The 57,671-nt window shown below is 58.9% G+C and carries 49 protein-coding genes and 4 tRNA genes (2 of these 53 running past the window's edge); 29 read left to right on the top strand and 24 right to left on the bottom strand.

The features are described 5' to 3' along the window. From ACA062_RS06895 to mnmC, 4 genes are all read right to left on the bottom strand, one after another. Positions 1-97 carry the beginning of an osmoprotectant NAGGN system M42 family peptidase gene (locus ACA062_RS06895; protein WP_497455742.1) on the bottom strand. The gene continues 1,094 nt to the left of window position 1, outside the view, so only the first 97 of its 1,191 coding nucleotides appear in the window; it begins with the start codon at positions 95-97; its stop codon lies off the left edge, out of view. A gap of 163 nt (positions 98-260) precedes the next feature. Next, the gene (ngg, locus tag ACA062_RS06900) at positions 261-2,009 is read right to left on the bottom strand and encodes an N-acetylglutaminylglutamine synthetase (protein WP_497455743.1); all 1,749 of its coding nucleotides are present in this window, start codon (positions 2,007-2,009) and stop codon (positions 261-263) included. Positions 2,010-2,012: 3 nt separating this feature from the next. Next, positions 2,013-3,785, bottom strand: a complete 1,773-nt coding sequence (locus tag ACA062_RS06905; RefSeq protein WP_497455744.1) for an N-acetylglutaminylglutamine amidotransferase — start codon at positions 3,783-3,785, stop codon at positions 2,013-2,015. A gap of 124 nt (positions 3,786-3,909) precedes the next feature. Beyond that, a complete protein-coding gene (mnmC, locus tag ACA062_RS06910; protein WP_497455745.1) occupies positions 3,910-5,892 on the bottom strand; it encodes a bifunctional tRNA (5-methylaminomethyl-2-thiouridine)(34)-methyltransferase MnmC2/FAD-dependent 5-carboxymethylaminomethyl-2-thiouridine(34) oxidoreductase MnmC1 in 1,983 nt (660 codons plus the stop codon). Between the two features lie 286 nt (positions 5,893-6,178). On the opposite strand from mnmC, the gene pap reads away from it, so the two are divergent. Beyond that, a complete protein-coding gene (pap, locus tag ACA062_RS06915) occupies positions 6,179-7,693 on the top strand; it encodes a polyphosphate:AMP phosphotransferase (protein ID WP_497455746.1) in 1,515 nt (504 codons plus the stop codon). 102 nt (positions 7,694-7,795) lie between these two features. Beyond that, on the top strand, positions 7,796-8,980 hold the full coding sequence (locus tag ACA062_RS06920; RefSeq protein WP_497455747.1) for a thiolase family protein: 1,185 nt from the start codon (positions 7,796-7,798) through the stop codon (positions 8,978-8,980). Positions 8,981-9,133: 153 nt separating this feature from the next. On the opposite strand, the gene ACA062_RS06925 is transcribed toward ACA062_RS06920, so the two are convergent. After that, positions 9,134-9,328, bottom strand: coding sequence for a DUF6316 family protein (locus ACA062_RS06925; RefSeq protein WP_497455748.1), 195 nt, complete (start codon positions 9,326-9,328; stop codon positions 9,134-9,136). Positions 9,329-9,535: 207 nt separating this feature from the next. Between ACA062_RS06925 and ACA062_RS06930 the strand changes: the two genes are divergently transcribed. Next, positions 9,536-10,495: a DMT family transporter gene (locus tag ACA062_RS06930; RefSeq protein WP_497455749.1), complete on the top strand. Its 960-nt coding sequence runs from the start codon at positions 9,536-9,538 to the stop codon at positions 10,493-10,495. A 129-nt stretch (positions 10,496-10,624) separates the two neighbouring features. On the opposite strand, the gene ACA062_RS06935 is transcribed toward ACA062_RS06930, so the two are convergent. Beyond that, a complete protein-coding gene (locus ACA062_RS06935) occupies positions 10,625-12,019 on the bottom strand; it encodes a class II fumarate hydratase (protein WP_497457371.1) in 1,395 nt (464 codons plus the stop codon). A 191-nt stretch (positions 12,020-12,210) separates the two neighbouring features. On the opposite strand from ACA062_RS06935, the gene ACA062_RS06940 reads away from it, so the two are divergent. The 6 genes from ACA062_RS06940 to ACA062_RS06965 are packed head-to-tail and all read left to right on the top strand — an operon-like array spanning position 12,211 to position 16,642. Then, complete coding sequence (locus ACA062_RS06940; RefSeq protein ID WP_150631677.1) at positions 12,211-12,732, top strand: DUF2059 domain-containing protein; 522 nt, start codon at positions 12,211-12,213, stop codon at positions 12,730-12,732. 12 nt (positions 12,733-12,744) lie between these two features. After that, positions 12,745-13,044 carry a BolA family protein gene (locus tag ACA062_RS06945; RefSeq protein ID WP_057713758.1) on the top strand — a complete coding sequence of 100 codons (300 nt, stop codon included), beginning with the start codon at positions 12,745-12,747 and terminating at the stop codon, positions 13,042-13,044. 25 nt (positions 13,045-13,069) lie between these two features. Further along, positions 13,070-13,255 carry a hypothetical protein gene (locus tag ACA062_RS06950; protein ID WP_497455750.1) on the top strand — a complete coding sequence of 62 codons (186 nt, stop codon included), beginning with the start codon at positions 13,070-13,072 and terminating at the stop codon, positions 13,253-13,255. Beyond that, a complete protein-coding gene (gene trhO / locus ACA062_RS06955) occupies positions 13,252-14,193 on the top strand; it encodes an oxygen-dependent tRNA uridine(34) hydroxylase TrhO (RefSeq protein ID WP_497455751.1) in 942 nt (313 codons plus the stop codon). The genes ACA062_RS06950 and trhO overlap by 4 nt, the downstream gene beginning before the upstream one ends. A gap of 3 nt (positions 14,194-14,196) precedes the next feature. Continuing rightward, positions 14,197-14,835 (top strand): DsbA family protein, encoded by a 639-nt coding sequence (locus tag ACA062_RS06960; RefSeq protein ID WP_128871605.1) that lies wholly within the window; start codon positions 14,197-14,199, stop codon positions 14,833-14,835. After that, positions 14,828-16,642 (top strand): ABC transporter ATP-binding protein, encoded by a 1,815-nt coding sequence (locus ACA062_RS06965; RefSeq protein ID WP_497455752.1) that lies wholly within the window; start codon positions 14,828-14,830, stop codon positions 16,640-16,642. The genes ACA062_RS06960 and ACA062_RS06965 overlap by 8 nt, the downstream gene beginning before the upstream one ends. A 5-nt stretch (positions 16,643-16,647) precedes the next feature. Here the strand turns inward: ACA062_RS06965 and ACA062_RS06970 are convergent, their stop codons facing one another. Next, positions 16,648-21,324, bottom strand: coding sequence for a hypothetical protein (locus tag ACA062_RS06970; RefSeq protein WP_497455753.1), 4,677 nt, complete (start codon positions 21,322-21,324; stop codon positions 16,648-16,650). A gap of 466 nt (positions 21,325-21,790) precedes the next feature. Here ACA062_RS06970 and ACA062_RS06975 point away from each other — a divergent pair, with 466 nt between their 5' ends. Beyond that, a complete protein-coding gene (locus tag ACA062_RS06975; RefSeq protein ID WP_497455754.1) occupies positions 21,791-24,250 on the top strand; it encodes an EAL domain-containing protein in 2,460 nt (819 codons plus the stop codon). Between the two features lie 78 nt (positions 24,251-24,328). Further along, a complete protein-coding gene (locus tag ACA062_RS06980; RefSeq protein ID WP_497455755.1) occupies positions 24,329-25,090 on the top strand; it encodes an iron-containing redox enzyme family protein in 762 nt (253 codons plus the stop codon). 83 nt (positions 25,091-25,173) lie between these two features. Here ACA062_RS06980 and sugE read toward each other — a convergent pair whose 3' ends face one another. The 3 genes from sugE to rdgC form a co-directional block, all read right to left on the bottom strand. Beyond that, positions 25,174-25,488 (bottom strand): quaternary ammonium compound efflux SMR transporter SugE, encoded by a 315-nt coding sequence (gene sugE, locus ACA062_RS06985; protein ID WP_027922462.1) that lies wholly within the window; start codon positions 25,486-25,488, stop codon positions 25,174-25,176. A gap of 119 nt (positions 25,489-25,607) precedes the next feature. Beyond that, a complete protein-coding gene (locus ACA062_RS06990) occupies positions 25,608-26,573 on the bottom strand; it encodes a bile acid:sodium symporter family protein (RefSeq protein ID WP_497455756.1) in 966 nt (321 codons plus the stop codon). A gap of 175 nt (positions 26,574-26,748) precedes the next feature. Beyond that, the gene (gene rdgC / locus ACA062_RS06995; protein WP_150799741.1) at positions 26,749-27,669 is read right to left on the bottom strand and encodes a recombination-associated protein RdgC; all 921 of its coding nucleotides are present in this window, start codon (positions 27,667-27,669) and stop codon (positions 26,749-26,751) included. Positions 27,670-27,830: 161 nt separating this feature from the next. On the opposite strand from rdgC, the gene ACA062_RS07000 reads away from it, so the two are divergent. The 10 genes from ACA062_RS07000 to ACA062_RS07045 all read left to right on the top strand — a co-directional run bounded on the left by ACA062_RS07000 (position 27,831) and on the right by ACA062_RS07045 (position 32,240). Then, positions 27,831-27,906, top strand: a tRNA-Val gene (locus ACA062_RS07000). 19 nt (positions 27,907-27,925) lie between these two features. Next, positions 27,926-28,002: transfer RNA gene (locus ACA062_RS07005), tRNA-Asp, on the top strand. Positions 28,003-28,190: 188 nt separating this feature from the next. Continuing rightward, positions 28,191-28,266: transfer RNA gene (locus tag ACA062_RS07010), tRNA-Val, on the top strand. Between the two features lie 15 nt (positions 28,267-28,281). Continuing rightward, a tRNA-Asp gene (locus ACA062_RS07015) sits at positions 28,282-28,358 on the top strand. Positions 28,359-28,728: 370 nt separating this feature from the next. After that, complete coding sequence (bamJ, locus tag ACA062_RS07020) at positions 28,729-29,445, top strand: BamJ family beta-barrel-assembly machinery protein (protein ID WP_497455757.1); 717 nt, start codon at positions 28,729-28,731, stop codon at positions 29,443-29,445. Between the two features lie 293 nt (positions 29,446-29,738). Next, on the top strand, positions 29,739-30,194 hold the full coding sequence (locus ACA062_RS07025; protein WP_497455758.1) for a YkvA family protein: 456 nt from the start codon (positions 29,739-29,741) through the stop codon (positions 30,192-30,194). 113 nt (positions 30,195-30,307) lie between these two features. Continuing rightward, on the top strand, positions 30,308-30,655 hold the full coding sequence (locus ACA062_RS07030) for a helix-turn-helix domain-containing protein (protein ID WP_497455759.1): 348 nt from the start codon (positions 30,308-30,310) through the stop codon (positions 30,653-30,655). Then, positions 30,652-31,023, top strand: coding sequence for a hypothetical protein (locus tag ACA062_RS07035; protein ID WP_003223109.1), 372 nt, complete (start codon positions 30,652-30,654; stop codon positions 31,021-31,023). The genes ACA062_RS07030 and ACA062_RS07035 overlap by 4 nt, the downstream gene beginning before the upstream one ends. Further along, on the top strand, positions 31,024-31,431 hold the full coding sequence (locus ACA062_RS07040; protein ID WP_497455760.1) for an SEL1-like repeat protein: 408 nt from the start codon (positions 31,024-31,026) through the stop codon (positions 31,429-31,431). A gap of 482 nt (positions 31,432-31,913) precedes the next feature. Beyond that, the gene (locus tag ACA062_RS07045; RefSeq protein ID WP_497455761.1) at positions 31,914-32,240 is read left to right on the top strand and encodes a hypothetical protein; all 327 of its coding nucleotides are present in this window, start codon (positions 31,914-31,916) and stop codon (positions 32,238-32,240) included. 338 nt (positions 32,241-32,578) lie between these two features. Here ACA062_RS07045 and ACA062_RS07050 read toward each other — a convergent pair whose 3' ends face one another. After that, positions 32,579-34,660 (bottom strand): carboxy terminal-processing peptidase, encoded by a 2,082-nt coding sequence (locus ACA062_RS07050; RefSeq protein WP_497457372.1) that lies wholly within the window; start codon positions 34,658-34,660, stop codon positions 32,579-32,581. Between the two features lie 138 nt (positions 34,661-34,798). On the opposite strand from ACA062_RS07050, the gene ACA062_RS07055 reads away from it, so the two are divergent. Next, positions 34,799-35,761 (top strand): zinc-binding dehydrogenase, encoded by a 963-nt coding sequence (locus ACA062_RS07055; RefSeq protein WP_497455762.1) that lies wholly within the window; start codon positions 34,799-34,801, stop codon positions 35,759-35,761. Between the two features lie 121 nt (positions 35,762-35,882). On the opposite strand, the gene ACA062_RS07060 is transcribed toward ACA062_RS07055, so the two are convergent. From ACA062_RS07060 to ACA062_RS07085, 6 genes are all read right to left on the bottom strand, one after another. After that, positions 35,883-36,536: an HAD family hydrolase gene (locus tag ACA062_RS07060; protein ID WP_497455763.1), complete on the bottom strand. Its 654-nt coding sequence runs from the start codon at positions 36,534-36,536 to the stop codon at positions 35,883-35,885. A 115-nt stretch (positions 36,537-36,651) separates the two neighbouring features. Beyond that, the gene (locus tag ACA062_RS07065) at positions 36,652-37,641 is read right to left on the bottom strand and encodes an ABC transporter ATP-binding protein (RefSeq protein ID WP_497455764.1); all 990 of its coding nucleotides are present in this window, start codon (positions 37,639-37,641) and stop codon (positions 36,652-36,654) included. Continuing rightward, entirely contained in the window at positions 37,638-38,438 is an 801-nt protein-coding gene (locus ACA062_RS07070; RefSeq protein WP_497455765.1) for an ABC transporter permease, read from the bottom strand. Before ACA062_RS07070 ends, ACA062_RS07065 begins: the two co-directional genes overlap by 4 nt. Next, positions 38,425-39,261, bottom strand: a complete 837-nt coding sequence (locus ACA062_RS07075; RefSeq protein ID WP_497457373.1) for an ABC transporter permease — start codon at positions 39,259-39,261, stop codon at positions 38,425-38,427. Before ACA062_RS07075 ends, ACA062_RS07070 begins: the two co-directional genes overlap by 14 nt. Positions 39,262-39,266: 5 nt before the next feature. Further along, the gene (locus ACA062_RS07080; protein ID WP_497455766.1) at positions 39,267-40,073 is read right to left on the bottom strand and encodes an alkaline phosphatase family protein; all 807 of its coding nucleotides are present in this window, start codon (positions 40,071-40,073) and stop codon (positions 39,267-39,269) included. A gap of 138 nt (positions 40,074-40,211) precedes the next feature. Next, the gene (locus ACA062_RS07085; protein ID WP_497455767.1) at positions 40,212-41,279 is read right to left on the bottom strand and encodes an ABC transporter substrate-binding protein; all 1,068 of its coding nucleotides are present in this window, start codon (positions 41,277-41,279) and stop codon (positions 40,212-40,214) included. Between the two features lie 361 nt (positions 41,280-41,640). Here ACA062_RS07085 and ACA062_RS07090 point away from each other — a divergent pair, with 361 nt between their 5' ends. Continuing rightward, positions 41,641-42,354 (top strand): UTRA domain-containing protein, encoded by a 714-nt coding sequence (locus ACA062_RS07090; protein ID WP_497455768.1) that lies wholly within the window; start codon positions 41,641-41,643, stop codon positions 42,352-42,354. A 32-nt stretch (positions 42,355-42,386) separates the two neighbouring features. Here the strand turns inward: ACA062_RS07090 and ACA062_RS07095 are convergent, their stop codons facing one another. Beyond that, positions 42,387-43,154 (bottom strand): DODA-type extradiol aromatic ring-opening family dioxygenase, encoded by a 768-nt coding sequence (locus tag ACA062_RS07095; RefSeq protein WP_497455769.1) that lies wholly within the window; start codon positions 43,152-43,154, stop codon positions 42,387-42,389. Between the two features lie 103 nt (positions 43,155-43,257). On the opposite strand from ACA062_RS07095, the gene ACA062_RS07100 reads away from it, so the two are divergent. Beyond that, positions 43,258-43,914, top strand: coding sequence for a thiopurine S-methyltransferase (locus tag ACA062_RS07100; RefSeq protein ID WP_497457374.1), 657 nt, complete (start codon positions 43,258-43,260; stop codon positions 43,912-43,914). Between the two features lie 291 nt (positions 43,915-44,205). Here the strand turns inward: ACA062_RS07100 and htpX are convergent, their stop codons facing one another. After that, complete coding sequence (htpX, locus tag ACA062_RS07105) at positions 44,206-45,093, bottom strand: protease HtpX (RefSeq protein WP_064676487.1); 888 nt, start codon at positions 45,091-45,093, stop codon at positions 44,206-44,208. A gap of 318 nt (positions 45,094-45,411) precedes the next feature. Beyond that, positions 45,412-46,623 carry a pyridoxal phosphate-dependent aminotransferase gene (locus tag ACA062_RS07110; RefSeq protein WP_008030363.1) on the bottom strand — a complete coding sequence of 404 codons (1,212 nt, stop codon included), beginning with the start codon at positions 46,621-46,623 and terminating at the stop codon, positions 45,412-45,414. Positions 46,624-46,849: 226 nt separating this feature from the next. Here ACA062_RS07110 and msrB point away from each other — a divergent pair, with 226 nt between their 5' ends. Then, a complete protein-coding gene (gene msrB, locus ACA062_RS07115) occupies positions 46,850-47,245 on the top strand; it encodes a peptide-methionine (R)-S-oxide reductase MsrB (RefSeq protein WP_497455770.1) in 396 nt (131 codons plus the stop codon). Between the two features lie 163 nt (positions 47,246-47,408). Here msrB and ACA062_RS07120 read toward each other — a convergent pair whose 3' ends face one another. Both ACA062_RS07120 and ACA062_RS07125 read right to left on the bottom strand, forming a co-directional pair. Further along, entirely contained in the window at positions 47,409-48,011 is a 603-nt protein-coding gene (locus ACA062_RS07120) for a hypothetical protein (protein ID WP_497455771.1), read from the bottom strand. Continuing rightward, positions 48,008-49,453 carry a PAAR domain-containing protein gene (locus tag ACA062_RS07125; RefSeq protein WP_497455772.1) on the bottom strand — a complete coding sequence of 482 codons (1,446 nt, stop codon included), beginning with the start codon at positions 49,451-49,453 and terminating at the stop codon, positions 48,008-48,010. Before ACA062_RS07125 ends, ACA062_RS07120 begins: the two co-directional genes overlap by 4 nt. 799 nt (positions 49,454-50,252) lie before the next feature. Between ACA062_RS07125 and ACA062_RS07130 the strand changes: the two genes are divergently transcribed. Together ACA062_RS07130 and ACA062_RS07135 are read left to right on the top strand one after the other, a co-directional pair. Beyond that, positions 50,253-50,738, top strand: coding sequence for a glutathione peroxidase (locus ACA062_RS07130; protein WP_497455773.1), 486 nt, complete (start codon positions 50,253-50,255; stop codon positions 50,736-50,738). Beyond that, positions 50,735-51,196: a MarR family winged helix-turn-helix transcriptional regulator gene (locus ACA062_RS07135; RefSeq protein WP_150787593.1), complete on the top strand. Its 462-nt coding sequence runs from the start codon at positions 50,735-50,737 to the stop codon at positions 51,194-51,196. The genes ACA062_RS07130 and ACA062_RS07135 overlap by 4 nt, the downstream gene beginning before the upstream one ends. On the opposite strand, the gene ACA062_RS07140 is transcribed toward ACA062_RS07135, so the two are convergent. Then, entirely contained in the window at positions 51,180-53,501 is a 2,322-nt protein-coding gene (locus ACA062_RS07140; protein ID WP_497455774.1) for a hybrid sensor histidine kinase/response regulator, read from the bottom strand. The genes ACA062_RS07135 and ACA062_RS07140 overlap by 17 nt on opposite strands. Before the next feature lie 165 nt (positions 53,502-53,666). Here ACA062_RS07140 and ACA062_RS07145 point away from each other — a divergent pair, with 165 nt between their 5' ends. Both ACA062_RS07145 and ACA062_RS07150 read left to right on the top strand, forming a co-directional pair. Then, a complete protein-coding gene (locus ACA062_RS07145) occupies positions 53,667-54,557 on the top strand; it encodes an ATP-binding protein (RefSeq protein WP_497455775.1) in 891 nt (296 codons plus the stop codon). Continuing rightward, positions 54,554-55,036 (top strand): GAF domain-containing protein, encoded by a 483-nt coding sequence (locus ACA062_RS07150; protein WP_497455776.1) that lies wholly within the window; start codon positions 54,554-54,556, stop codon positions 55,034-55,036. The genes ACA062_RS07145 and ACA062_RS07150 overlap by 4 nt, the downstream gene beginning before the upstream one ends. Positions 55,037-55,090: 54 nt before the next feature. On the opposite strand, the gene ACA062_RS07155 is transcribed toward ACA062_RS07150, so the two are convergent. After that, positions 55,091-57,671, bottom strand: partial view of a transporter substrate-binding domain-containing protein gene (locus ACA062_RS07155; protein WP_497455777.1) — the 3' portion only. It continues 1,055 nt past the right edge of the window; 2,581 of the gene's 3,636 nt are visible here — the last part of the coding sequence; its start codon lies off the right edge, out of view; it ends in the stop codon at positions 55,091-55,093.

A 57,671-nucleotide genomic window follows, 5' to 3' on the forward strand; every position in this document is an offset into this window, starting at 1 on the left:
TGGTGTCGGTGAACCCGGTCGGGCTGGGAATGGCGAGCATTTCCAGCAGGACTTTTTGCAGGTAGTTGAGGTCCGGTTCGGGGATTTTGTTGGTCATGGAAACTCCTGATGAGTAACGAACATCGATGGTTTCGATGAAGGGAAAGAATTTTGGTTGCCTGAACCGACGCCATCGCGGGCAAGCCCGCTCCTACAGGGGAATGCGGTCAACCTGTAGGAGCTGGCTTGCCAGCGAAGGGGCCCTGACAGGCGCTACATAACTAAGAGGCCGCCGGCTGACTATGCGGAAATAACAAATCCACAAACCGCTCCGCCGTCGGCTGCGGTTCATGGTTGGCCAGGCCGGCGCGCTCGTTGGCTTCGATAAACACATACTCCGGCTGATCGGCGGCGGGCACCATCAGGTCGAGTCCGACCATCGGAATATCCAGCGCCCGCGCCGCACGCACCGCCGCATCGACCAGGGTCGGATGCAGGATCGCCGTGACATCCTCAAGAATGCCGCCGGTATGCAGGTTCGCCGTGCGCCGTACGAACAGATGCTCGCCGGCCGGCAGAATGCTCTCGTAGTCGTAGCCTGCTGCCTGCAGGGTGCGCTCGGTCTCATGATCCAGCGGGATTTTGCTTTCGCCGCTGGTGGCCGCCTGACGCCGTCGACTCTGGGCTTCGATCAGCGCACCGATGGAATGCTGACCGTCACCCACCACTTCGGCCGGTCGGCGGATAGCGGCGGCGACCACTTCGAAACCGATCACCACGATCCGCAGGTCGAGACCTTCGTGGAAACTTTCCAGCAGCACCCGGCTGTCGAACTGGCGGGCTGACTCGATGGCTTGCTGGACGTCTTCGATGCTCTGCAAATCCACCGCGACCCCTTGACCCTGCTCGCCGTCCAGGGGTTTGACCACCACCCGCTCATGCTCATCGAGAAACGCCAGATTGTCGTCCGCGTTACCCGCGAGCTGTTGCGCCGGCAGATTCAGGCCGGCCTTTTTCAGCGCCTGGTGGGTCAGGCTCTTGTCCTGACACAAGGTCATGCTGATGGCACTGGTCAGATCGCTCAAGGATTCACGGCAACGTACCCGACGACTGCCATGGATCAAGGTGAACAGGCCGGCCTCGGCATCATCGACCTGCACGTCGATGCCGCGCCGGTGCGCTTCCTCGACGATGATCCGCGCATACGGATTGAACTCGGCTTCGGGACCCGGACCGAGGAACAGCGGCTGATTGATGCTGTTCTTGCGCTTGATGGCGAAGGTCGACAGGTTGCGAAAACCCAGCTTGGCGTAAAGGCTTTTCGCCTGGCGGTTGTCGTGCAGCACAGACAGGTCCAGGTAACTCAAGCCGCGGCTCATGAAGTGTTCGATCAAGTGGCGCACCAGTACTTCACCGACGCCCGGTCGCGGACATTGCGGATCGACGGCCAGGCACCAGAGGCTGCTGCCGTTTTCCGGGTCGTTGAACGCCTTGTGATGATCGAGGCCCATGACGCTGCCGATGATCGCGCCGCTGTCCTCATCCTCAGCCAGCCAGAATACCGGGCCGCCCTGGTGACGCGGGGTCAGCAGACTCGGGTCGATCGGCAGCATGCCGCGCAGCTGATACAGCTGATTGATTGCCGACCAGTCCGCATCGCTCTGGGCCCGGCGGATGCGAAAACCGCGAAACACCCGGGTGGACTGCCGGTAATCGCTGAACCACAGACGCAAGGTGTCGGACGGGTCGAGAAACAGTTGTGCCGGCTCCAGTCCCAGCACTTGCTGGGGCGCGGCAACGTAGAGCGCGATGTCGCGTTCGCCCGGCTGCTCATTGAGCAACTCCTGGGCGAGGCTCGCCGGGTCGGCAAAGGTGTGGCCGATCAACAACCGGCCCCAACCGCAATGCACCGCGATCGGCGCCGCGCCCAATTCACTGCCGTCTTCGGCCAGGCGCGCCTGCAAGCGTTCGTAGGAGGGCGCCTGACCGCGCAACAGGCGTTGGCTATAAGCCGAGGCATGGGGTTTCATCGATCAGATTCCTTGTTCACTGAGCCACAGGTTCAGGGCCGCCAATTGCCACAGCTTGGAGCCGCGCAATGGGGTCAACTGCCCTTGTGGATCGGTTAGCAGGCGGTCGAGCATTGCCGGTTTGAACAAGCCGCGATCCTGGCTGGGATCGAGCAGCAATTCACGCACCCAGTTCAGCGTGTCGCCCTGCAAGTGCTTCAGACCGGGGACCGGGAAGTAACCTTTTTTGCGGTCGATCACTTCACTCGGAATCACCAGCCGCGCTGCTTCCTTCAAGACTTGCTTGCCGCCGTCCGGCAGTTTGAATTTACCCGGCACCCGCGCCGACAATTCCACCAGGCGATAGTCGAGAAACGGCGTGCGCGCCTCCAGGCCCCAGGCCATGGTCATGTTGTCGACGCGTTTGACCGGGTCGTCCACCAGCATCACCGTGCTGTCCAGGCGCAAGGCCTTGTCCACTGCCGCATCGGCACCGGGCTGGGCGAAATGTTCTTTGACGAAGTCACCCGCGGCGTCATTGGCGGTCAGCCATTTCGGCTGCACGGTGGCGGCGTAGTCGTCGTAGCTGCGGTCGAAAAACGCATCGCGGTAGGCGGCGTATGGATCGGCGGCGCCGTCGACTTGCGGGTACCAGTGGTAACCGGCAAACAGTTCGTCCGCGCCCTGGCCGCTCTGCACCACCTTGCAGTGCTTGGCCACTTCCCGGGACAACAGATAGAAGGCGATGCAGTCATGGCTGACCATCGGCTCGCTCATGGCGCGGAACGCCGCGGGCAGTTGCTCGATGATTTCTTTTTCGTCGATGCGCAGTTGGTGGTGCTGGGTGTTGTAGTGCTTGGCGATCAGGTCCGAATACTGGAACTCGTCGCCACGCTCGCCGCCGGCATCCTGGAAACCGATGGAAAAGGTCGACAGGTTTTCCACCCCGACTTCACGTAACAGGCCGACCAGCATGCTCGAATCGACACCGCCGGACAGCAGCACGCCGACATCGACCGCGGCCCGTTGACGGATCGCCACCGCGTCGCGGGTGCTGTCGAGCACCCGGTCGCGCCAGTCTTCGAGGGTCAGGTTCATCTCGTCGGCGTGTGGGCCATAGGGCAGGGTCCACCAGGTTTTCTGCTCGGTGGTACCATCCGCTTCGATGCGCATCCAGGTCGCCGGTGGCAGTTTTTCGATGCCCGCCAGCAAGGTGCGCGGCGCCGGGACCACGGCGTGGAAATTCAGATAATGGTTAAGTGCCACCGGATCGAGGATCGGGTTGATGTCGCCGCCCTTGAGCAACGCCGGCAGGGACGAGGCAAAGCGCAAGCGCTGGCCGGTGCGCGACAGGTACAGCGGCTTCACGCCCAGACGGTCGCGGGCGATGAACAGGCGTTTGGCGTCGCGCTCCCAGATGGCGAAGGCGAACATGCCATTGAGCTTGGGCAGCAGCGCTTCGCCCCAGGCGTGATAGCCCTTGAGCAGCACTTCGGTGTCACCGCCGGAATAGAAGGCGTAGCCCAGGCTTTCCAGCTCGGTGCGCAGTTCCGGGTAGTTGTAGATGGCGCCATTGAAGGCCAGGGACAAGCCCAGTTGGTTGTCGACCATCGGCTGCGCCGAGCCGTCCGACAGGTCCATGATTTTCAGGCGACGATGGCCCAGGGCAATCGGCCCTTGAGCCTGGAAGCCCCATGCGTCAGGGCCGCGAGGGGCCAAGTGATGGGTGATTCGTTCAACGGCTGCAAGGTCCGCAGGTTGATGATCAAAGCGTAACTCGCCAGCTAATCCGCACATAAAGTCCTTACCGGTTTTTCCGTTGGGGAGGGTCAAGCGATACCGCACCAAAAACAGTGGGTACTCAGAAACTGACCCGGGTAAATCCCCGTAGTTTTAGACCGATAAGTTATAAGTGCAGGGTTCAGGCTTTTCCGCGGACCAATTGGCGCACAGCAAAGCGGTTGGGATGACAGGCCTCGGCGACTGACCTGGGCAGGGGCAGCGGTTCGTTGTCGATCCATGCCGCGAGCAATTCGCCCGACAGTGGCGCGGTGATCAGGCCGCGAGAACCGTGGCCGCTGTTGAGGTAAAAACCCTCGAGCCAGGGGCAGGGAATGTCCGGTACTTGCCGGGCGTCCTTGCTCAGTACGGCGAAGGCGTCGGCGAACGCTGCCTGCTCGGCCAACGGGCCGACGATCGGCAGATAGTCCGGGCTGGTGCAACGGAACGCGGCGCGTCCTTCAAGCTGCTGCGGGTCCAGTTCCCGAGCCTGCAGTCGAGTGGCCAGGTCGGGAGAGATGTCCTCGAGCAACGCCAGGTTGCCCAGGTGCTCAGTGAGGGTCGGGGTCAGGTCATCGCTCTTGAAGTCGAAGCTGGCGCCGAGTGTGTGTTCGCCCAGTCGAGCCGGCGCGACATAGCCGTCGGCGCAGACGACGGTGGTCAGGCTCCGGCTTTGCGGTGTTTGCGCCAGTCGGGTGATCTGGCCACGAATGCGTTTGAGCGGCAGTTCGGCACTCTGTGGAAAACGCTTGATCTCGGCGGCACCGGCGAGGATCACCACGGGGGCACTGGCCAGCAAATCATCACCGTCCCAGGCCTGCCATTGATCATCAATCTTGCGCAGTTCCAGTACGTCGCGAAGGGGCAGCCACTGGATGTTCGCCGAGGACGCCTGCCAATGGCACAACGCTGGCGGATGAACCCAGCCACCTTCCGGAAAGAATAATCCGCCATGCTCCAGGGCGATGCCGGCCTGTGCCTGCGCCTGCGGTTGGTCGAGCAGGTGCACCAGGTCTGGCGAAAAGGCCGCGGCCAATTGCGCCTGACGCTCGGCTTCCTTAGGCTTGAAGGCCAGTTGCAGGACGCCACAATCGTCCCAGTCGACGCCCCGCTGCAAATGCTCAAGCAGGCGTCGGGTGTAGCCGAAGCCGCTGACGATCAACTGCGACAACGCCGTGCCATGGGCCGAAAGCTTGAGATACAGCACGCCCTGGGGATTGCCCGACGCTTCCTGCGCCAGCGCATCGTGACGCTCCAGCAGGCTGACGTGCCAACCCCGCGCCGCCAGGCTGGCGGCCGTCGCGCAACCGGCCAGGCCGGCGCCGATCACCAGCGCCCGCCGCTCGCCGGTCAGCGGTGCCGGGCGGGCAAACCAGGGTTTGGCAACGGCGGGTGCCAGGGCGTGTTCAGGCCAGCCGAGGAAGGTGCCCCGCAGGATCTCCCATTTGTGGCCGATGCCTGGCGTGCGCTTCATCTTGAAGCCCGCGGCATTCAGCAACCGGCGTACCCAACCGGTGCTGGTGAAGGTGCTGAGGGTAGAGCCTGGCGCGGCCAGGCGCGCCAGCTCGGCGAACAGTTCGGCGGTCCACATGTCGGGGTTTTTCGCCGGGGCGAAGCCGTCGAGAAACCAGGCGTCGACCTGTGCATCCAACTGCGGCAATTGCTCCAGGGCATCACCGATCAACAAGGTCAGGACCACTCGGCCGTTGTCCAGGATCAGCCGCTGGAAGCCTTGATGGATCGCCACGTACTGCGCCAGCAGTTGCTCGGCAAAGGGTTTGAGTTCAGGCCACAAGGCCAGCGCCCGCTGCAGGTCCGGCAGGCTCAGGGGATACTTTTCGACACTCACGAAATGCAACCGCGCACCCGCCACCGCCTGCTGTTCGAACAACTGCCAGGCGCAGAGAAAATTCAATCCGGTGCCGAAACCGGTCTCACCGATCACCAGTCTTGCGCCCACCGGTAACGCGGCAAAGCGTTCACGCAAATTATTTTGCTCAAGGAAGACGTAGCGGGTTTCATCAAGGCCCGACTTATCCGAAAAATAGACATCGTCGAACACCCGCGAACGCGGGAGCCCTTGGTCATCCCAGTCGAGCTGGGCGTGGGGCAATACAGGTTTCATGGCAGGCTCGGCAACGGCAAGACGGCCATTCTAGCCGATCGCCGTGGCAGTGCCTGATCCATGGCACTGTGGCGAGGGAGCTTGCTCCCGCTGGGCTGCGAAGCGGCCCCAAATTCTCTAGCGGCGGTTTGTCTGAGAAAACAGGCTCTCGGGTTTTACGACTGCTGCGCAGCCGAGCGGGAGCAAGCTCCCTCGCCACAGGTTTCATGCCACTTCAAAGATGAATTTGTCCTGTGTTTAAGAGGTCAATCCGCTAGTCTTGCTCAATCCTGGAAGGAGCCGTCCCATGTTCGAATCTGCTGAAATCGGTCACGTCATCGACAAAGACACCTACGAAGCTGAAGTGCCAGCGCTGCGCCAGGCGTTGCTTGAGGCACAGTTCGAACTCCAGCAGCAGAAGCGCTTCCCGGTGATCATCCTGATCAACGGCATCGAAGGCGCGGGCAAGGGTGAGACGGTCAAGCTGCTCAACGAATGGATGGACCCGCGCCTGATCGAGGTCCGCACCTTCGATCAACAGACCGACGAAGAGCTGGCGCGGCCTCCGGCCTGGCGTTATTGGCGGATGCTCCCGGCGAAGGGCCGCATGGGGATTTTCTTCGGCAACTGGTACAGCCAGATGCTGCAAGACCGGGTCCATGGCGTGTTCAAGGATCCGCGGCTCGATCAAGGCATCAACGCCGCCGAGCGTCTGGAGAAGATGCTGTGCGACGAAGGCGCGCTGATCTTCAAGTTCTGGTTTCATCTCTCCAAGAAGCAAATGAAAGCGCGGTTAAAGGCGCTGGCGGACGACCCGCTACACAGTTGGCGCATCAGCCCGCTGGACTGGCAGCAATCGCAAACCTACGACAAATTCGTGAAATACGGCGAGCGCATTCTGCGTCGCACCAGCCGCGACTACGCGCCATGGCATGTAATCGCCGGGATGGACCCGCGCTATCGCAGCCTGGCAGTGGGCAAGATTCTGCTCGATGGCCTGCAAGGCGCCTTGAAGCGCCCCAGGATTCACCCGGCCAAAGTCAGCGCCGCGCCTTTGACCAGCAGCGTCGACCAGATGAACCTGCTCGACAGCCTGGACTTGACCCTGAATCTGGACAAGGCCGATTACGAAGAACAGTTGATCACCGAACAAGCACGGTTTTCCGGACTGATGCGCGATAAACGCATGCGCCGCCACGCACTGATCGCGGTGTTTGAAGGTAACGATGCGGCGGGCAAGGGCGGCGCCATCCGCCGGGTGGCCGCGGCGCTGGACCCGCGCCAGTACAGCATCGTGCCGATCGCCGCGCCCACCGAAGAGGAGCGGGCGCATCCGTACATGTGGCGGTTCTGGCGCCATATTCCGGCACGGGGCAAGTTCACCGTGTTCGACCGCTCCTGGTATGGCCGGGTACTGGTGGAGCGCATCGAAGGTTTTTGCAGCGCGGCGGACTGGTTACGCGCCTATGGTGAGATCAACGACTTCGAAGAGCAGATCGCCGATGCCGGAGTGATCGTGGTCAAGTTCTGGCTGTCCATCGACAAACAGACGCAGATGGAGCGATTCGAAGAGCGTGAACAAACGCCTTTCAAGCGCTTCAAGATCACCGAAGATGATTGGCGTAATCGGGAAAAGTGGGACGACTATCGGGCCGCGGTCGGCGACATGGTCGATCGCACCAGCACCGAGATCTCGCCCTGGACGCTGGTGGAGGCCAATGACAAGCGCTGGGCCCGGGTTAAGGTGTTGCGCACGATCAATCAGGCGCTGGAAGAAGCGTTCAGGAAATCCGACAAGAAGGCGAAAAAGAACAAGGGCTAAGCCAATGGTTGCGCATACGCGAGGTGAATGATTGTCGCGGTTGGTCATTCGGTGGGCTTATTCTCGGTCCACTCTAAACCGACAACAATAATGAGGTATGCCATGCGTGAAGTGGTGATCGTCGACAGCGTGCGGACCGGCTTGGCCAAATCCTTTCGCGGCAAGTTCAACATGACCCGTCCGGACGACATGGCGGCGCATTGTGTCGACGCCTTGTTGACACGCACGGGGATCGACCCGGCCAGCGTCGAGGATTGCATCGTCGGCGCCGGCTCCAACGAAGGCGCCCAAGGCTACAACATCGGGCGCAATGTCGCCGTGCTCTCGCGTTTGGGCGTCGGCTGTGCCGGCATGACCCTCAACCGATTCTGCTCTTCTGGCTTGCAGGCGATCGCCATCGCCGCCAACCAGATCGCCTCGGGTTGCAGCGACATCATCGTCGCCGGCGGTGTCGAGTCCATCAGCCTGACCATGAAAAGCGTCAACACCGACCACCTGATCAACCCGCTGCTCCAGGCGCAGGTGCCGGGCATCTACTTCCCAATGGGCCAGACCGCCGAAATCGTCGCCCGTCGTTACCACGTCAGCCGCGAACAACAGGACCTGTACGCCCTGCAAAGCCAGCAACGTACCGCTCAGGCCCAGGCTGCCGGTTTGTTCGACGATGAAATCGTGCCCATGGCGGTGAAGTATCGGGTTGAAGACAAGACCACCGGTCAAGTGCAGATCCTCGACGGCATCGTCGATCGCGACGACTGCAACCGTCCGGACACCACGCTGCAAAGCCTGGCCGGGTTGAAACCGGTGTTCGCCGAAGACGGCTCGGTGACCGCCGGCAATTCTTCGCAACTGTCCGATGGCGCCTCCATGACCCTGGTGATGAGCCTGGAAAAAGCCCTGGCGCTGGGACTGAAGCCCAAAGCCTTCTTTCGCGGCTTTGCCGGGGCCGGGTGTGAACCGGATGAAATGGGCATCGGCCCGGTGTTTTCGGTGCCCAAGCTGCTCAAGGCGAAGGGCTTGCAGATGACCGACATCGATCTGTGGGAGCTCAACGAAGCCTTCGCGTCCCAGTGTCTGTACAGCCGTAATCGGCTGGAGATCGATAACGACAGGTACAACGTCAATGGCGGCTCGATCTCCATCGGCCACCCGTTCGGCATGACCGGTTCGCGGCAGGTCGGGCATCTGGTGCGTGAGTTGCAGCGGCGCGGTTTGCGTTACGGGGTCGTCACCATGTGTGTGGGTGGGGGGATGGGCGCTACGGGGTTGTTTGAGGCGGCGCAGTAAACACCTGGAGACTTGTAGCGACTGTGACATTGCTATCGCGGGCAAGTCGGATCGCCGCACCGCCGCTCCCACAATGATTGGCGGCGATCGAACATATCTTGTATGCCACAAAATCTGTGGGAGCGGGCTTGCCCGCGATGCAGGCGCCGCGGTTTATCGGTTCATCCGCGACAGCAGCATCCGCTCTATATAAGCCTGGATCTGCAGCTCAGCCTTCTCCAGGTTTTCAAACGGCCCCTCCAAGGTGTTTTCCCGGGTGCTGAAATACAACTCCCCGTTCACTCGGCACATCCGGTCACTGCGAAAGTGGGTGGCGGGGGCGTTGTCCTGGGCGCGCATGCCGTACATGGCGATCTCCTGTAGGGGGGCGTTGGTGGATCAAATGAGCTTATGCACGAACCCCTTGCCTTGCCTCGCCAACCGATCGACGGCTTATCGCCCCTTGAATGTTGCGACCTGTACAGTTTCATTAGCGGCCAGTGGCCAACTGTCCCTGTGTGCCGGGCGGCTCTGTGCCTAGAATGACGGTTCTCGCCAAATGGCTTCGGGGTATGCATGCACATTTCATCGGGTCGCTGGGTTTATGGTCTGTTCCTGGCCTTGTTGACCGCGTTGCTGTGGGGAATCCTGCCGATCAAGCTCAAGCAAGTGCTGCTGGTGATGGATCCGGTGACGGTGACCTGGTTTCGTCTGATGGTGTCGGGCGGGTGCCTGTTCATTTTCCTGGCGGCGACCCGGCGCCTGCCCAGTCGCAAAGTCCTCGGCCCGCGTGGTGGCTGGCTGGTGTTGATGGCGGTGCTCGGTCTGGTGGGCAACTACGTGCTGTACCTGATGGGGTTGAACCTGCTCAGCCCCGGCACCGCGCAACTGGTGGTGCAGCTGGGGCCGATCATGCTGCTGGTTGCCAGTCTGTTTGTGTTCAAGGAGCGGTTCAGCGTGGGGCAGGGGGTTGGCCTGCTGGTGCTGCTGGTCGGCTTCGGCTTGTTTTTCAACCAGCGGCTGGTCGAGTTGTTCACATCCCTGACTGACTATACGGCCGGCGTCCTGTTGGTGCTGTCGGCCTCCACCGTCTGGACCTTCTATGCCCTGGGGCAGAAGCAATTGCTGACGGTGTGGAATTCGTTCCAGGTGATGATGGTGATCTACCTGTTTTGCGGCTTGTTGCTGACACCCTGGGTGCATCCGCTGGAGGCGCTGCAACTCAGTCCGTTGCAAGGCTGGCTGCTGCTGGCGTGTTGCATGAACACCCTGATCGCCTATGGCGCGTTTGCCGAGGCGTTGGCGCATTGGGAAGCTTCGCGGGTGAGTGCCACCCTGGCGATCACGCCGTTGGTGACCCTTGCGGCGGTGGCGGTAGCGGCGTGGTTGTGGCCTGAGTATGTGCAGGCCGAGACGATCAATGGTCTGGGGTATGGCGGGGCGGTATTGGTGGTGCTGGGGTCGGCGCTGGTGGCGTTGGGGCCGTCGTTGATGGCCGGGCTCAGGGCGCGGCGGGTGCGGATGGCAGCCAGTTAGACCGCGTTATCGTTCATCGCGGGCAAGCCCGCTCCCACAGGTTTTGCGTCGTCCACCGAAATTGTGGTCGCCGCAACACCTGTGGGAGCGGGCTTGCCCGCGATGACGGACTGTCAGGCGTTACAGCACTCAGCCCTTGGCCCCAGCCTCCAGCATATTCTCCGGCCTTACCCACGCATCAAACTCTTCATCGGTCAGGTACCCCAACTGCAACGCCGCTTCCCGCAAGGTCAACCCTTCGCCGTAAGCCTTCTTGGCAATCTCCGCCGATTTGTCATACCCGATGTGCGGATTCAACGCCGTCACCAGCATCAGTCCGCGTTCCAGATGTTCGGCCATTTTCGCCGCATCCGGCTCCAGGCCAGCGATGCAATGCTGCTGGAAGTTGCTGCAGCCATCGCCCAGCAGCCTGATCGATTGCAGCAGGTTGTGAATGATCACCGGTTTGAACACGTTCAATTGCAGGTGGCCCTGACTCGCCGCAAAACCGATGGCGACGTCGTTGCCCATGACCTGGCAAGCCAGCATCGACAACGCTTCGCACTGGGTTGGATTGACCTTGCCAGGCATGATCGAACTGCCCGGTTCGTTGGCCGGCAGTTTCACCTCGGCAAAACCGGCACGCGGCCCGGAACCCAGCAAGCGCAGGTCGTTGGCGATTTTCATCAGGGTGACGGCGAGGGTTTTCAGCGCGCCGGACAGGGTGGTCAGGGGCTCATGGCCGGCCAGTGCGGCGAATTTGTTCGGTGCGGTGACGAACGGCAGGCCGGAGAGGGCGGCGAGTTCGGCGGCGATCGCTTCGCCAAAGCCGTGGGGTGAGTTCAGCCCGGTGCCGACCGCGGTGCCGCCCTGCGCCAGTTCACAGACCGCCGGCAGCGCGCTGCGGATCGCCCGCTCCGCGTAATCCAGTTGCGCGATGAACGCCGACAGTTCCTGGCCGAAGGTAATGGGGGTGGCGTCCATCATGTGGGTGCGGCCGGTCTTGACCAGCTTCATGTGCCGCGCGGATAACTCGGCCAACCCACCGGACAGCTCACTGATCGCCGGCAGCAAATGCTGTTGCACGGCCTGGGCCGCGGCGATGTGCATCGCGGTGGGGAAGCAGTCGTTGGAGCTCTGGGAGCGATTGACGTGATCGTTGGGGTGCACCGGGGTCTTGCCGCCGCGCGGGTTGCCGGCCAGTTCATTGGCACGACCGGCGATCACTTCATTGACGTTCATGTTGCTCTGGGTGCCGCTGCCGGTCTGCCAGACCACCAGCGGAAACTGGTCGTCGTGGCTGCCGTCGAGCACTTCGTCGGCGGCCTGTTCGATCAGCCGGGCGATGTCGGCGGGCAGGTCACCGTTGCGGTCATTGACCCGCGCCGCGGCTTTCTTGATCAGCGCCAGCGCATGCAGCACAGCCAGCGGCATGCGTTCGTTGCCGATGGCGAAATTGATCAGCGAGCGTTGCGTCTGAGCGCCCCAGTAGGCTTCATCCGGGACTTCTACCTGGCCAAGGCTGTCGGTTTCGATACGGCTCATCATGCACACTCCTGTTGGTCTGATAGCGAGTTTAGGCCGTGATCGCCGGCTGTGGTTCCATCAGTCTGGAATTTGACCGTTCACCCCCTCTAAATCAGGCCCGACAAGGCTTGGGGTTGAGCCACACGGTTTTTTAGGCGCAGAATGGTCGCCCTTGGGGTTTTACCTCGCCTGCTAGAAAAGGAAACTCGATGACTCGTCTTCGTGCCATCTGTACCGCGGTTGCACTGGTTTGCGCCAGCGGCCCTGTTTTTGCCGATACCGCCAGCCACAACGCCAGTGCCGAGGCTTTCCTGACCCTGGCGCACGCTGACAAATTGGGCACTCCGGTGTACATGCAAGTGCAGCAAATGTTCGCTCAGCGTTTTGAACAGACCAAAGCCCCCGAGTCGAAAAAAGCCCTGCTGGAAACCTACCAGGCCAAAGCCAACGCCGCGCTGGACCAAGCTATCGGCTGGAACAAGCTGAAGCCGGACATGGTCAAGCTCTACACCACTAACTTCAGCGAATCCGAGCTCAAGGACCTGGTTGCGTTCTACCAGTCGCCACTGGGCAAGAAAGTCCTGGAAAAAATGCCGCAGCTGACCCAGCAATCGGCCCAGATGACCCAGGCCAAACTGGAAAGCGCAGTGCCTGTCGTCAACAAGCTGCTGGCTGACATGACAGCCGAGCTGGAGCCTAAAGGCGCCGCTCCAGCCAAGAAAAAGCCGTAAGCGGAGTTCGGTATGACCATGCAACAACGCATCGAATCGACGCTGGGCCTGTTACAGCCCGAGCACCTGCAAGTGCTGGATGAAAGCCACATGCACAGCCGTGGGTTACAGACCCACTTCAAGGCGGTGGTGGTCAGCGCGCAGTTCGAAGGGCTCAATCGCGTCAAGCGTCACCAGAAGGTCTACGGCACGCTCGGCGAGCTGATGGGCGAGTTCCATGCGTTGGCGCTGCATACCTACACGCCCGAGGAATGGGCACAGATCGATGCCGCTCCGGCCTCGCCGACCTGTGCTGGCGGCAGCAAACACTGATACACCCTCCCTGTAGGAGCCAGGCTTGCCGGCGAAGAACGATTATGCGGTACAGCAGTTGCACCGCAGCGTCTGGTTCGCCGGCAAGCCTGGCTCCTACAGCGATGGCGTTATTTTTGCTAGAATCCGCAACGCGCCGCTCACCCGGCGCGTTTTTTTTCGCATCCGGTTCACCCCTTACGAGGGTAGCCACCTGGAGAACCACCCATGACACCACAGATTGTCGTGGCGGCACTGTATAAGTTCGTCACCCTGGAAGATTACGTCGCCCTGCGCGAGCCACTGCTGCAAGCGATGGTCGACAACGGCATCAAAGGCACGCTGCTGATCGCCGAAGAAGGCATCAACGGCACCGTGTCCGGCAGCCGCGAAGGCATCGACGGGCTGATGGCCTGGCTCAAGAACGACCCGCGCATGGACGATATCGACCACAAAGAATCGTACTGCGACGACCAGCCGTTCTATCGCACCAAGGTCAAGCTCAAGAAAGAAATCGTCACCCTCGGCGTCGAAGGCGTGGACCCGAACAAAAAGGTCGGTACCTATGTCGATCCAGAGAACTGGAACGCGCTGATCAGCGACCCGCAAGTGCTGCTGATCGACACCCGCAACGACTACGAAGTCGCGATTGGCACCTTTGAAGGCGCCATCGACCCGAAAACCACCAGTTTTCGCGAATTCCCCGACTACATCAAGGAACACTTCGACCCGGCCGTGCACAAGAAAGTCGCGATGTTCTGCACCGGCGGCATTCGTTGCGAGAAGGCGTCGAGTTATATGCTCAGCCAGGGCTTTGATGAGGTCTATCACCTCAAGGGCGGGATTCTGAAGTACCTCGAAGAGGTGCCGCTGGAAGAAACCAAATGGCAGGGCGACTGCTTCGTGTTCGATAACCGCGTGACCGTGCGCCACGACCTCAGCGAAGGCGACTACGATCAATGTCATGCCTGTCGCACACCGATCAGCGTCGACGACCGCGCATCCGAGCATTACGTGGCCGGCATCAGTTGCCCGCATTGCTGGGATAAGCTGAGCGAGAAGACCCGCCGCAGTGCCATCGACCGGCAAAAGCAGATCGAACTGGCCAAGGCGCGCAACCTGCCTCACCCGATCGGCTACAACTACAAGCAAACCCCTTCCGAGGCCTGAACCATGTCTGCGCAACGCCTGCTCTATGTGATGGACCCGATGTGTTCCTGGTGCTGGGGCTTTGCCCCGGTGGCCAACGCGCTGGTCGAGCAGGCGCACGCAGCGGGGGTCGAGGTGCATCTGGTGGTCGGCGGTTTGCGCACCGGCAGTGGCTCGGCGCTGGAGCCGACGACCCGACGCTATATCCTTGAACACTGGCAGGCGGTGACCGAAGCCACCGGCCAGCCATTCAAGCAGGAAGGCGCGTTGCCCGAGGGCTTTGTGTACGACACCGAGCCGGCGTGTCGGGCACTGGTGACGGCACGCAGCCTGGCGCCGGATTGCGCGTGGAAATTGCTCGGGCTGATTCAGCATGCATTCTATGCCCAAGGGCGCGATGTCACCCATGCCAGTGTGCTGGTGGAGCTGGCGGAGCAGGCCGGTCTGCCGCGCATCGAATTCGCTGCCGCGTTCGACCGTGCGGATCAGCATGCGGCAACGGCAGCCGATTTCACCTGGGTCCAGGACTTGGGCATCGCCGGTTTCCCGACCTTGCTGGCCGAGCGTGATGGTCAGTTGGCGCTGTTGACCAATGGCTATCAGCCGCTGAGCGTGTTGTCCCCGTTGCTCGGCCGCTGGCTGGAGCGCGCGGCCTGTGCATGACCTGCCCGATGACGCGCCGGTACCCAAGCGCGTCGATCGTCTGAGCTGGGCGGAAATCCGGCGGCTGGCCCTTCAGCATAAAAAGTCCCTGTGGATCGCCAATGGCGTGGCCGTATTGGCGACGCTGTGCAGCGTGCCGATCCCCTTGCTGCTGCCGTTGCTGGTGGACGAAGTGTTGCTGGGCCACGGCGATACCGCGCTAAAAGTCATGAACCACGCGCTGCCCGACGTCTGGCAGAAAGCCGCGGGCTACATCGGCCTGATGCTATTGGTGACCTTGGGCCTGCGTTGCGCTGCGCTGCTGTTCAACGTGGTGCAGGCGAAGTTGTTCGCGGCGCTGGCCAAGGACATCGTGTACCGCATACGTGTACGCCTGATCGAGCGACTCAAGCGCATCTCGCTGGGTGAATACGAAAGTCTGGGCAGCGGCACGGTGACCACGCACCTGGTCACCGACCTCGACACCCTCGATAAATTCGTCGGCGAAACCCTCAGCCGTTTCCTCGTGGCCATGCTGACCCTGGTCGGCACCGCGGGCATCCTGATGTGGATGCACTGGAAACTGGCGCTGCTGATCCTGCTGTTCAACCCGCTGGTGATCTACGCCACGGTGCAGTTGGGCAAGCGGGTCAAGCACCTGAAGAAACTCGAGAACGACAGCACCTCGCGTTTCACCCAGGCACTGACCGAAACCCTCGATTCGATTCAGGAAGTGCGCGCCGGTAACCGTCAGGGCTTTTTCCTCGGGCGCCTCGGCCAACGGGCTCGTGAAGTGCGCGACTACGCGGTGAACTCGCAGTGGAAAACCGATGCATCGAACCGTGCCAGCGGCTTGCTGTTCCAGTTCGGCATCGATATTTTTCGTGCCGCCGCCATGCTCACCGTACTGTTTTCCGACCTGTCCATCGGGCAGATGCTGGCGGTGTTCAGCTACCTGTGGTTCATGATCGGTCCGGTGGAACAACTGCTGAACCTGCAATACGCCTACTACGCTGCCGGTGGTGCGCTGTCGCGGATCAACGAGTTGCTGGCCCGGGCAGACGAGCCTGAATACCCAGGTGGCGTCGACCCGTTCCACGGTCGCGAAACGGTCGGCATCGAAGTCCAGGGATTGAGTTTCGGCTACGGCGACGAGCTGGTATTGAACCAGATGAACCTGTCGATCGCCCCGGGTGAAAAAGTCGCGATTGTCGGCGCCAGCGGCGGCGGCAAAAGCACCTTGGTGCAGTTGCTGCTGGGGCTGTATACCCCGCTTGCGGGAACCATCCGCTTCGGCGGTTCGACCCAGCAGGAGATCGGCCTGGAAACCGTGCGGGAAAACGTCGCCGTGGTTCTGCAACATCCGGCACTGTTCAACGACACCGTGCGCGCCAACCTCACCATGGGCCGCGAACGTAGCGATGAGGCCTGCTGGCAAGCACTGGAAATCGCGCAACTGCACAACACGGTCCGGGAGTTACCCAACGGCCTGGACAGTATCGTCGGCCGTTCCGGCGTGCGCTTGTCCGGCGGACAGCGGCAACGCCTGGCGATTGCGCGGATGGTGCTTGCCGAGCCCAAGGTGGTGATCCTCGACGAAGCGACTTCAGCCTTGGACGCGGCCACCGAATACAACCTGCACCAGGCATTGGCACGGTTCCTGAGCAACCGCACCACCCTGATCATTGCGCACCGGTTGTCGGCCGTGAAACAGGCCGACCGGGTGCTGGTATTCGACGGCGGGCAAATCGCCGAGGATGGCGACCATCAGCAATTGATTGCCGATGGTGGTTTGTACGCCAAGCTGTATGGACATTTGCAGCATTGATGACTTCAAGCTGTATCACCAGAGGAACCAGAGGAACCAGAGGAACCAGAGGAACCAGAGAAACCAGAGGAACCAGAAGAACTTGTAGAGTCCGAAGAATCAGTATCGGCTTTGCGTTTGCGCGGGTTGGATCGAGAGCCCCAAAGGACGTTCAGCCTGGCGGCTCCGCGCTCATGTCCAAATTCTTTCATGACGATCGAGCAGGAGTTGCACGGAGGCAAGGTGGTAATGACAGTGACTGACTTGATGTCCTCAGGGTTTGGATAGGTTTCATTAATATGGCTGATCAGTTTGCTTTCGCTGTCCGCTGAAGTAACTTTTTGTAAGATGTCGACTCTGTCGGGATCATCCATAAGATGTGGTATGGATAGAACCTTTTCATCGGAACTCAGGGAAAGAGAGGTCGGAGTGATAGGCGTTTGTCTAATGCCATCTATATTTATGTAAGTGGTGCCTTTGACGTCGATTTCGGTAACGCCACTGGTTTTAAATAGCGGGAGATGGCGGGTGTTGTCCGCCAAACCGGAAACGCTGATATAGACCCGGGCTTTATCATCTGCGGTGATTACTTTGGCATAGGCAATGTTTTTTTGCGAGTGCTGTTGAGTCGACAGGATTTTTTGAAGTTCTTCCATTGCATTGCCGATATTTACAGTGGGAGTTGCCTGGTTAGGCGAAGCAGCGGCCAACCGGCTTGTAAAGAGCGCTTCAAAAACCTCGGCTGTCGAATCCTGTAGTGCTTTTGGCGCCAGAGTGTTGTGTTTCCACAGCTCAGCACCTTTGTCCAGCTCCGAGACAATCACTCTCGTTCGATTATCGAACATCACTGCTTCAGCTGGGCTCGTGTCGACCTTCAACCATTGCATATTGTCGGGAGGGTTTGGGGTTGTCCCGATGGGAATCGCTATTTCGTCCATTTTTTTTAGTGCGAGCTCCAATTTATCTACTCCGTGAATGCGTGCGATGTTGTTTGCGTTCAAGGAGCCAACATACACTCGCTGCAGTTCGTTTCCTAACGTGCCTGTCAGGAGTTCATCTGAAGTAAGCTTTTTCATTGTCAATGGGGTTTGGAAACTGTCCGTGGATTGAAGTGTTGTCAGGTAGTAATCATCGAGGTTGAGTTTGATGAATATATGGTTGGATGCCCCGTCTTTGGATGGGATGATAATGGAGCCGACATGATGTATGTCGTTAATGTTTTCAGCAGTGCCAGTTACTTTTATGCCTCCGTATATGCCTGTCTTGAACTCTACCGTCGCTGAAATCATTTCTTTAGGTGTTGGGGTTTTGTGTGTGAGGCCAACCCATTCAGGCTTGCCTTTGTACGTGTTCAATTTGCCATTCTTAACGTGATAGATTTTTCCTTCAAAAGCCAGCAAGGCATGGTTGTCATTAGAAGGGTAAAAACTGCCGTCACCCAACCAGGTAGCCCAACTTTTCTCCTCGGTAAATGTTCCTGTTTCGGGCCGCGGAGCAGGCGTGTCATCTAAAACGTATTTGACTTTACAGACATCGTCCGGAGTACGACGAATACGGCATGGCACCGGTTTGAGTTTTTCAACGGTATCCCCGCTACTGACGCGTTGCAATCTACGGTCCTGCAGTCTGTAAGGGACGTCATTGAGGAAGAAGGTACTTGTGCCGTCCCATTCCAGTACCTCGCGTACGCGAGTGTTTTCCGGGATTTTGAACAGTTCCTCCCCGCCGTTTTTGCCAGCACTCGGGTATAGCGATGGCCCGATGGACAGTTCGTTTTCTGATATTTTCAATACCGAACCGTAGGGTTTGCCAGAGACCGGATCGGTAAGGTAATAGACTGGCTTGGTGGACGATCCGACATTACGCACCGGGACATCGTCGAGTCCGCGAAGGGTCGCCAGGCAGTCGCTGCGGGTGAGGGGGGACCAGCGCCCGGTCTCAGTGACCTGCGCAATCCCTCTGGTGAAATCATACTTGCCTGTTCTCCCGGCCAACGTATTGATTTTTTTTATCGCTGATCTGAGTACAAATGCATTTACGGTGTACGCCCCCCGTGCAATTCCTTTCAATGGCGACGGTAAAATGATCGCGGGGTTCAGATTTTCCAGGGAGGAGACCAGCAGCTTTCTGGAGATCGAGGAAAATTGCGGCAGGGTGGCTCGAAAACCTGTTCGGGCAGCCGTAGATATCAGTTTGACCGTGCCTGAAACGAACTTGCCGATGGGGAAGACGAAAGAGGCTATATCAACAATCAATCCGAACAGGCCCCAGAGTGTTTTTGTCGGACGGCCTGATTTCAAGTCCTCAATATTGCCAAAGAATGGCAGAAAGTCTTTGATTGAATTAAGCCAATGGGGGCGTTTGGCCTGACGTTCGAAATCTGTTTCTGCTCTGGCGGCGGCAAGAAGTTTATTTTCATCGTAGTAAAAGAAATTGTGGGCGATGAATTTGGCTATTTCTGACGCGCGATTGAAAGAGATCGGTGCGGTATCGTCAGCAGGAGTGACAGGCGTAAATGTTTTACCCAGTTGATCAATTATTGCATTGCAAGTTTCGTTGTTTTTGGGGAAGGCTCCTTCCTGATGGGCGATCCAGTCAAAGGGTACCTGTATGCCTTTTCGTACGTTGATTCTTGTAACAACCGGGAACTCCTTTTTAAGTTTGGGCACTACGCGGCCGTCAAGCATGTATGGCAAAAAATCCACACGTTTTCGAATGATTCCAACGCGAGGGAGGCATTCGTGATAAGAAATTGAATTGTTATAGGTTATCTGGAAGATACAGCCCATGCGAAGCCTGAGTGGTAAAGTGGCGGCGGGCGTGTCGTCTTGTAGATCTTTGTTACTGTCAAATCTAAGGGTGTGAATTTTTACCTCCCCATATTCTATGCCTTGCCGATCGTCATAGGGGATTGACGCGAGCAGGCTTTCCAGAACGGTTTGATAAGCCTGTTTACACGAGGCAAGGTACGCGTTGTATTCCGCAGCGAAGAGTTCTTCCAGGTTAGGCAGCGTGTCACTTATTACCAATGGGTCCGATTTTTCTGAGATCAGGATTTTTCCATCCCTGCCGATCCTGATACGGTTTTTTGTTTTGGTCTTGCCGTCAGGACGTGTTATGAACCAGCTCTTCGTGTGAAGCTGCCCCGACATGTAGACGTCCCGAAAAGAATAGATTTTGTCCTCCAGAGGGGGGATTTTTATAAGCCCACCCGCATCAATCGTTTCGAAGTCTTGAATCAAGTTTCTCCCGTCCGCAGTCAAAAACGGGTGCCTGAACACTTTTTTCATTTCCCGTTCGGCGATGGCGGGTCTTTCGGGTGAATCGACATCCAGCTGAACAATGGCTTTTTTCAAAGCGTCAGTATTTTTGTCCAGCGCCTTCAACGCGCGTTCCTGTTCCTCGCCGGAGTAATCAGCGGCGTCCCGCTCAACAATGATGGCGTTGGTAACAGCCCAATCAACGGCAGGAGGAATCCTGCTCAAGGCAATGAATTCCAGTACTTGCTCATTGGCGCCGATGGACTCTTGCAAAGGAAAATCGACCAGTTGCTGGAAAGTCATGCGCTGAACCAGGTCTGGATCCAGGGCTTCTGTGAGGTTTAGGCCATGGACAAAGTTCACCCAGACTGCAGAACTTCTGTACGGCAGGTCGGACGGGATGTCCGGTACGCGAAAATCGCTCGGAAATTCGGAACGGAACAGATGAGCAAGCAAGATGGCCTCAATCTCTGTTGTGGCTTGATTACTGTCTTGCAGGTGTTTCTCGAACTCGCTCCAGATGGCCTGATAGCTTTTTCCGTAGTTTGAACGCTGGTGCAGGGGGTATCCGGCAATGTCCTTTGGGTTGGCATTTCCTGTCGTTCCTGTCTTTGCTGCCCTCAACCGAATGGCTTTACTCAATAACTTGAGTCGAGCATTGGGGGAGGCGTCTTCACCAGGTTTCGCGCCATACCAGTTCAACCCTACCAGTAGTGCCTTCGACAGTTGAGCGGCCTTGGCAGACCGCAGGATTTTTTCGAGAAAAACCATGGGTGTCGCCCTGACTTGCTCGACAGTGGAGCTCGTTTTGGGCCAGATGCTTTTTTCAAGGTGTCCGATCAGTGAAGGTTCAGTGTTGGGCAGAAACTGATCAACAATTTCATTTATTGTGCGCACTGTTCGTTGGGCGAGCAGGCTTTCCTTCGTTACTTGGCTCCCAGGTTCCGTTTGCTTATTGTCAGTGAGTGCTTCGCGTTCTTCAGCTGTGAGCGCGATGGTCAAGGAGTCGATATCCAACCCGCTGTCCAGTTGCAATGAATGAGTGGCGCACTTTTCTTCCAGTGCTTGAATCGCAGTGCGATTATCTACGGCATCGTCGAGGTTCCAGGGCGTCATGCCGTAATACCGGGCCATCCTGGTAATTTCTATGCGGCCATCGAAACGAATCTGTCCCAGTTTCCGGACTGTTTCTTCAATGCGGGAAGTCCAGTTCGCCCACTGCGACTTCTCGGTCAACGACAAAGTGATCGGCGTGGGGGCGCTCACGCCAGGCGCCTGATAAATGGCCTGATCGCCGTTCATTGTTACCGTCAAGCGGTTGTATGCCGCGTTTAGTTGGCTGCACAGCGCCCGGTAGTTGTCGTCCGCCATTAGAGCTTGCAGGGCGATCTGCCCCTCTTGATGGTCAAGATCCAGCGGAGAGGCAGGCTGTGGTTTGATCAAACTGTGTGAAAGCCAGCGGGAGGTTTCGCTAGTGCGTCGCAGGTACGACAACAGGACGTTGTAGTCACCCTGTTGGCCCTTATACCTTAACGCGTAAGGGGAGACTGGCTCGAAGTCTGGTGACTCGTTCGAAGGAGGCGGAGGTGATTGCATGGTTTATTGCCCTCTAAAACGTTATTTACGTGCGAGGCTTCTGCCCGATGTTCAAGGGTCGAGTCGTAGAAGCTTTGCGCAGTAAATCGCTTTCGAGAGCGTGGCCGGCGGTACATATTTATTGTGATGCGTCTTGCAGGGTAAAAATGCCCCTCTTTCCAAGGTGAACAGAGGGTGGTGAGGTTTTTCCCTGGAGCGTGGGTACCCTGCTGCCCTTGAACTGTACTGCTTGCCTAGAATCAGAACCCATCCTAGTCTGGCTGTAGCGATTTCGTCCGGAAGACGAACGGGCAGTGCTAATGCAAGGGACCCCATGAATCAGACACGGACTCTCGGAACGCCCCGGTTGTTGGGCATCGTCTGGCCTTTTATCGCCGTCGTGCTGTTTCAGGCGCTGCTGGGAGGCGTCAGTCTGTACACGCTTTCAGCGGTCCGCGGCTACGTGGCCGGTGAAAGCCTGTGGTCCAAGGGCCAGAAAGACGCCATTTATTACCTCAATCTCTACGCCGACAGCCGTGACGAGGCGATTTTTCGCAAGTACGAGAGCGCCATTGCCGTGCCTGTGGGAGGGCACGAGTTGCGTCTGGCGCTGGATCATCAGCCACCGGACATCGAAGCGGCGCGAGTGGCGATTCTAAAGGGTGGTAACCACCCGGATGACGTTTCCAGTGTGATCTGGCTGTACCTCAACTTCCGGCACTTCAGCTACCTGGAAAAAGCCATCGACCTCTGGCGAGTGGGAGACGCCTACCTGGTGCGACTCGATGACGTTGCGCAGCAGATGCACCGGCGCATCACCGCCAATCAGGCCACGGATGCCGACATCAAGCGCTGGAAGGAGCAGATATTCGCCATCAACGATGGCGTGACACCGGCGGCGAAGGCCTTCAGTGATGCCTTGGGCGAAGGCTCGCGGGTGATTCTGCGGCTGTTGTTGGTGATCAATCTCGCCACTGCCCTGGGCTTGATCGTCCTGGCGCTGATGCGCACCCACAAACTGCTCAAGCAGCGCCATGCGTTCGCCGACGCGCTGCAACTGGAGAAAGACCGGGCGCAGATCACCCTGCAATCGATTGGCGATGGCGTGATAACCACGGATGTCGAAGGCGCGATCGCCTACATGAACCCGGCCGCCGAGGCGTTGACGCACTGGAAGGCCGAGCAGGCGACAGGTTTGCCGCTGGCAGCGCTGTTCAATCTGCTCGATGAGAACGCTCAGGCTGACGGTTTTACCTTGATCGAGCACATTTTGAGCGGACAGCTCAGCGGTGGCAGCGAACATTCCAAATTGATTCAACGCCTGGACGGCAGCACGGTCTCGGTCACGCTGGTCGGTGCGCCGATCCGCAATGCCGGCAAGGTCAGTGGCGCCGTGCTGGTCCTGCACGACATGACCCAGGAGCGGCAATACATTGCCAACCTGTCCTGGCAGGCGACCCACGACGCCCTGACCGGGCTGGCCAACCGCCGCGAGTTCGAGTATCGCCTGGAGCAGGCGCTGCACAACCTTACGCGGCATTCGGGGCGCCATGCGCTGATGTTCCTTGACCTGGATCAGTTCAAACTGGTCAACGATACCTGCGGTCACGCGGCCGGTGACGAGTTGCTGCGGCATATCTGTGCGTTGTTGCAATCGGGCCTGCGCGAGGGCGATACCCTGGCCCGACTGGGTGGCGACGAGTTTGGCATCCTGCTGGAAAACTGTGCCCCGCAAGCCGCGGAGAAAATTGCCGAGGTGTTGCGCCAGACCGTACAGAACCTGCATTTCGTCTGGAAAGGTCGACCCTTCGTGACCACGGTGAGTATCGGCCTGGTGCATGTCACGCAGAGCCCGACCACCCTGGAAGCCTCGCTACGTGCGGCGGACATGGCCTGCTACATGGCCAAGGAAAAGGGGCGCAATCGGGTTCAGGTCTATCATGCCGACGATTCGGAATTGTCCCTGCGCTTTGGCGAGATGGCCTGGGTGCAACGTTTGCACATGGCGCTGGAAGACGACCGCTTCTGTTTATACGCCCAGGAAATCGCGCCCCTTGGTCCTACAGATCACGGTGGCGGGCATATCGAAATCCTGTTGCGCCTGCATGACGAAGCCGGGCGGATGATTTTGCCCGACAGTTTTATTCCGGCCGCCGAACGCTATGGCCTGATGACGTCTCTTGACCGCTGGGTCGTGGAGAACGTGTTCAAGATCATTGCCCAATGCATGGCCGAAAAGCGCAGCTGTCCGTTGGCGATGTGTGCGATAAATCTGTCAGGCACCACCATCGGCGATGACGCGTTCCTCAACTTTCTGCGCGAACAATTTGTTACGTACGCGATCCCGCCTGAAATGATTTGTTTTGAAATCACAGAAACGAGCGCCATTTCAAATCTGGGCAGTGCAATAAAATTTATCAATGAACTCAAGGGGTTAGGTTGCCACTTTTCGCTGGATGATTTTTGTGCCGGAATGTCTTCATTCGCATACTTGAAACATTTGCCTGTAGACTTCCTGAAGATCGACGGGAGTTTCGTAAAGGATATGCTGGACGACCCGATTAACCGCGCCATGGTCGAAGTGATCAATCACATCGGTCATGTCATGGGTAAGCGCACGATTGCCGAGTTTGTAGAGACACCCCAGATCGAGCAGGCATTGCTGGAGATCGGGGTGGATTACGCTCAAGGGTATGTGATTGAACGCCCGCATCCGTTTACCTGCGACAGTCTGCAAAGTCGTCCTGCCCGGCCTCGGCCCTTGTTATTCAAGGCGCCTGGCACGTTCCGCTGAAATCTCTCGCTGGTCCTTACAATCACAATCAAAAGGAGCTCGACAGTGATCGACACATTCATCAGAACCGGACCACTCATGGAAGCTGCAAGCTATCCCGCCTGGGCTCAGCGCCTGATCCAGGATTGCAGCGAGAGCAAGCGCCGGGTTGTCGAACACGAACTGTACCAGCGTCTGCGTGATAACAAACTCAGTGCAAAGACCATGCGCCACTACCTGATTGGTGGCTGGCCGGTGGTCGAACAGTTCGCTTTATACATGGCACAGAACCTGACCAAGACTCGTTTTGCCCGCCATCCAGGCGAAGACATGGCGCGTCGCTGGCTGATGCGCAATATTCGCGTGGAACTCAATCACGCTGATTACTGGGTGCACTGGAGCCGTGCCCACGGTGTCAGCCTGGAAGATCTGCAAGCGCAACAGGTTGCCCCGGAACTGCATGCCTTGAGCCATTGGTGTTGGCACACCAGTTCCTCGGATTCGCTGATCGTTGCCATTGCGGCCACCAACTACGCCATTGAAGGCGCGACCGGGGAGTGGTCGGCGGTGGTGTGTTCCAGTGGCGTCTACGCGGCATCGTTCCCCGAGGAAGAGCGCAAGCGGGCCATGAAGTGGCTGAAGATGCATGCCCAGTATGACGATGCCCATCCGTGGGAAGCGCTGGAAATCATCTGCACGCTGGCGGGCATGAACCCGGGCAAGTCCCTGCAGGCGGAGCTGCGTCATGCCGTCTGCAAGAGCTACGACTACATGTTCCTGTTCCTGGAACGCTGTATGCAGCTTGAGCATGCGCAGATGGCCCCGGTGATGCGTGAGCGGATGGCGCTGGCCGAAAGCTGATCCGTCATCACTGTATTGAAAAAGCCCGCTCCCCCTGTCCGTATCGATAGGGGGGCGGGCTTTTTAGTGACTGCTGCAAATGACTAGGCGCTGACTTTCAGTCCAACCAGGCCGGCAATGATCAACGCCACACTGGCCAGTCGGAATAGCGCCATGGATTCGCCGAACAGAATGATCCCGGCAATCACTGTCCCGACTGCCCCCACACCCGTCCAGATCGCATAGGCTGTGCCCAGCGGCAATTCCTTCATGGCAAGACCCAGCAAGCCCAGGCTGATGGCCATGGCGGCAACGGTCAACGCAGTGGGCAGAGGGCGGCTGAATCCATCGGTGTACTTCAGGCCGACGGCCCAACCGACTTCGAACAGACCGGCGAAAAACAGAATGATCCAGGACATGACAGACCTCCATCGATTGACGGGGTCGTCCCCAGATTAATGACTCGATCGAGCCGCGAGGTCGTCCTCGCGTTGCGCGGAATAGTGCCCATTATTAACCCGGGGATCAAGTTCATGGATCAGTCAATCGCCTGCCGAGCCGCCGTTTCCCGATCTTCCTTCTCGCTCATCCGGCGGAACCAGGTCGAGAGCAGCGCCCCGGAAATGTTGTGCCAGACGCTGAACAACGCGCTGGGCACCGCCGCCAGCGGCGAGAAGTGCGCGCTGGCCAGGGCGGCACCCAGCCCGGAGTTTTGCATGCCGACCTCCAGCGCCAGGGATTTACGCTGGGCCAGGGGCAACTTGAACAGGCGCCCTGTGAAGTAGCCCAGCAGGTAGCCGAAGCTGTTGTGCAGCATCACCACGGCCATGATCAACAGGCCGGACTCGGCGATTTTCGCCTGGCTGGCGGCGACCACCGCGGTGACGATGATCACGATGCTGACCACCGACACCAGCGGCAACACCTCCACCGCGTGGCGGACCCGATCACCGAGCACACGCTGGGCGACCACGCCGAGCACAATCGGCAGCAGCACCACTTGCAGGATCGACCAGAACAGCTCCATGAACGACACCGGCAACCACGCCGAGGCCAGCAGCCAGATCAGTGCCGGCGTCAGCAGTGGCGCGAGGAGGGTGGTGACGGCGGCGATGGCCACCGACAGCGCCAGATCCCCGCGGGCCAGCCAGGTCATCACGTTCGATGAGGTACCGCTTGGGCAGCATCCGACCAGAATCACACCGACAGCGATTTCCGGCGGCAAGTGGAACACCTGGCAGAGCAACCACGCCATGCCGGGCATGATCACGAAATGGGCAACCACGCCCAGGGCCACGCGCCACGGATGACGAGCGACTTCGGCGAAGTCTTCGAGTTTGAGGGTCAGGCCCATGCCGAACATCACCAGCCCCAGCAGCGGGACGATTGCGCCTTTGAGGCCGATGAACCATGTCGGTTGCAGGAATGCCACGACGGCGAAAATCAGTACCCAGTAAGCGAAGGTGTTGCCGACAAAACGACTCAAAGCAGCCAGTGCGCGCATGGCCTGATCCTATTAAATAAGTGGGATTTTCAGGGTGGAAATCCAATCAATGTGGGAGCTGGCTTGCCTGCGATAGCGGTGTGTCAGGCTACATTTCAGCCATCTGACACACCGCCATCGCAGGCAAGCCAGCTCCCACATTTGACCCGGCTCCTTCAGGGGGAACCGGTTGCCTTTAGATCCCCTGCGGAGTCTCTTCCCCACCCAACGCTTCAACCAGCGCCGGCAGGAAGTCGCCGAAGGTCAGCATCATCAGGGTGAAGCTGGCATCCAGTTGGCCCAGGGCTTCTTCGCCCCCGTCCTGTTCAGCCTGGTCTTGCAGCAGGTCTTCGAACTTCAGGCGCTTGACCACCATCTTGTCGTCGAGGACGAACGACAGCTTGTCTTGCCAGGCCAGCGACAACTGGGTGACCACTTTGCCGGTGCTCAGGTGCAGCTGGATTTCTTCGCTGGTCAGGTCCTGGCGCTTGCAACGTACGATGCCACCGTCTTCATGGGTGTCACGCAGTTCACACTCGTCCAGCACGAAGAAGTCGTCCGCGGCTTTCTGGGTGGTGACCCACTCCGTCATGGTCGCCGTCGGGGACATCTTCACGGTCAGTGGGCGCACCGGCAGCGTACCGATCACTTCACGCAGGGTGGACAGCAGGTCTTCGGCACGTTTCGGGCTGGCCGAGTTGACCAGGATCAGGCCCTGTTTCGGCGCGATGGCGGCAAAGGTCGACGAACGACGAATAAAGGCGCGCGGCAGGAAGGCCTGGATGATTTCATCCTTGATCTGGTCGCGTTCCTTTTTGTAGACCTTGCGCATTTGCTCGGCTTCGATCTCTTCGACCTTTTCCTTCACCGCGTCGCGCACGACGCTGCCCGGCAGAATGCGTTCTTCCTTGCGGGCGCTGATCAGCAGGAAGTCACCGCTGACGTGTACCAGCGGTGCATCTTCGCCCTTGCCGAACGGCGCGACGAAACCGTAGGTGGTCAACTCCTGGCTTGCACATGGACGCGCCAGTTTGGTGGCCAGTGCAGCTTCCAACGCCTCGGCATCAACAGGCAAATCTTGGGTCAGGCGATAGAGAAGCAGGTTTTTGAACCACATGGGGTGAGTCTCTCCTTATATACAAAGGGGGGCATTATTCTCTTCGCGGCGCCATAGGCCAACCCTTAGCTAAGCCTTTGGAAGGCCTGCAAAAATTATTTAAAAAAGTGCTTGCCAGAGGTGGGGGTGCTACGTAGAATGCGCGCCACACCGAACGTGAAGGGTGATTAGCTCAGCTGGGAGAGCGTCTGCCTTACAAGCAGAATGTCGGCGGTTCGATCCCGTCATCACCCACCATTCGCATTCAGTGTTACGCGCAGCGGTAGTTCAGTCGGTTAGAATACCGGCCTGTCACGCCGGGGGTCGCGGGTTCGAGTCCCGTCCGCTGCGCCATATTCGGTTACCTGGAACGCTGAACGCCAGGTCACCACGGAAAAGCCCGCTCACGCGGGTTTTTTTCTGCCTGAAGTTCCTGCAGGATGCATCGTTTCACGGGTTTTCAGATTTTTTTGAGTAATTTATCAATTAAATCAACACTTTATGAAAAACCGTGGCATAATGTGCCCCGCAACGAAGGTAAAGGGTGATTAGCTCAGCTGGGAGAGCGTCTGCCTTACAAGCAGAATGTCGGCGGTTCGATCCCGTCATCACCCACCACTTTCAACGCTACGCGCAGCGGTAGTTCAGTCGGTTAGAATACCGGCCTGTCACGCCGGGGGTCGCGGGTTCGAGTCCCGTCCGCTGCGCCATATTCGGTGATCTGGAATGCTGAACGCCAGATACCACACGCAAAGCCCGCCTAGTGCGGGCTTTTTGCTGTCTGGAGATTGGCTTTTTGCGGGTGTCCTGCAAATAACCGCCATAAGACCCCTGTAGGAGCCGGCTTGCCGGCGAAGGCGGCCTCAAGCCATGCGCTGGCCGGATAGACGCCTTCGCCGGCAAGCCGGCTCCTACAGACGAAGATGACAGAAGCTTCATCCTCCGATTCCCGAAATGCGTTGAAACACCTGAACTTATCAGCCGTTTCCTGCTCTCATGCCGGTAGCCATTGGTCGTGGCCGCCTGATAAGCTCGCGGCTTTACTCGATTGCCCTTTAGGCGCATGAACAAGGAAATAGCATGAAACAGCATCGGTTGGCGGCGGCGGTGGCCCTGGTTGGCCTGGTACTAGCGGGTTGTGATTCGCAGACCAGCGTAGAGCTGAAAACCCCGGCGCAAAAAGCTTCCTACGGGATTGGCCTGAACATGGGCAAGAGCCTGGCTCAGGAAGGCATGGATGATCTGGACTCCAAAGCCGTTGCCCAGGGCATCGAAGATGCCGTTGGCAAGAAAGAACAGAAGCTGAAAGACGAAGAGCTGGTCGAAGCCTTCGCAGCACTGCAAAAGCGTGCTGAAGAACGTATGGCCAAGATGAGCGAAGAGTCGGCAAGCGCCGGCAAGAAATTCCTCGACGACAACGCCAAGAAAGCGGGTGTCACCACCACGGCTTCGGGCCTGCAGTACGAAGTGGTCAAGAAAGCCGATGGCGCACAGCCAAAGGCGACTGACGTAGTGACTGTCCACTACACCGGTACCCTGACCAACGGCACCGTTTTCGACAGCTCCGTCGAGCGCGGCAGCCCGATCGATCTGCCGGTCAGCGGTGTGATCCCGGGTTGGGTCGAAGGCCTGCAACTGATGCACGTTGGCGAGAAGTACAAACTGTACATTCCTAGCGAGCTGGCCTACGGCGCCCAAAGCCCGAGCCCGGCGATTCCAGCCAACTCGGTGCTGGTATTCGACCTGGAACTGCTGGCGATCAAGGATCCGGCAAAACAGGACGACGCTGCCAAGTAATCGGCGTCTGCTTTTACAACAACGCCTCGCTTATGCGGGGCGTTGTTGCATCTGGCGCTCAGCAAGGGTAAACAAAGCGAACGGCTGCTGAACGCCGGAGTCATAGCCATTGAGGGCGCCCGTGCTATCCGCGCCAGAGCGCCAAGTCAATGAAATCTTGGGTTTTTTTATGTGAGTAAAAAACGCCCGATCTGAGCTCAGCCCTTATGAAACGGGGCCTTCAGCCGCGAAATGCAGCTCTGTTCACAAGGTTATCCACAATTTGTGTGGATAACATTTCAGTGGGAGGAATCATGAAAGCACCCTGGAATTTCGCTCGTTTTCTGCCACTTGCCGGACGTCTGCTCGCGCGTGGACGTTTGCCGACCTTGCTGTTCGCGGTTGCCAGCAAAGGTGCCAGCCAGGGCAACCGGCTGGGCAAGCTCAAGGATGACCTGCGCCTGTTGCAGGCGCTGTGCCTGGCCTATTGGCGAGGTGAGTACCGTGCCATCAGCCCGAAAGCGCTGATATCGGTGGTCGCAGGCTTGATGTATTTCCTCAGTCCGGTGGATGCGATCCCGGATTTCATTCCGATGTTCGGCATGCTCGATGACATTGCCGTGCTGGCCTGGCTGATGAAAGTCCTCGACGACGAACTCAACGCCTTCCGCGCGTGGCGCAAACGCCAGCTGCCGGAGAAGCTCGCCATTGTCGAGCGCCTGCCCGATACCCCGGAGCAACTCAAGCTGCAGCACCCGAAAAAACACTGAGCCCCTTCAGGACGTCCTTATATTCAAACCCCTCGCGACCTTGGCCGCTGTTAGGATTACACTTCTAGGGAAAAGTGCCGACTCGCTAAGTGTCGTTGTCCTACGGGGAAGTCATGGATATTCAGATAATCACACGCGAAGGCGAGCCCGAGTATGCGGTTCTGCCGTGGGCTCAGTATCAGGCTTTACTGAAAGCAGCAGGCATCAACGAGCATCCGCAACCGCCGAGTGAGCCTGCAGTGCGTCACGCGGCATCACCAGACCAGATTCTTCCGGGTCTGGATCAACTACGCAGTTTGCGCGAAGGGAAGGGCATCGCCATCGAGGCGCTGGCCCGCACGGTAGGCATCAGCCCGTCTTATCTGGCCTTGATCGAAAGTGGCGAGCGTCAACCCGACGCTGCGATTCGCCGCAGCCTGGCCTGGGAATTGACGGTGCCAGGGTGGAGGGATGAATCGTGAGCGTACGCATCAGTCGTCAACATTGGGATGGATTACTCGGCGAGCTGGATCAGGCCCGTCGTCAGCGGCACCTTCTGACTTATCGCGCCTTGCTGGAGCGTCTGCAGCTTCCGACGCCGGCGATGCAAACCCTGACCGCTGCCCTTGAGCATCTGGCCGCGCTGGACGCCAAGGCCGAACAGCCCTTGCGCAGTTCGCTGGTGATCAGCCAGGGCGCCAGTCGCCTGCCGCGCACCGGCTTCTTCGAATGTGTCGAACGCCTGGGGCGTTTTTCCGGGCCCTCCGATGGTGTCGCTGCTGCCTCCTGGCATGCCTCGGAAGTGGTGCGAGTGTTCGAATACGAATACCCCGAGTCGGCGGAAGCCTGAATGTTCCTTCGACTCAAGGCGCGGGCCGGTTACTGGCTGGCGCGCCGCTTGTTTCACTGGCAATGGTTCGTCCGCCAGCCCCGTGGCTGGCGCTGGCTCGAGGGCCAGTTCGCACGCATGGCCAACCTGGGCGACGTTGGCGCCCAGAGCTTCTATGGGCACATCCTGACCTTTCGCGGCGTTGGCCTTGGGGCTCGTGAGGAAGGCGTGCGTTTGTTGCGCCTGGCGGCGCTGGCAGGGGATGGCAAGGCGGCGTATCAGGTGGGCGTGATCAGCCTGGCAGGGACGGCGAGCAAAGCGCCGGATCCGGTCGAGGCGGCGCGGTTCTGGGAGATGGCTGCCAAGGCGGGGCATCCGTTGGCTGAGATCAAGCTTAAAGAGATCGCGACTCGCGGTTCTGCTGATTAATTACCTGCGTATCTGGCAAACAAATGTAGCGTGAGGGAAACCTCTCGCCACGTTTGCGTTTCTGGCTGCTCATTCCATGGTGGCGAATTAAAGAATTGCCCTACATCAACATCATCCTTTTCTGGCTTCTTTTCTGATGGAATCCCCGCAATGTCCTACGCGCAATTTCCGGACAGACTCATCGGAGATTTCCTTCAAGTTGTAGCGATTTGCGTGAACTGGTGCGCAGCTGGGTCTATCGATAGTCTTTTGGCTGTCACTGCAAATTCAGTGACAGGGCGTGGAAGCCCTTCTATCGTTAGGCGCACAAGCGCCACCAGTTCGGCGTTTTTTATCGTCTGTGTTTTTTGGTGGCTGTGCGCGGGGCGCTTTCGAGTGCGCCGGGTGCCTAACGTCCCGGTCTTCCACACCTGCGTACAGCCGCCACCTATTGCGTGGAAGTGATTTCTGGCGGCTCCATTTCATACGTTAGGAACCATACGATGACAGCAATTACACCTGATCCACCTTATGAAAAACCAATTACCCATCCTGGAAACCGCTTCATGGCGTTGACCAGCAACTGCACCGACATGCCCACGCTGTTCGTTGATACTCATGCGCCGCTGGACATTCTGACCGACGCCGCCGGCTATAGAATCCGCGCCGTCACTCAGGTACTTGAGAACCTGTCCATGCGCGGTTCGGTCGAGTGCGATTCGATGATTCTCAGTGACTTCGCCTTGCTCTGTGCCATTCCGTTGCGTGATGGGTGTGATGTGCTGGATGTGATCGGGAGGCGATTGCGGGCTCGTTCAACGGCGAATTAGTTCAGAGACTTGTAGTGTTTGAGCTGGCCTCTTCGCGGGCAAGCCCGCTCCCACAGGTTTTGTGTCGTTCGCAATATTCACAAACGACACAAAACCTGTGGGAGCGGGCTTGCCCGCGAAGGCGTCCATTCAATCAGCGCAATGATCGGCTGGAACAGGCGGTGCAAACCGCTTTGGGCCAGGATTGAACTCAAGGCACTCAGCTGTTCGGTTGTGGTCGCGGCGATCTCTGGCGATAAAAAAAGACCGGGTGCAAGTGCACCCGGTCTTTTTTTTACGCCAGAACAATGACTGTCTGCTGACGCTCCGAAGAGCGTCAGCATTTAATTGCCATCATCTCAGTGCTTGGCCACCGCAGTATTGAGCTTCAAGTAATCCAGCAGAATCCGCCCGGTCTCGCTCAGGTAGGCATCGTCTTCCGGCTTGGTCTTGTCCGGCTCGGCTGCGATCAGGTCTTCATCTTCTTTCTTCAGCTCTTTGAGCGGCTCTTCGCCTTTGGCCTTGCGACGCAGATTCTCCATCGCCAGTTGCTTGGCTTCGATATCGGCGTGCTGGGCACGACGGTCGGCTTCATTGAGGCTGACGGTTTTTTCCGCCATCAGTTTCTGCGCCAGGGCCAGCTTGTCACGGATGAACACGAACTCCGCGTCCTTGGCCGTGCGCACGTCATGCTCGGACCGGAGCTGGGTGATGTACGGTTTGAACGGGTCGAGCGCAGGCTTGATCGCCGCACGGATGGTGTCCCACGGCATGGCTTCCGGCAGGGCGCTTTCGCCGATTTCCTTGGTGTCGATGATCGACGGGTAGTCGATGTCCGGCAGTACGCCCTGATGCTGGGTGCTCTGGCCGGAAACCCGGTAGAACTTGGCCAGGGTCAGTTTCAGTTCGCCATGGTTCAGCGGCTGAATGGTCTGCACGGTGCCTTTGCCGAAGGTCTGGCCGCCGATGATCAACGCGCGGTGGTAGTCCTGCATGGCACCGGCAAAAATCTCCGAAGCCGAGGCCGACAAGCGGTTGACCAGCAGCGCCATCGGGCCTTTGTAGAACGCGCCCGGATTTTCATCTTCAAGTACATCGACCCGGCCATCGGCATTACGCACGAGCACGGTCGGCCCTTTGTCGATGAACAGGCTGGTCAGCTCGGTGGCTTCCTGCAGGGAACCGCCGCCATTGTTGCGCAGGTCGATGACCACGCCGTCGACCTTGTCTTTCTGCAGCTCGGTCAGCAGTTTCTTGACGTCGCGAGTGGTGCTCTTGTAGTCCGGATCACCGGCACGGAACGCCTTGAAGTCCAGGTAGAAGGCCGGGATCTCGATGACGCCGAGCTTGTAGTCCTTGCCATCCTGCTTGAGATTGAGGACCGACTTCTTCACTGCCTGGTCTTCAAGCTTCACCGCTTCGCGGGTGATCGGGACGATCTTGGTGGTCTGGTCGTTCGGCGCATTGCTGGCCGGGATCACTTCCAGGCGCACCACGGTGCCTTTCGGCCCACGGATCAGCTTGACCACTTCGTCCAGGCGCCAGCCGACCACGTCGACCATTTCCTTGTTGCCCTGGGCAACACCAATGATCTTGTCCGCCGGAGCAACCATTTTGGTCTTGTCGGCCGGGCCTGCCGGCACCAGACGCACGACTTTCACCTGGTCGTTATCGCTCTGCAACACGGCGCCGATGCCCTCGAGGGACAGGCTCATGTTGATGTCGAAGTTCTCCGCGTTATCCGGCGACAGATAGTTGGTGTGCGGGTCGTAGGACATGGCGAAGGTATTGATGTACGCCTGGAAGATGTCTTCGGCACGGGTCTGGTCCAGGCGCGCCAACTGGTTCTTGTAGCGCTTGGTCAAGGTTTCCTGGATCTGCTTGGAGTCCTTGCCGGCGATCTTCATCCGCAGGACTTCATCCTTGACGCGTTTGCGCCACAGTTCGTCGAGGTCCGCGGTGGATTTGAGCCAAGGGGCATCCTTGCGATCGATCAGCAAGGTTTCCTTGGTGGTGAAATCGATCTTGTCGACGCCTTTGTTCAACTCGACAAGGGCAAAGTCCAGACGCGCCTTGACGCGGTCCAGGTAGCGCTTGTAGATGGTGAACCCGGCATTCAGGTCGCCGCTCTTGAGGAAGTCGTCGAACTGGGTTTTCCACTTGTCGAATTCGGCAATGTCGCTGGCCATGAAATAGCTGCGCGACGGATCCAGCAGCTTGAGGTAGCTGTCATAGATGATGACCGAGCGCGCATCGTCGAGCGGCGGCTTGCTGTAGTGGTGGCGCTTGAGCAATTCGACGACGTTCAGACTGGCGATCACTTCGTCACGGTCAGGCTGAAGCTTGTCCCAGCTATTGGCTGCGAATGTATTGCTCGACATCGGCATCAGGCCGATACCAATAAACAGGGCTAGGGCGGTGCTGGGGAACAACTGCTTCATGCTGATTCGACGCGGGGACAATTGATAACGCATATTAGGCCGTCTTTGAAGTCGCCGGTTCCGTAAAGGCCGGTCGCATAATGCAAAAAGCCCGGCGCTACAGCTACGGGCTCAGTCCAGACTCACTATGGAGGCACTGTGAAAGCATTGCAAGGCGTGGAAGGTCGAGTGGAGTGGGTGGAAGAGTCCAGTCCTACATGCGATGTAGGACAAGTCCGCATTCGTGTGGCGGCAGCGGGTCTCAATCGCGCCGATTTGTTGCAGAAGGCGGGTCTTTACCCGCCACCGCCGGGAGCCAGTCAGGTACTGGGTCTTGAGTGTTCGGGGGTGATCAGCGAGGTCGGTCCGGGCTCGTCCTGGCAGGTCGGTGATCGGGTCTGCGCCTTGCTGGCCGGGGGCGGGATGGCTGAAGAAGTGGTTGTCGACGGACGGCATGTGTTGCCGGTTCCCGACGGAATGTCGCTGGCCGAAGCGGCAGCGCTACCCGAGGTGTACGCGACCGTTTGGCTGAATTTGTTTCAATTGGCTGCGCTCAAGCCAGGTGAGAAAGTTCTTCTGCACGCCGGGGCGAGTGGAATCGGTTCCGCTGCCATTCAACTGTGCAAGGCGTTTGGCAACCCGTGCTGGGTCAGCGTCGGTTCCGCCGAACGCCTGGCTTACTGCGAAGCGCTGGGCGCGCAGGGCGGCGTGGTGCGCAACGGCGATCTGGACAGTTTGAGGGACCTGGGGCCGTTCGACGTGATCCTGGATCCGGTCGGGGGCAACTATGCCGAACTGAATCTGAAGGTGTCGGCCCTGGATGGCCGTTGGGTATTGATCGGGCTGATGGGCGGGCGAGAGGCCAAGCTGGATCTGGCGCAGGTACTGGGCAAGCGCGTGCAATTATTGGGTTCGACCCTGCGCAGTCGCGACGATCGGTTCAAGGCGGACTTGTTCAGTGATCTGAACCAGCATGTCTGGCCGTTGTTTGCCGAAGGGCGTTTGAGCCCGCAGTTGGCGAAGACTTTTCCGATCAAGGATGCCGAAGCGGCGTTCGCGGAACTGGCGAGTAATAAGGTGGCCGGAAAGTTGGTGCTGCTGATCGACGAAAGCCTGACCTGATTTTTCGCTAAATGCGGTCCTTGTGGGAGCGTGGCTTGCCCGCGATTCAGGCGACGCGGTGTGTCAGTCAGACCGCGTCATCGTTCATCGCGGGCAAGCCACGCTCCCACAGGGGTTTGGGTTACTTCCAGAGGTGGATCGGCCAGCCGGCTTTTTCGGCGTGTTCGAGCAACACCGGATCCGGATTCACCACGTGTGGGAAGTCCACCTTTAACAGCAGCGGCAGATCGTTGCGTGAATCCGAGTAGAAACTCGCGCCTTCCAGGTTTTCCTCCTCGGCATCCAGCCATTCCAGCAAACGCGTGATCTTGCCTTCGCGGTAGGTCAGGGTGCCGAGGGTCTTGCCGCTATACACCCCGTGCGTCACTTCCAGCTCGATGGCGAGTATTTCGTCGATACCCAGTCGTTCGGCAATGGGCCCGACCAAGTGCGTACCTGAAGCGGAAATCACCAAAATCCGGTCGCCAGCCTTGCGGTGGGCGGCAATCGCCTTGGTGGCATCACTGAAGATGATCGGCTCGATGAAGTCTTCCACCCAGGGTGCCACCAGGTGCGCGACCTCTTCCGGCGTGCGCCCGATCATCGGCTCCAGGCTGAAGCTCATGTACTCCTCCATGCGCAACTTGCCGTGGCTGTAGGCGTCCATCATTTCGTTGTTGCGACGCATGAACGACTCGGGGTCGACCCAGCCCAGGCGGCCCATTTGCTCGCTCCAGAGGGTGGCGCAGTCGCCGTGGATCAGGGTTTCGTCCAGATCAAAAATTGCCAGGGCCATCAGTGGGGTTCTCTTCGAGAACAGCTTCAAGCTTCAAGTTTAAAGCTGCAAGAGTGGATTGAGGTGGTCAGCAGTCTACAACTTGAAGCTTGCCGCTTGTAGCTTGCCGCTGCTTTCAAGCTACTTCACGCAGCGCCGCCGGATCGATGGAAAGCGCCAGACGCTGACCATCGGGATGCAGATCGGCCGCCGAGCGGTTGAGCACATCTACCACCAATTCCACGCCCCGGGCTTCGATACGGTAGCGAATCACATTGCCCAACAGACTGTGGCTGCGGACCTGAGCGTCGAGTTCGCCATTGAGGCTCAGCTCGATGGCTTCCGGTCGAATCGCGATGCGGTGGGTAATGGGTCGCTGCAACAATTTTGTGGCGCTGTCGGGGTCCAGCAGGTTGTAGTTGCCGATGAAGCCGGCGGCAAAGACATCGACGGGCGCAGTGTAAAGCGTCTCGGCATCGCCGCTCTGTACGATCTTTCCCTGATTCATCAGGAAAATGCGGTCGGACATGGTCAGCGCTTCCTCCTGATCGTGTGTGACAAAGATGGTGGTCAGGCCGAGTTCGCGCTGGATCTGACGAATCTGTTCGCGCAAGTGCTTGCGAATTCGCGCATCGAGGGCCGACAGCGGTTCGTCGAGCAGCAACAGGCGTGGTCGGGTCACCAGAGAGCGGGCCAGGGCGACACGCTGGCATTGGCCGCCGGACAGTTGATGCGGATAGCGGGCGGCAAAGTCGTTCAGCTCCACCAGTTTCAGCACTTCGGCGACGCGCTTCTGGCTGTCGTCGGCGTTGACCTTCTGCATGCGCAAACCGAAGGCGACGTTCTGTTGCACCGTCATGTTGGGAAACAGCGCGTAGCTCTGGAACACCATGCCGATCCCGCGTTTCTGCGGGCTCAGCGGAACGAGGTCGTGATCATCGAGCAGGATCTTGCCGCCGTCCACCGAGGTCAACCCGGCGATGCAGCGCAGCAGTGTGGACTTGCCGCAACCGGACGGACCGAGGAGGGTGACGAATTCCCCCTTGCTGATTTCACAGTTGATGTCGCTGAAGACCGTGGTGCCCAAATAGCTCTTTTGAAGGTGTTGGACGCTGACGTAGCTCATTCGCTTTTGTCCTTGTTCAAGATATTGGCCGCCCAGGTCAGAACCAGCACAAAGAAGAAGTAGGAAATCACCACCGCACTGGTGAAGTGGCCACTGCTGTTACGCATGTTGTTGAGGTAGACCTGCAGGGTTTCGTAGCGGGTGCCGACGAGGATGTTGGCGAACACGAACTCCCCGAACAGGAACGAGAACGACAGCAGCAATGCCACCATCAAGCCCTTGCGCAAGTTTGGCAGCACCACCAGGAACGCCGCTTGAAAGGTACTGGCACCGAGCAGTTGGGCGGCGTCCATCAGATCGCGCAGGTTGATCGCTTGCAGGTTGTTGGTGATCGCCCGGTACATGAATGGCAGGGCCACGGTGAAGTAACAGCCAATCAAAATCCACGGCGTGCCGACCATCGCGAACGGGCCGGACCCATAGAGCTGCAACAGCCCCACTGACGACACCACTGGCGGCACCGCGAAGGGCAGCAGGATCAGGATGTTCATCAGCGCATCCAGTTTCGGGAAGTGGTAATGCACCACGAACAGCAGCGGCAGAATCAGCACCACCGCCAGGATCAGTGCACCGACACACACCAGCAACGACTGGCCGAAGGCATGCAGAAAACGAGGGTCGCTCCACAGTTGCACGTACCACTTGAGGGTGAAGCCACTGGGCATAATGGTTGCCGACCAACTGCTGGAGATCGAGTAAATGAGTGTCCCGAGCAGGGGCAGCAACAGAATGGCGAACAGCAGGTACACCACGACCCGATGGTAGACACCGACAGGGCCTGGTTCAGCGCGAGACATGGTAGCTCCTCTTCAATAGCAGCTGATGCACGATGGTCACCAGGGTCATCAAAGCCACCAGCACTATGGCCAGGGCGCTGGCCAGGTTCGGATCCAGGGAAATGTCGCCGGAGACCATTGCCGCGATGCGGATCGTCAGCACGTTGAAGTTGCCGGTGGTCAGGGCATACACCGTGGCATAGGCGCCGAGGGCATTGGCCAGCAAAATGACGAAAGTGCCGAGCAGCGCCGGGGTCAGTATCGGCAAGCCGATGTGCCGCCAGTACTGCCAGCCGTTGGCACCCAGCAATGCGGCGGATTCACGCCAGTCTTCGCGCAGGGCGTCGAAGGCCGGGTAGAGCAGCAGCACGCCAAGGGGGATCTGGAAGTAGGTGTAGAGAATGATCAGCCCGGTTTTCGAGTACAGGTTGAAATCCTGAATGATCCCTGCCTGCTTGAGCATGAGGGTGAAGGTGCCGTTGAAGCCCAGCAGGATGATGAACGCGAAGGCCAGGGGCACGCCGGAAAAGTTGCTGGTCATGTTGGCGAAGGCGTTGACGAAATTGCGCAGTTTCGAGTCGACGCGGCGCAGGGAGTAGGCGCCGAGCACGGCGATGATGATCCCGAACACGCTGGACCAGAAACTGATCTCGAGGCTGTACTGGATCGCCTGCAGATAGAACTTCGAGTTGAAGATTTTACTGAAGTTGGCCAGGCCCCAGCCGAACTCTTCCGATTCCAGGCTATTGATCATCACCCACGCCAGCGGGGCGATCTGGAACACGATAAAGAACAGCGTGAAAGGCACCAGGCACAGCACCGCCAGCCATTTGCCACGCGTCATGGCGTTCACTTGAGCAGCTCCCGGCAGGCAGGTTTGTCGTGAGCCGCGCCCAGCAGTTCGCAGACGGTGCCGCAGAGTTGAGTCTGTTTCGGTGCGGCGTTGGCGTTGAAACTGAAGGCATCGCCGAGCACGAACAGCGGTACTTCGCGTTCTTCCGGGAGTAGGCCGTTGTGGGAGCGATCGTTGTTCATGCCGTGGTCGGCGGTCACCATGACCTGATACCCGGCATCGAGCCAGGTTTGCAGGTAGTCGGCGAGGATGATGTCCGCCGAGCGGGCGCTGTTGCGGTATTGCGCAGTGTCGAGGCCATGCTTGTGCCCGGCGTCGTCGATGTTCATGGGGTGAACCAGGAGAAAATTCGGCGCATGGCGCAGGCGCAGGTTTTCTGCGTCGGCGAACAGGTGCGAGTCCGGGTAGTGATCGCTCCAGTAGAAATGGCCGTGCTGGATCGGCAGGTCTGGATCGTCGGTGTGGCGATCCCGGGCCGCGACGAATGGCGAGCGGTTATACAGCTCGCTGACCCAGTGATAGGCCGCAGCGGCAGTGACAAGGCCGGCGTCGGTGGCGTAGTGATAGATGCTGCGCTGGTTGGACAGGCGCGAGACGTTGTTATGGACGATGCCGCTGTCGATCGGTGTCACGCCGGTCAGGATGCATTCGTAAAGCGGTCGGGACAGGGCCGGCAGTTCGCACTCCAGTTTGTAGAGCGCCGCGCGTCCTGCGCCAACGTAAGCCTGCAGGTGCCCCATGGCGTGACGGGCGACCTCGTAGTTGAGGCCGTCGAGCACGACAAGGATGACGTTGTGCTTCATAGGGGCGATGACTCCGCAAAACAGGTGGCTCAACGAAATCTGTAGGAGCCGGCTTGCTGGCGATCCAGGCACCGCGGTCTGTCTGGGCACCGCGGTGCCTGGATCGCCAGCAAGCCGGCTCCTACAAGAGATGCAGCGTTATTGCATATTGATGATGACTTCTTCCTGCCATTTCTGCGGCAGGGCCTTGGAGGTCTTCTCCCACGCGTCCGCATCCTTGATCGGCGTCACGCCTTTGTACTGCTCGTTCGGCAACAGCTTGGCCTTGACCTCATCCGGCAGTTTTATATGCTCGGCGCGGATCGGACGGGCATTGCCGCGCGCCAGGTTGATCTGGCCGGCATCGCTGAAGATGTATTCGCGCGCCAGCTTGGCGGCGTTCGGGTGCTTGGCGTATTTGTTGATGATGGTGGTGTAACCCGAGATCACCGAACCGTCGGATGGAATCAGCACCGTGTAGTCATCAGGATTGGCCATCTTGGCCTTGTAGCTCAGGCCGTTGAAGTCCCAGACCACGCCGACTTCGATTTCACCCTTCTCCATGGTAGCGATGACCGGGTCGGTCATCGACAAGCGACCTTGCTTGGCGATCTCGGCAAACATCAACAGGGCCGGCTGCAGGTTTTTCTCGTCGCCACCGTTGGCAATGGCAGCCGCCAGTACGCCATTGGCAGCTTGGGCGGCAGTGCTCACGTCACCGATGGTCACCTTGTATTTGCCGGTCTTGAGGTCGGCCCATTTGGTCGGTGCTTCGGAACCGTGCAGCAGCTTGTTGTTGATGATGAAGGCAATGGTGCCGGTATAGGCCAGGGCCCAATGGCCATCCTTATCCTTCGCCCAAGCCGGGATCTGCTCCCAAGTGCTTGGCTTGTAGGGTTGCGACACTTCTTGCTTGACCGCGATCGGGCCGAATGCGGCACCGACGTCGCCGATGTCGGCAGTGGCATTGTCTTTTTCGGCTTTGAACTTGGCGAGTTCCTGGGCCGAGCTCATGTCGGTGTCGATATGTTTGAGGCCATAGTTCTTGGCCAGATCGTCCCAGGTGCCTTTCCAGTTCGCCCAGTTATCGGGCATGCCGACACTGTTGACTTCACCTTCCGCTTTCGCCGCGGCTTCCAGGGTTTTCAGGTCGGTATCAGCGGCCATGGCGGCAGTGCACATGGCAATGGTCGAGCCTAACAGTGATGCCAGGAAAAGCTTTTTCATCCGAAGCTCCTTTGGGCGTTTTCAACGCTGCGATTGCGGTGGAGTTGGTCTAGGTCAGCAATACCTGAGCCAATCTAGGCGGCCTGGATGACATTTTGATGTCGAGCGCTGGCCTGCCCAGGTTTCCTGCTCTGGATATCTCAGGGTTGGAGATAAGCGTAGACCATGGCTAAGGACCTGAAATGAAAGGACTTGGCCATGAAATTGCAGGTGCAGGTGCAAGTGCCTGAAGCAACCGTTCGGTAAGTTTGTCATCTGCCAGTCATGTGCAGTGCCTAGGCTTGCAGAGAGTTGATGGCACCGATTTCAAGCGTGGTTCGGCTTCGAAACAGTGCTGGTCTAGTCCAGATAGGTAACGTCGATGCGCATCGAGACAACCAAGGCGGTGACAGCGATCGGGCAGGTCCTGCAGGAACAGCTGGACCATGGCCTGTTGGCGCCCGGGAGCAAGCTGCCGGCCGAGCGCAAGCTCAGTGAGTTGTTCGGTACCACACGGATCACCGTGCGTGAGGCGTTGTTACAGCTGGAGGCCCAGGGCCAGATTTATCGGGAGGAGCGCCGTGGCTGGTTCGTATCGCCACCGCGCCTGGCGTACAACCTGATGCAGCGCAGTCATTTTCACGCGATGGTCAGCGCCCAGGGGCGAGTACCGTCCACCGAGGTGATTTCGGCGCGGCTGCAGCCGGCATCGGCGGCAGTCTGTGCCTGGTTGCAATTGCCGGCATTGTCGAGCGTGATCCAGATTTGCCGGGCGCGGCGCATTGATGAGCGGCTGGTTTTGTATGTCGAGCACTATTTGAACCCGCAGTTTTTCCCGGGGATTCTGCAGTTTGATTTGAATCAGTCGATGACCGAGCTGTATGCCCGGCATTACGATTTGCATTATGGGCGGGTGCGTTTCGAGATCGTGCCGACGGCGCTGTCGGTGGATGCGGCGGCGGCTTTACGGGTGTCGGTGGGCAGTCCGGGGCTGCGGATCGCTCGGGTCAATTACGATCAGCATGAGCGGTTGATCGATTGTGACCTGGAGTTCTGGCGGCATGATGCCATTCATGTCGGGGTTGATGTGGTCTGAGCCTGGCCGCCGCAGGCTGCACGTGCTTTACGTCATCCAAAGCGATAAATGTCCATGCCCAGGGCGCCCAGGGTGAAGCCCTCGTGGCTCACGCTGAATTTGCCTCCGGCGCCGCGGGCAAAGTACAACGGCAACAAATGTTCATCACTCGGATGGTTGCGCGCGGCGTTCGGCGCTTGCCGACGATAATCGTGCAACGCGACTTCATCCTGCGCCTCGAGTTTCTCTACCATCCAGTCGCGAAACTCCCTGGCCCAGGGTTCGATGCTTTCCGGGCCAGCGTGCCAGTCCAGTTCGCGCAGGTTGTGGGTAATGCTGCCGGACCCGATCAGCAGCACGCCGTGTTCGCGCAGACTGGCCAGGGCATGACCGACGCGGGTCTGCAGGGCCGGGCCGCCGCGGGTGGGTAGCGAGACTTGCACCACAGGGATATCGGCTTGTGGATACATCAATGACAGCGGCACCCAGACGCCGTGGTCGAACGGCCGCTTGGGGTCGATGCGTGCGGACAGGCCACCGCTCTTTAGCAATTCGACCACCTCTGTCGCCAGCTGTGGGTCACCGGGTGCCGGGTACTGCACCTCGAACAAGGCTTGTGGAAATCCGCCGAAGTCATGCCAGGTGTCGGGTTGTGCGTTGCCGCTGACCAGCAGCTCATTGCTTTCCCAATGCGCAGAAACAATTACGATGGCTTCGGGTTTCGGCAATTCTGCGGCCAGGCGAGCCAGGGCGGGCCCGCTGGCGCCCGGTTCGAGTGCCAACATGGGCGAGCCATGGGATATGTACAGGCTGGGGAACATGAATGAGCTCCTGAGGGGTAAGATGGCTTTATCTTCAGTCAGATCATTGATCTAAATCTAATATAAGTTTTAGGGTCTTTTGATCGAATTTTCGGGATTAATTATGCAGCCGGAGTTTTGGCACAAGCGGTGGACGTCGAATCAGATCGGCTTTCACCTGCCGGAAGTGAATCCATATCTGCAACGGTACTGGCCGCAGCTGGGCCTGGAAGAGGGCTCGCGCGTACTGGTGCCGTTATGTGGGAAAAGCCTGGATCTGCTGTGGCTGGCAAAATGCGGTCACGAGGTGTTGGGCGTCGAATTGTCGGAAAAAGCGGTGGAAGACTTTTTCCACGAGCATCAATTGGATCCGGACGTCAGCGACCAAGGCCCCTTCACTGTCTATCGGGCGGGCTCGATCGAGATCTGGTGTGGTGATTTCTTCGCGTTGACGGCCGGCGATGTCGCTGATTGCAGTGCGTTGTACGACCGCGCTGCATTGATTGCCTTGCCGCCGACAATGCGCGAGCAATACGCCGAGCATCTGAAGCGGATTCTTCCGAAGGATTCGCTGGGGCTGCTGATTACCCTGGATTACGACCAGGCGCAAATGGACGGACCGCCGTTTGCCGTGCTCGATGACGAAGTGCAGCGGTTGTTCGGGGCTTTGTGGTCGCTGAAGGTTCTGGAAGACCAGGATGTTCTGGGCGAGAGCTGGAAATTCGTTGAGGCAGGGGTTACGCGGCTTGAGGAGCGGGTGTATCGGGTTTCCAGCCGATAGATTTGTTGTTTGTACCGACCCCATCGCGAGCAAGCTCGCTCCCACATTGGATCTTCAGTCGACACAGATTATGTGTACAACAGAGATTAAATGTGGGAGCGAGCCTGCTCGCGAAAGGGCCCGGAAGCGCACCCCCACATTGGATCTTCAGTGGACACAGATTATGTGCACAACAGAGATTAAATGTGGGAGCGAGCTTGCTCGCGATGGGGCCAGGAAGCGCACCCCAAAAATCAGCAGACAAAAAAAAGGCCCGCATCACTGCGGGCCTTCTTTTTGGTGCCGAGCCTGTCAGCCCCGACGACGCAGTGCGTCAATGCGCTCTTCCAGCGGCGGATGGCTCATGAACATGCGAGCGAACCCTTGTTTGATGCCACCGTTGATGCCGAAGGCGTTCAGGGTGTCCGGCATGTGCACCGGCAGCCCCTGTTCCGCCCGCAGGCGTTGCAGGGCGCCAATCATGGCACTGGTGCCGGCCAAGCGTGCACCGGCTTCGTCGGCACGAAATTCCCGTTTGCGCGAGAACCACATGACGATGGAGCTGGCCAGGATGCCCAGGACCAGTTCGGCGAAGATGGTCGCCACGTAGTAGGCAATGCCCTGGCCTTCTTCGTTCTTGAAGATCACCTTGTCGACAAAATTGCCGATGATCCGCGCAAAGAACATCACGAAAGTGTTCACCACGCCCTGGATCAGCGCCAGGGTGACCATGTCGCCATTGGCCACGTGGCCGATTTCGTGGGCCAGCACGGCTTTTACTTCATCCGGCGAGAATCGCTCGAGCAAGCCCTGGCTGACCGCGACCAGCGCGTCGTTCTTGTTCCAGCCGGTGGCGAAGGCATTCGCCTCGTAGGCCGGGAAAATCCCGACTTCCGGCATCTTGATTCCGGCTTCCCGGGACAGTTGCTCAACGGTTTGCAGCAGCCATTGCTCGTGACGTGTGCGCGGCTGGGTGATGATCTGGGTGCTGGTGCTCATCTTCGCCATCCACTTGGAGATGAACAGCGAGAACAGGGAACCGGCAAAACCAAAGACCGCACAGAAAATCAGCAGCTGATTGAGGTTGAGATCAACCCCGTTGGCCGCCATGAACCCGTTGAAGCCGAAAAGGCTCAGGGTGATGCTGGCAATCAGCACGACCGCCAGGTTAGTGGCCAAAAACAGCAGGATGCGCATCATGGTTGTAGAAATCTCCTCATGCTAAAGATGTAGCGTACTGCGGGGTATATAAGGTGCTGCACCGGGCTATTCAACCGGGTGACTATTTCAAACTGTGTCCTACAGCAAGAGTCTAGCTGGTTGAAGGACATTTCCGACGGTGACGGGGGAAAGTGTTTGTCAGCCCATTGGCCTCGCAAGCCCCGTCTTTGTTGGACGCGAGCAGGCAGCCGCTCCTCGGTCAGCCATGGACGGCGTGAGGACAGGCAGGGTGCAAAGATATGTTGCTGAATCAATCACCGTGCGAGTCGAGCAGGCCTCGCACGGTGACAGTCCGCCTTACTGGCGATAGGACTTGAGGAAATTGCCGATACGTCCGATGGCCATGTCCAGGTCATCCACCCGCGGCAGGGTCACGACGCGGAAATGGTCCGGCCATGGCCAGTTGAAGGCCGTGCCTTGCACCACCAACAGCTTTTCGGAGAGCAGCAGGTCGAGCACGAATTTTTCGTCGTTGTGGATCGGGCAGACTTTCGGATCGATCCGCGGGAATGCATACAGGGCGCCCATCGGCTTGACGCAACTCACGCCCGGAATATCGTTGAGCAATTCCCAGGTACGGTTGCGCTGTTCCAGCAGGCGACCTTGCGGCAACACCAGGTCATTGATGCTCTGATAACCGCCGAGGGCGGTCTGGATCGCATGCTGACTCGGCACGTTGGCGCACAGGCGCATGTTGGCCAGCATGTCGATGCCTTCGATGTAGCTCTGGGCGTGGTGTTTCGGGCCGGAAATGGCGATCCAGCCGGAGCGGAATCCGGCCACGCGGTAGGACTTGGACAGGCCGTTGAAGGTCAGGCACAGCAGGTCCGGCGCGAGCGAAGCAGTGCAGATGTGCACGGCATCGTCGTACAGGATCTTGTCGTAGATTTCGTCGGAGAACACCACCAGGTTGTGCTGGCGGGCCAGTTCCAGCATGCCCAGCAGGACTTCTTTGGAATACACCGCACCCGTCGGGTTGTTCGGGTTGATGATCACCAGCGCCTTGGTATTCGGGGTGATCTTGGCCTTGATGTCGGCCAGGTCCGGCCACCAGTTGGCCTGCTCGTCGCACAGGTAATGCACCGGGTTGCCCCCTGACAGGCTCACCGCGGCGGTCCACAGCGGGTAGTCAGGGGCCGGCACCAGTACTTCGTCGCCATTGTTGAGCAGGGCCTGCATCGACATCACGATCAGTTCGGAAACGCCGTTGCCCAGGTAGATGTCTTCGATGCCGACACCTTCCACCTGCTTTTGCTGGTAGTACTGCATGACGGCCTTGCGTGCACTGAACAGGCCTTTGGAGTCGCTATAACCCTGGGCGGTCGGCAGGTTGCGGATCACGTCCTGGAGGATTTCATCCGGCGCTTCGAAACCAAAGGGCGCCGGGTTGCCGATGTTCAGCTTGAGGATGCGATGGCCTTCCTCTTCCAGGCGTTTGGCGTGCTTGAGCACTGGGCCGCGAATGTCGTAGCAGACGTTGGCGAGCTTGTTCGATTTGCTGACCTGCATGGCGATGTGTTCCCGAAAATGAACGATCCAGGCGGCGTTTGCACGACCGTACTGGGAATCCTGCGTAATCACACAGGCCTGACGCCTTGTGATGCGGCACCCATAAATCCGTTTGAATGCGCGTGGTCTGGCTGCCAGACTGGCGTTTGACGAGGCGCAATCATACGTGCCGCCCGATCCGTGGAAAAGGTACAGATCGGGCTTTTTCAGCTGCTGAGGTGTGACAATGGAAAAGTTGGAAAAAACCCTGGAAGAATGGAAGGCGATGCTCGATCCGGAGCAATACAACGTTTGCCGCCTCAAGGGCACCGAACGTCCGTTTTCCGGCAAATACAACGACAGCAAGGTCGACGGTATTTATCACTGCATCTGCTGCAACGAGCCGCTGTTCGACTCCAAGACCAAATTCGACTCCGGCTGCGGCTGGCCGAGTTTCTATGCGCCGATCGGCGACAGCGCCATGGTCGAGATCCGTGATGTCAGCCATGGCATGGTTCGCACCGAGGTGGTTTGCGCCAAATGCGATGCGCACCTGGGGCATGTGTTCCCGGATGGTCCGCCGCCGACCGGGCTGCGGTATTGCATCAACTCGGTGTGCCTGGACCTGGTGCCGCGCGAGTAATACGGGGCCAGGCTATTTGTGGGAGCGAGCCTGCTGGCGAAGAGGGTGTGTCAGTCGACATCAATGCTGATGTCAGTCAGCCTTCGCGAGCAGGATCGCTCCCACAATTGAACTTTGTCGACTCGAAATTTGTGTCCGCCCCGAATACCACCATGGGACAAGATCATGGCTTCACCCATGGCCTGGCAACTTGCAATGTGATGAGGTAACGCTCCTCATCGGGGCGCTTGTCATCCTGGAAGCGACCAACCACTAGCATCGCTTGATACTGATTGCCCGCTTGCCAATAGGTAGTGCCACCTTTTCTCTCGTCTCGTAATCGGGCACGCCAAGGTGGCGTGTCGGCGATCGGTGGGCGAATGGGTACCCAGCCCCCTTGGTGCCATTGTTCCTGCAATTCCAGCACGACCTTGAGTGTATCGTCGAGCAACAGCGGCTCGATTTGCGGGGACATACGGACACTGTTGATCAGCTCATTATTAAAAATCACCGTGAAGAAACGGGCCAGAGGGGTAACGAATCCAAATTGAGGGTCGACAAAACGCAGGCGGGCATCGGACTTCGGAATGTTGAACGACACTCGCCTGGGAATGGCTGGATCGATAACTGCACTGGAGCGCTGGCGCATCGCTTCCCAAGGCTCGCCAATCACCAGCGCAATTTCTGGCTCACCCGATAACGTTCGAATCGCCCCCATCGAAAGAAGGGTCGCGACCGCCAGCGCCAACATGCCACGTCGCCAGCCCACGCGTTTCATCAAACTCATCGCACGCCTTGGCCGGCTGCGATATGCCGAATGGCCTGTTCGATCAAGTAGGAATTGCTGTCGTGTAGTAGCTCATCAAACCGCGCTGCCGCATCGAGCACAAAGGCCATGCGTTGATTGATATCGGACAGGTCGGCGAATGGATTATTGCCAAAGCCAATAGTACGCCCGTCATCAACGCGATGGCATTGGCTGGCCAGGGTCAGTTCGATGGCTTGAGCCGCGCCAGACGGGAAGCCCGTGACGTAGGAAACATGGTTGCCGCGTAGCAGCGTTACCAGTTGTGTGTCGCTGTACATTGCCGGCTGCAAGATGTTGACTTGTTCGTGCGTGGCAAGAAAGCCGACACTTTCGGCAATGTTGCCAGAGTCAATGGACTCGAAGGCTTGCAGAATTTCCTCGTGGTTAGTTCCGAACCTTAACGTCTTCTGTCCGATCGGCCAGAGCACCGGGTACTGAGTGCTCTCATAGATATATTGGCGTGACTCAAGACAGGTTTCGAGCGACCACAACCCCCGTTCCTTGTAGAAAGCATGCAGCGGAAATACATCCAGGAACAGCGTGGTATTGCCCATCGCGAGCGTCTCGTATACATGCTGGAGTTGCCGTTGCGTGACTGATAACGGTTCACCGTCGCGCCTGAGGTCGATGCTCGGCATCGGATTGTTGCGGCGGGCATGCTCGTAATCGCGTTGCGCCTGTTCGTCAGTCTTGCCAAAGAAGGTCAGTCCCGAGAACTTCCAACGGCGTTTGGCGCTATTGACCATCCGCTGCCCCGCCTCATGTTCCGCTTGGATTTTGTCGATTGAATCAGCGGCATGCAGCAGACCGCAGCCAACTTGCTTGGAAGCGAAGGCCGCGAGGCCGGCCCATTGAAAACGCCGATCTTCAAGCCACAACCGGGTGTAGGCGGCATTGATCGCGCGGTTACGCGCCTTGGGGTCGGCGATCAGCGTGCCGCCTGGCGCCACGATGGCTTCGGCGCGTTGCTGATACCCGCGCCAAAGGTTCTGGCAGATCACCCCCGGCAGTTCACTGAAAGACGGTGAGGGAGCATTCGGCGCCGAGGTAAAACCCGATTGTCGCGGCGCGACCGGATTGCTTGAGGCGGCAGGCGCGGTCCGTTGAGCGGCACTTCGGGCAGCGTGCGGGGCTGCGCTACGATCGGACTGGTAAGTGGCCGTGAATTCCGAGGGGATCAGCCCGGCTTTGCAGGGGCAACTGCTGAAGCTGTCCAGCGAACCCGCCACCAACTTCCCGTGACTTGTCATGTATGAAACGCCACCCTCGATGACGTAGGTTTTGTTGTCCTTGCCGCAGGAAACGCGATCACCTTCCCGGGCATGGGCTATGCCAAACATCGTGACCCGTGTGTCGGCTTCGAGGACTTTGCCACCGCAGGTGGTTTTGTCATCCTGGCGAATGAAGTGTCCTTCTGACATTGGTTGAAGTCCTTGTTTGCTGGCGACTTGAGCGAGGCGCTCTGACGCGCCCGCTATTGATCAAATCGCTCTGGAGCCCGAAGGAATCGGGGCATGGCAACGTGCAGCGAAAAGGGTCGGGGAAGGGGGTTTAAAGGTAAATGAGACGTTTCCTTGAAGCGTGTAGGAAATGGCGAATCAAAACTTGATGAGGGTGACCTTTGGGTCGCTATTTAGGGAGTAAGGCTGGGAATCGAGTACGGTCGAAATAGATTGGTCGGTTGTCAGGACGCCTTCGCCGGCAAGCCAGCTCCTACAGTTGGGATTGCATGCGGACCGCAGAGCCAGGTCGGCTGTCAGGCCGCCTCGCTTTGGCTTTGGCGGTGCACGCCCCCTCGAGAGGCCGAGTGGAGGTTCTGCGCAGTGGGCAACCCGGCATGGATGCCGGGTTAGCCGCGCACGGCGATGGATGGCCGATCGCGGCGGGCCCACGGAGCAGGACCGGAGCGAGGGCATGCCGAGCATTAGCGAGGCACCGAACGACAGGGGCAAGAGCCCTTGGTTACTTGGGGCTTTTCCAAGTGACCCGCCGTCAGGGCGGAACCCTAAGTGGCCGTTACCAAAGAAATGGATATGTACACGATCAAACAAATCCGCCGACCACAGACGTCTTCGCGAGCAGGCTCGCTCCCACAGAAAGCGAGTTCAATATGGAAGATGAAGTCGTTCCGGGCAGCTGGCTGAATTGATTTATTAAATTGCACGCAATTCAATTGCTCGCTATGTTAATCAGACCTGCCTTACCTTCAGAGTCCAGATCATGAGCGACAACCTGCTGAGCATTCCCTGCACCACCATCAAGGGCGAGCAAAAGACCCTGGCGGATTACGCCGGCAAAGCCGTATTGGTGGTCAACACCGCGAGCAAATGCGGCTTCACCCCGCAGTACAAAGGGCTGGAAGAGCTGTGGCAGACCTACAAGGACCAGGGCCTGGTGGTGCTCGGCTTTCCCTGCAACCAGTTCGGCAAACAGGAGCCGGGTAACGAAGGGGCAATCACCGAGTTTTGCGAGTTGAACTACGGCGTCAGTTTCCCGCTGTTCAAAAAGATCGAAGTCAACGGCGCTGATGCCCATCCGCTGTTCGTGCAATTGAAAAAGCGTGCACCGGGCGTACTGGGTTCCCAGGGTATCAAGTGGAACTTCACCAAGTTCCTGATCGGCAAGGACGGGCAGTTGGTCAAGCGCTTCGCGCCGGCGACCAAGCCGCAGGACCTGAGCCGCGAGATCGAAGCCCTGCTCAAATGAATACCTTGTCCGTCGATTCCCTGAAGCTCGACAGCCAACTTTGCTTCAAGTTGTATGCCGCTTCCCGGGCGGTCATCCGCGCCTATAAGCCGATGCTTGATCAGCTCGGCCTGACCTACCCGCAATACCTGGCGATGCTGGTGTTATGGGAGTGGCAGGAAGCGACCCCGGAGCAGCCGACGGTCAAGGCGTTGGGCGAACGCCTGGCGCTGGATTCCGGCACGTTGACGCCGCTGCTCAAGCGGCTTGAGCAGTTGCAGCTGGTGCAGCGTCAGCGTTCGGCGCGGGATGAGCGTGAAGTGCACCTGAGCCTGTCACCCAGCGGCAAGGCGTTGCGCGCCCGGGTGGGGCCGCTCAAGGCGCGCCTGTTGTGCGACAGCGGTGTCGATCTGGATCGGCTGAATGATCTGCGTGAGGGGCTCGATCATCTCTTGGGCCAGATCAAGGCACTGTCGTAGACGGTATCCACAAATCCAGCAGGGCGGCCAGCTCTTCGCGGCGGAACGGTTTGGCCAGGTAGTCGCTCATGCCCGCTGCACGGCAGCGTTCGCGTTCTTCGGACATCGCATTGGCGGTCAGGGCGACAATGGGCAACTGTGGCCAGCGCCCGCTGCGACGGATTTGCCGACTGGCTTCGTAACCGTCCATTACCGGCATGTTGCAGTCCATCAGCACCAGATCGAACTCACTGTACTCAAGTTGATCCAGGGCCTCGCCACCGTGAGCGGCGACGATCACCTCGCAGCCGAGTTTGCCAAGCATGCCCTTGGCCACCAGTTGATTGACCGGATTGTCCTCCACCAACAACACCCGTCCGCGTCTCAAGGGTGAGCGATTGTCGAGCCGGGCATCGTTGATCGTGCTGAGGTCCGGCTGCAGCACCCGCCGCAGTGTCTGGTACAGCGCATTACGCGCCAGAGGCCGCGCCTGTTGCTGCAAGGGCGCCAGGGCGCTGGCTTCTTCGCTGGGCATGAAACTGCCGTAGGCGGTCACCAGCAAAATCGGCGCAGTGCAGGTGGGGCGCAGGCCGAACAGGCATTCGGGGCAGTCGGTGATCACCACATCCGGGTCCAGTCCGATCAACGAGTCGTCGATCGAACGTTGCTGATATTCCAGGCCCCAACCCGGCAACAGGCTCTTGAGCAATTCCGCCAGACCGCTGCTGGCGGCGGTGATCGCGATGACCTTGCCCGGCAATTTTGCCGGCGCCAGGGCGCGGGTGTGGCACGGCAGCGGCAGGTCTGCGCAGAACTGGCTGCCAAAGCCGGGTTCGGAGCTGATGGCGAGGCGTCCTTGCATGGCTTCGCATAGGTTGTAGGTCAGTGCCAGGCCCAGGCCGGTACCGCCGAATTGTCGGGTAATACCGGCACCTGCCTGGGTGAAGGGCTGAAAGATCCTGAGCTGGGCATCCTGGGCGATGCCTATGCCGGTGTCGCAGACCTCGATCCTGACGCCGTCCCCGAACGTGGACAGGCGCACATCGACCCGACCGAACCGGGTGAATTTGAGGGCGTTGGACAACAGGTTGCTGACGATCTGCCGGACCCGGGTCGGGTCGCCGAGCACCAGCGCCGGAAAGTGCGGATCGATCAGACAGGTCAGTTCGACGCTCGGTGCCGCGTTCTGCGACAGCAGGTTGGCAGTGTCTTCGATCAGCGAGCCGAGATCGAACGGAATGTGCTCGAGTTCAAGCTGACCCGCGTCGAATTTCGACAGGTCGAGAATATCGTTGAGCAATTCCACCAGCACTTTTCCCGAGTCATGGGCGATGGACAGCTGTTGCTGTTGCTCGGCATTGAGCGGGCCATCCAGTGAGAGCGCGATCATCCCCAGCAGTCCGTTAAGAGGGGTACGGATTTCGTGGCTCATGTTGGCCAGGAACGCCGAGCGCGCTTCGGCCATGTCCAGGGCGGTGCGGCGGGCGACTTCCAGTTCCTCGTTGGACTGGATGACCCGGGCGTTGATGGCTTTGAGTTCCGCGGTCCGGGCCGAAACGATGTTTTCCAGTTGTGCGAGGTAGTCGGTCAGACGGTTTTCGGCATTGCGTCGCTGCTGGATTTCGGTGGCGATGTTTTCGAATTGTTGATTCGCAACTTTGACCAGCACGCCGATCTCATCGTTTTCATGACCGGCAGGGCATTCCAGCCACGTCGGTTCGACACTGCGCGGATCGCGGCCGCTGAGTTCACGAATTACCCGTGCCAAGGGTTTGGTCAGCATCACATAGAACAGGGCAAGCAGGATGCCGGTCAGCAGCAGGCTTCGGGTGAAGCCGTTGAGCAGGGTCACTTCGGCCCGACTCAGGAACCGGCTGCCGAAGGCATAGGTGTCGACGTCCAGGCGCAGGGTGCCGAGGGATTCGGACGGTAAATGATCCAGGTACAGGCGGTCTTCGAACCGCCGGTTGGCGCCAAACAGAAAGTCGCTGATCACCCGATAACCGCTCTGCGAGCCAGGACGTTTGACTTTGGCCAACACCGTACCGTTGTTGTCGGTCAATTGCGCGCCGATGATGGCGGGCGAGCGCAACAGGCCCAGGGTCAGTTCCTGGGCGAGTTCGGCGTCGATGTTGTAGGCGATGCGCGAAGCGGGGTTATGACTGATTTCCAGCAATGACAGGATTTCGCGGTTGATGGAGGCATCTTCACTGGCATAATCGATGCTTATTTGCAGCAGGCTGAGCAGCGTGCCCAGAATGAAGCCGACCAATACGGTCAGCCGGGCTTGCTTATAGGACAGTCGGTTAGTGAACTTGATATCCATGGGGTGTTGAACCACTTCCGTTTCCCTTCGCTGCTCAAGCATAGTCGATCATGCATGGATCCCGATGTTCCCGCGCACCCCTTGTTCAAGGGCTGAACAGGCCATCGTACGCTGTGTTGGATCGCTGTAACGCATCATTACCGTGAACGTGCCCGAGGAGAAGACGTGGATTCCCGATTGAATGCTTTTCTTGAACGCGCCGATGCCGTACTGGCCCGTATCGAACCACTGTTGCCCACCCCCCGGCAAGCCATCGACTGGACGCACTGCCTGGCCGCACGCTGGCAACGCGAAGGGCGCAGCGGTTTTCTGCTGCCGCTGCAAGTCAGCCTGGACACGCGTCTGTCCGATCTGATCGGCGTCGATCGGCAAGTGGAGCAATTGGGGCGCAATACCCAACAGTTCCTCGACGGCATGCCGGCCAACCACGCCTTGCTCTGGGGCTCGCGCGGCACCGGCAAATCATCCCTGGTGCGCGCCTTGCTGGCCGAACACGCCCACGCGGGGTTGCGGCTGATCGAGATCGAACGCGATCACCTGGCGGACTTGCCACGCGTAGTCGAACAGATTGGCAAATTGCCCCAGCGCTTCGTGCTGTTCTGCGATGACCTGTCGTTCGAGTCGGGCGAAGGCGACTATCGCGTACTCAAGAGCGTGCTCGACGGTTCTCTCGAACAGGCGCCGGATAACGTGTTGCTCTACGCGACCTCCAATCGTCGGCACCTGGTACCGGAAAAGGAAAGCGATAACGAAAACTGGAAAAGGGTCGACGGCGAACTCCATCCCAGCGAGGCGGTGGAAGACAAGATTGCCCTGTCGGACCGTTTTGGCCTGTGGCTGTCGTTCTATCCGTTTACCCAGGAACACTTCCTCAACGTCGTCGAGCACTGGATCGGTCAACTGGCCGACAAGGCCGGCCTCAAGTGGCAGCGTGATGCAGAACTGGACATCCTCGCCGTGCGCTGGGCCACGGGGCGGGGCAATCGCAACGGACGATGCGCCTATCAATTTGCCCGCTATTGGGTCGGGCTCAAGCTGTTGGAGCACAAGGCATGATCGATTTGCAAAAGAGCGGCCAGGGCCTCGAAGGTTACGGCATGCTGTGGGCGCAGCTGGAGTCATTGCTGGCGGATGAACGGGATTTCATCGCCAACGCCGCGCAGTTTTCGGCGTTCCTGTACCACCAGCTCGATGATTTGAACTGGGCCGGTTTCTACCTCAATCGCAATGAAGAGCTGGTGCTGGGTCCGTTTCAGGGGCAGATCGCCTGCGTGCGAATTGCCTTCGGTCGCGGTGTGTGCGGGGCTGCGGCGGCGACCTTGCAAACCCAGTTGGTCGAAGACGTGCACGCGTTCCCGGGGCATATCGCCTGCGACAGCGCGTCCAACAGCGAGCTGGTCGTGCCGCTGGTCAAAAACGGCCGATTGATCGGCGTATTGGACCTCGACAGCCCGAAGCTCGCGCGGTTTACCGCTGAAGATCAAGCCGGTATCGAACACCTGGCGGCGATTTTCCTGCGCCTGACCGACTGCTGATCATGGGCTCAAGCCTGCCTTGACCCGCAGGCTTGAAGCCTGGTTAAGCCTCTATCATTCTGCTGTTGTCGTTTGTCGAAGTTGCTGTTGCAGCGCCTGTTCCAATTCGAGCATGGCACTCTCTACGGCTTTGCCGCATTCGGTGACGTTGGCGCGATGGATCACTTCATGGCAGGCGTTCTCCAGCGCCTCACAGCTGTCGATCAAGCGGGTGGCCTGGACAATTCGGGCAGCGCCCTTGATTTTGTGGGCAATATCGAGGAATGACTGCCGATCCCCGGACCCGGACAACGCCAGCAACTCTTGTCGGTCCAGCCGGTTGCTGTTGAACAGTTCGGTCAACAGTCGCTGTTCCAGAACCGGGCTGCCTCCCGTCATCTGGTGCAACCCTTTCAGGCTGAAGGCCGGATCGCGGACAGTGGGCTCGATGCCTTCAACCCATTGGCTCAACGCTATCAGCGTCAGGGGCTTGAACAGGCAGTCGTCCATGCCGGCTTGTTTGCAGCGCTGTATTTCTTCCGGCTGTGCGTTGGCGGTGAACCCCAGAACGGTGCAGGGTGGGCGTTGCGTTTGTTGTTCCTGTCGGCGAATGGCGCGGGCCAATTGGTAGCCATTCATGATCGGCATGTTGCAATCGACAATCACCAGGTCGAACGTTTCTGTTTGCCACGCCTCGAATCCTGCTTCGCCATCCGCTGCGACACTGAATCGATGCCCCAGAAACTCGAGCTGCTGACACATGAGCAAGCGATTGGCTGGATGATCGTCGACCACCAGCACGTTCAGGGGCGACCTTGTGCGATGGATGGGCGCTTCAACGGCCTCGGGGAGCTGTTCGCATGACAGGGTTGCCAGGCACAGCGCAACCTGGACCTGCGTACCGACACCCGGCTGGCTGCTCAATTGCAGGCTGCCGCCCATCATCTCGCACAGGCTGCGACTGATCACCAGGCCCAACCCTGCGCCACTTCTGCTTGACTGATCACAGTGATCGGCTTGAGCGAAGGGTTCGAACAACCGTTGCCGATCCTGTTCGCTGATGCCGATGCCACTGTCCTGAACGTGCAACAACAGCCGGATGCGCTCGGGCTCGTCGGTGGGTTGCAGGTCCACGCTGATCCTGACCTGACCAAGCTCTGTGAACTTGATGGCGTTGCTGACCAGGTTGGACAGCACTTGCTTGAAGCGCAGCGGGTCCAAGACGACATCGACCTGTGGATTGTCAGGATGAAATTCCAACAGCAGTTCAAGATTTTTCTGACGCGCCAGTCCATCGAAAATCCGTATCACCGAGGTCACGATCTCTCGCGGATTGACGCGTTCCGGACTCAGGCTCAGGCGTCCGGACTCGATCCGTGCAATATCGAGAATGTCTCCGATCAGTTCGAGCAGGTCTTTTGCCGAGGTGTACGCCACATCGATCGCCGGACGGTCCGGGTGCTGGCGATCGATACGCTTGAGCGTCAGTTCGAGCATGCCGATGACCGCGTTCATCGGCGTGCGAATCTCATGGCTCATGGTCGCCAGAAACGTACTTTTGGCCCGGTTGGCTTCATCGGCCCGTTCTTTCGCACCGCGCAACTCATCGAACAGTTGCCGCCGCTCGCTGATGTCGATCCAGCCGCCAATGATGCCCCGCACTTCACCGCTTGAATCGCGGTAGGGGATAATCCAGTGGTAGATCGTCAGCCTGCGGCCACCGATGTGCAGCGGTCGGTCGAGAATCAGTGGTATGCCCTCGGCCACGACGCGCTGATAGTCGGCTTGAAATTCCCGCGCTTCGAAGGCATTGCTCAGGGTGCCCTGCATGACGCTTTTGCCGATGACCTCTTCACGTTTCACGCAAAAGGTTTCCAGGTAACTGTCGTTGCAGCTTTGCAACAGCCCTTGGCGATCGCGCACATAGATGGGATGCGGTGTCCCGTTGACCAGCGAGCGCATGAATTCGAATTGATCGTTCAACGCACGCTCGGCCGCCTGACGCTGCTTTATCTGTCGACGCATATAAGCGTTCCAGGCAACGGAAAGCAGCAGCAGCACGCCGGCGCCGGTGACGATCTGAAAAAACAGGCGGTGATAGTTGCGCCAGGGATGTTGCGAGGTCGCCGAATAACCCCGCCAGCGACTGTTGATGATGCCCAGTTCTTCCGGTGTGATGCTTTGCAGCGCCTTGTCGAGGATGGCGTTCAGCTCTCGGGCGTCCCGGCCGGTCGCCAGGGAAAATGCGGCCTGGCGGGTTCCGAGGGTGCTGCTGATGCGCAGCGTGTGTTCGAAAACCTGCGATGACAGGAAGTAGTTGGCAACCACCAGTGAGCTCACCGCTCCCTGTGCCTTGCCTTCGGCCAGCATTTCCGCGGCGCTGAAGGTGTCCGGGGTTTCAATCAGCTTGATCTGCGGGAACTCGCGGCGCAAGTCATCCACCATTGGATTGCCCTGGGCGATGGCCAGGCGTTGGTTCTGCAACTGGGCAAGGCTTGTCGGGCTACCGGCGGATTTGCGGGTCAGCAGAATGAAGGAGTTCTGCAGGTATGGCCGGGTGAAGTTCAGGCTTGCTTCACGTTGGGCGCTGGGGAGCAGGGCGGCGATCAGGTCGGCTTGTCCGGAGTTGACCTGCTCGATCATCTCGCCATCGCTG

Source organism: Pseudomonas sp. LBUM1679 (assembly GCF_059695565.1).

Bases quoted from the DNA above. Each gene is read 5' to 3' on its own strand.
- ngg (WP_497455743.1), bottom strand. From the start codon at position 2,009: ATGAAACCCCATGCCTCGGCTTATAGCCAACGCCTGTTGCGCGGTCAG.
- ACA062_RS06905 (WP_497455744.1), bottom strand. From the start codon at position 3,785: ATGTGCGGATTAGCTGGCGAGTTACGCTTTGATCATCAACCTGCGGAC.
- mnmC (WP_497455745.1), bottom strand. From the start codon at position 5,892: ATGAAACCTGTATTGCCCCACGCCCAGCTCGACTGGGATGACCAAGGG.
- pap (WP_497455746.1), top strand. From the start codon at position 6,179: ATGTTCGAATCTGCTGAAATCGGTCACGTCATCGACAAAGACACCTAC.
- ACA062_RS06920 (WP_497455747.1), top strand. From the start codon at position 7,796: ATGCGTGAAGTGGTGATCGTCGACAGCGTGCGGACCGGCTTGGCCAAA.
- ACA062_RS06925 (WP_497455748.1), bottom strand. From the start codon at position 9,328: ATGTACGGCATGCGCGCCCAGGACAACGCCCCCGCCACCCACTTTCGC.
- ACA062_RS06930 (WP_497455749.1), top strand. From the start codon at position 9,536: ATGCACATTTCATCGGGTCGCTGGGTTTATGGTCTGTTCCTGGCCTTG.
- ACA062_RS06935 (WP_497457371.1), bottom strand. From the start codon at position 12,019: ATGAGCCGTATCGAAACCGACAGCCTTGGCCAGGTAGAAGTCCCGGAT.
- ACA062_RS06940 (WP_150631677.1), top strand. From the start codon at position 12,211: ATGACTCGTCTTCGTGCCATCTGTACCGCGGTTGCACTGGTTTGCGCC.
- ACA062_RS06945 (WP_057713758.1), top strand. From the start codon at position 12,745: ATGACCATGCAACAACGCATCGAATCGACGCTGGGCCTGTTACAGCCC.
- trhO (WP_497455751.1), top strand. From the start codon at position 13,252: ATGACACCACAGATTGTCGTGGCGGCACTGTATAAGTTCGTCACCCTG.
- ACA062_RS06960 (WP_128871605.1), top strand. From the start codon at position 14,197: ATGTCTGCGCAACGCCTGCTCTATGTGATGGACCCGATGTGTTCCTGG.
- ACA062_RS06975 (WP_497455754.1), top strand. From the start codon at position 21,791: ATGAATCAGACACGGACTCTCGGAACGCCCCGGTTGTTGGGCATCGTC.
- ACA062_RS06980 (WP_497455755.1), top strand. From the start codon at position 24,329: ATGGAAGCTGCAAGCTATCCCGCCTGGGCTCAGCGCCTGATCCAGGAT.
- sugE (WP_027922462.1), bottom strand. From the start codon at position 25,488: ATGTCCTGGATCATTCTGTTTTTCGCCGGTCTGTTCGAAGTCGGTTGG.
- ACA062_RS06990 (WP_497455756.1), bottom strand. From the start codon at position 26,573: ATGCGCGCACTGGCTGCTTTGAGTCGTTTTGTCGGCAACACCTTCGCT.
- rdgC (WP_150799741.1), bottom strand. From the start codon at position 27,669: ATGTGGTTCAAAAACCTGCTTCTCTATCGCCTGACCCAAGATTTGCCT.
- bamJ (WP_497455757.1), top strand. From the start codon at position 28,729: ATGAAACAGCATCGGTTGGCGGCGGCGGTGGCCCTGGTTGGCCTGGTA.
- ACA062_RS07025 (WP_497455758.1), top strand. From the start codon at position 29,739: ATGAAAGCACCCTGGAATTTCGCTCGTTTTCTGCCACTTGCCGGACGT.
- ACA062_RS07030 (WP_497455759.1), top strand. From the start codon at position 30,308: ATGGATATTCAGATAATCACACGCGAAGGCGAGCCCGAGTATGCGGTT.
- ACA062_RS07040 (WP_497455760.1), top strand. From the start codon at position 31,024: ATGTTCCTTCGACTCAAGGCGCGGGCCGGTTACTGGCTGGCGCGCCGC.
- ACA062_RS07045 (WP_497455761.1), top strand. From the start codon at position 31,914: ATGACAGCAATTACACCTGATCCACCTTATGAAAAACCAATTACCCAT.
- ACA062_RS07050 (WP_497457372.1), bottom strand. From the start codon at position 34,660: ATGAAGCAGTTGTTCCCCAGCACCGCCCTAGCCCTGTTTATTGGTATC.
- ACA062_RS07060 (WP_497455763.1), bottom strand. From the start codon at position 36,536: ATGGCCCTGGCAATTTTTGATCTGGACGAAACCCTGATCCACGGCGAC.
- ACA062_RS07065 (WP_497455764.1), bottom strand. From the start codon at position 37,641: ATGAGCTACGTCAGCGTCCAACACCTTCAAAAGAGCTATTTGGGCACC.
- ACA062_RS07070 (WP_497455765.1), bottom strand. From the start codon at position 38,438: ATGTCTCGCGCTGAACCAGGCCCTGTCGGTGTCTACCATCGGGTCGTG.
- ACA062_RS07075 (WP_497457373.1), bottom strand. From the start codon at position 39,261: ATGACGCGTGGCAAATGGCTGGCGGTGCTGTGCCTGGTGCCTTTCACG.
- ACA062_RS07080 (WP_497455766.1), bottom strand. From the start codon at position 40,073: ATGAAGCACAACGTCATCCTTGTCGTGCTCGACGGCCTCAACTACGAG.
- ACA062_RS07085 (WP_497455767.1), bottom strand. From the start codon at position 41,279: ATGAAAAAGCTTTTCCTGGCATCACTGTTAGGCTCGACCATTGCCATG.
- ACA062_RS07090 (WP_497455768.1), top strand. From the start codon at position 41,641: ATGCGCATCGAGACAACCAAGGCGGTGACAGCGATCGGGCAGGTCCTG.
- ACA062_RS07095 (WP_497455769.1), bottom strand. From the start codon at position 43,154: ATGTTCCCCAGCCTGTACATATCCCATGGCTCGCCCATGTTGGCACTC.
- ACA062_RS07100 (WP_497457374.1), top strand. From the start codon at position 43,258: ATGCAGCCGGAGTTTTGGCACAAGCGGTGGACGTCGAATCAGATCGGC.
- htpX (WP_064676487.1), bottom strand. From the start codon at position 45,093: ATGATGCGCATCCTGCTGTTTTTGGCCACTAACCTGGCGGTCGTGCTG.
- ACA062_RS07110 (WP_008030363.1), bottom strand. From the start codon at position 46,623: ATGCAGGTCAGCAAATCGAACAAGCTCGCCAACGTCTGCTACGACATT.
- msrB (WP_497455770.1), top strand. From the start codon at position 46,850: ATGGAAAAGTTGGAAAAAACCCTGGAAGAATGGAAGGCGATGCTCGAT.
- ACA062_RS07120 (WP_497455771.1), bottom strand. From the start codon at position 48,011: ATGAGTTTGATGAAACGCGTGGGCTGGCGACGTGGCATGTTGGCGCTG.
- ACA062_RS07125 (WP_497455772.1), bottom strand. From the start codon at position 49,453: ATGTCAGAAGGACACTTCATTCGCCAGGATGACAAAACCACCTGCGGT.
- ACA062_RS07130 (WP_497455773.1), top strand. From the start codon at position 50,253: ATGAGCGACAACCTGCTGAGCATTCCCTGCACCACCATCAAGGGCGAG.
- ACA062_RS07135 (WP_150787593.1), top strand. From the start codon at position 50,735: ATGAATACCTTGTCCGTCGATTCCCTGAAGCTCGACAGCCAACTTTGC.
- ACA062_RS07140 (WP_497455774.1), bottom strand. From the start codon at position 53,501: ATGGATATCAAGTTCACTAACCGACTGTCCTATAAGCAAGCCCGGCTG.
- ACA062_RS07150 (WP_497455776.1), top strand. From the start codon at position 54,554: ATGATCGATTTGCAAAAGAGCGGCCAGGGCCTCGAAGGTTACGGCATG.